This window comes from Acinetobacter zhairuonensis (assembly GCF_022601715.1).
Taxonomy (GTDB): domain Bacteria; phylum Pseudomonadota; class Gammaproteobacteria; order Pseudomonadales; family Moraxellaceae; genus Acinetobacter.
Genome location: NZ_JAKVIM010000008.1, coordinates 1 through 57,529, shown reverse-complemented (window position 1 = coordinate 57,529; position 57,529 = coordinate 1). Strand labels below are relative to the sequence as shown.

Annotated in this window: 58 protein-coding genes and 2 tRNA genes (1 of these 60 cut by a window edge); 42 read left to right on the top strand and 18 right to left on the bottom strand. The window is 42.1% G+C overall.

Annotation, left to right across the window (positions count from 1 at the left end; translation table 11 throughout):
• From astA to alr, 6 genes are all read left to right on the top strand, one after another.
• Positions 1-595, top strand: the 3' portion of a protein-coding gene (gene astA, locus MKI85_RS08140) for an arginine N-succinyltransferase (protein ID WP_241626685.1). The gene continues 437 nt to the left of window position 1, outside the view; the window shows 595 of its 1,032 coding nt (coding positions 438-1,032); its start codon lies beyond the left edge, outside the window; the stop codon is at positions 593-595.
• Entirely contained in the window at positions 595-2,064 is a 1,470-nt protein-coding gene (gene astD, locus MKI85_RS08135; RefSeq protein ID WP_241626683.1) for a succinylglutamate-semialdehyde dehydrogenase, read from the top strand. The genes astA and astD overlap by 1 nt, the downstream gene beginning before the upstream one ends.
• A gap of 22 nt (positions 2,065-2,086) precedes the next feature.
• A complete protein-coding gene (astB, locus tag MKI85_RS08130) occupies positions 2,087-3,427 on the top strand; it encodes an N-succinylarginine dihydrolase (protein WP_241626681.1) in 1,341 nt (446 codons plus the stop codon).
• 20 nt (positions 3,428-3,447) lie between these two features.
• Entirely contained in the window at positions 3,448-4,425 is a 978-nt protein-coding gene (astE, locus tag MKI85_RS08125) for a succinylglutamate desuccinylase (protein ID WP_241626678.1), read from the top strand.
• A gap of 400 nt (positions 4,426-4,825) precedes the next feature.
• Complete coding sequence (locus MKI85_RS08120) at positions 4,826-6,331, top strand: amino acid permease (RefSeq protein WP_413351724.1); 1,506 nt, start codon at positions 4,826-4,828, stop codon at positions 6,329-6,331.
• 95 nt (positions 6,332-6,426) lie between these two features.
• Positions 6,427-7,653, top strand: coding sequence for an alanine racemase (gene alr, locus MKI85_RS08115; RefSeq protein ID WP_281070030.1), 1,227 nt, complete (start codon positions 6,427-6,429; stop codon positions 7,651-7,653).
• Positions 7,654-7,759: 106 nt separating this feature from the next.
• On the opposite strand, the gene MKI85_RS08110 is transcribed toward alr, so the two are convergent.
• The 3 genes from MKI85_RS08110 to MKI85_RS08100 all read right to left on the bottom strand — a co-directional run bounded on the left by MKI85_RS08110 (position 7,760) and on the right by MKI85_RS08100 (position 9,201).
• Entirely contained in the window at positions 7,760-8,701 is a 942-nt protein-coding gene (locus MKI85_RS08110; protein ID WP_241626674.1) for a SphA family protein, read from the bottom strand.
• Positions 8,702-9,010: 309 nt separating this feature from the next.
• Positions 9,011-9,086: transfer RNA gene (locus MKI85_RS08105), tRNA-Gly, on the bottom strand.
• Between the two features lie 39 nt (positions 9,087-9,125).
• Positions 9,126-9,201, bottom strand: a tRNA-Gly gene (locus tag MKI85_RS08100).
• A gap of 198 nt (positions 9,202-9,399) precedes the next feature.
• Between MKI85_RS08100 and MKI85_RS08095 the strand changes: the two genes are divergently transcribed.
• The 5 genes from MKI85_RS08095 to MKI85_RS08075 all read left to right on the top strand — a co-directional run bounded on the left by MKI85_RS08095 (position 9,400) and on the right by MKI85_RS08075 (position 12,248).
• Positions 9,400-9,708 carry a BolA family protein gene (locus tag MKI85_RS08095; protein WP_241626672.1) on the top strand — a complete coding sequence of 103 codons (309 nt, stop codon included), beginning with the start codon at positions 9,400-9,402 and terminating at the stop codon, positions 9,706-9,708.
• A 15-nt stretch (positions 9,709-9,723) separates the two neighbouring features.
• Positions 9,724-10,113 carry a SirB2 family protein gene (locus tag MKI85_RS08090; protein ID WP_241626670.1) on the top strand — a complete coding sequence of 130 codons (390 nt, stop codon included), beginning with the start codon at positions 9,724-9,726 and terminating at the stop codon, positions 10,111-10,113.
• Between the two features lie 83 nt (positions 10,114-10,196).
• Positions 10,197-11,036, top strand: coding sequence for a ParA family protein (locus MKI85_RS08085; RefSeq protein WP_241626668.1), 840 nt, complete (start codon positions 10,197-10,199; stop codon positions 11,034-11,036).
• Positions 11,037-11,050: 14 nt separating this feature from the next.
• A complete protein-coding gene (locus MKI85_RS08080; RefSeq protein WP_241626666.1) occupies positions 11,051-11,440 on the top strand; it encodes a hypothetical protein in 390 nt (129 codons plus the stop codon).
• Between the two features lie 217 nt (positions 11,441-11,657).
• Entirely contained in the window at positions 11,658-12,248 is a 591-nt protein-coding gene (locus MKI85_RS08075) for a LysE family translocator (RefSeq protein ID WP_241626664.1), read from the top strand.
• Between the two features lie 4 nt (positions 12,249-12,252).
• Here MKI85_RS08075 and MKI85_RS08070 read toward each other — a convergent pair whose 3' ends face one another.
• A complete protein-coding gene (locus tag MKI85_RS08070; RefSeq protein WP_241626662.1) occupies positions 12,253-12,888 on the bottom strand; it encodes a DedA family protein in 636 nt (211 codons plus the stop codon).
• 189 nt (positions 12,889-13,077) lie between these two features.
• Here MKI85_RS08070 and MKI85_RS08065 point away from each other — a divergent pair, with 189 nt between their 5' ends.
• The 5 genes from MKI85_RS08065 to MKI85_RS08045 all read left to right on the top strand — a co-directional run bounded on the left by MKI85_RS08065 (position 13,078) and on the right by MKI85_RS08045 (position 16,779).
• Positions 13,078-13,494, top strand: coding sequence for a DoxX family protein (locus tag MKI85_RS08065; protein ID WP_241626660.1), 417 nt, complete (start codon positions 13,078-13,080; stop codon positions 13,492-13,494).
• Positions 13,495-13,668: 174 nt separating this feature from the next.
• Positions 13,669-15,237 (top strand): glutamine-hydrolyzing GMP synthase, encoded by a 1,569-nt coding sequence (gene guaA / locus MKI85_RS08060; RefSeq protein WP_241626659.1) that lies wholly within the window; start codon positions 13,669-13,671, stop codon positions 15,235-15,237.
• A gap of 247 nt (positions 15,238-15,484) precedes the next feature.
• Positions 15,485-16,015: a PadR family transcriptional regulator gene (locus MKI85_RS08055; protein ID WP_241626656.1), complete on the top strand. Its 531-nt coding sequence runs from the start codon at positions 15,485-15,487 to the stop codon at positions 16,013-16,015.
• Positions 15,984-16,439 carry a transcriptional repressor gene (locus MKI85_RS08050; protein ID WP_241626655.1) on the top strand — a complete coding sequence of 152 codons (456 nt, stop codon included), beginning with the start codon at positions 15,984-15,986 and terminating at the stop codon, positions 16,437-16,439. The genes MKI85_RS08055 and MKI85_RS08050 overlap by 32 nt, the downstream gene beginning before the upstream one ends.
• A 25-nt stretch (positions 16,440-16,464) precedes the next feature.
• Positions 16,465-16,779: a DUF3861 domain-containing protein gene (locus MKI85_RS08045; RefSeq protein ID WP_241626653.1), complete on the top strand. Its 315-nt coding sequence runs from the start codon at positions 16,465-16,467 to the stop codon at positions 16,777-16,779.
• A 24-nt stretch (positions 16,780-16,803) separates the two neighbouring features.
• Here the strand turns inward: MKI85_RS08045 and MKI85_RS08040 are convergent, their stop codons facing one another.
• Positions 16,804-18,084 carry a GGDEF domain-containing protein gene (locus tag MKI85_RS08040; protein ID WP_241626652.1) on the bottom strand — a complete coding sequence of 427 codons (1,281 nt, stop codon included), beginning with the start codon at positions 18,082-18,084 and terminating at the stop codon, positions 16,804-16,806.
• A gap of 302 nt (positions 18,085-18,386) precedes the next feature.
• Between MKI85_RS08040 and MKI85_RS08035 the strand changes: the two genes are divergently transcribed.
• The 3 genes from MKI85_RS08035 (at position 18,387) to MKI85_RS08025 (ending at position 20,465) form a co-directional block, all read left to right on the top strand.
• Complete coding sequence (locus MKI85_RS08035) at positions 18,387-19,334, top strand: pirin family protein (RefSeq protein ID WP_241626651.1); 948 nt, start codon at positions 18,387-18,389, stop codon at positions 19,332-19,334.
• 15 nt (positions 19,335-19,349) lie between these two features.
• Positions 19,350-19,748: an OsmC family protein gene (locus MKI85_RS08030; RefSeq protein WP_241626649.1), complete on the top strand. Its 399-nt coding sequence runs from the start codon at positions 19,350-19,352 to the stop codon at positions 19,746-19,748.
• Positions 19,749-19,820: 72 nt separating this feature from the next.
• Positions 19,821-20,465, top strand: a complete 645-nt coding sequence (locus MKI85_RS08025) for a glutathione S-transferase (RefSeq protein WP_241626647.1) — start codon at positions 19,821-19,823, stop codon at positions 20,463-20,465.
• Positions 20,466-20,516: 51 nt separating this feature from the next.
• Here the strand turns inward: MKI85_RS08025 and MKI85_RS08020 are convergent, their stop codons facing one another.
• Entirely contained in the window at positions 20,517-21,131 is a 615-nt protein-coding gene (locus MKI85_RS08020) for an SPOR domain-containing protein (protein WP_241626645.1), read from the bottom strand.
• Positions 21,132-21,272: 141 nt separating this feature from the next.
• Positions 21,273-23,063 (bottom strand): arginine--tRNA ligase, encoded by a 1,791-nt coding sequence (gene argS / locus MKI85_RS08015; protein ID WP_241626643.1) that lies wholly within the window; start codon positions 23,061-23,063, stop codon positions 21,273-21,275.
• Positions 23,064-23,250: 187 nt separating this feature from the next.
• On the opposite strand from argS, the gene MKI85_RS08010 reads away from it, so the two are divergent.
• The 6 genes from MKI85_RS08010 (at position 23,251) to MKI85_RS07985 (ending at position 32,813) form a co-directional block, all read left to right on the top strand.
• Positions 23,251-23,535: a DUF2798 domain-containing protein gene (locus MKI85_RS08010; protein ID WP_241626641.1), complete on the top strand. Its 285-nt coding sequence runs from the start codon at positions 23,251-23,253 to the stop codon at positions 23,533-23,535.
• A gap of 432 nt (positions 23,536-23,967) precedes the next feature.
• Positions 23,968-25,668, top strand: coding sequence for an NAD-dependent malic enzyme (locus tag MKI85_RS08005; protein WP_241626640.1), 1,701 nt, complete (start codon positions 23,968-23,970; stop codon positions 25,666-25,668).
• Between the two features lie 196 nt (positions 25,669-25,864).
• Positions 25,865-29,260, top strand: a complete 3,396-nt coding sequence (locus tag MKI85_RS08000; protein WP_241626638.1) for a type VI secretion system Vgr family protein — start codon at positions 25,865-25,867, stop codon at positions 29,258-29,260.
• Between the two features lie 7 nt (positions 29,261-29,267).
• Positions 29,268-29,801, top strand: a complete 534-nt coding sequence (locus tag MKI85_RS07995; protein ID WP_241626636.1) for a hypothetical protein — start codon at positions 29,268-29,270, stop codon at positions 29,799-29,801.
• A gap of 2 nt (positions 29,802-29,803) precedes the next feature.
• Positions 29,804-32,287, top strand: a complete 2,484-nt coding sequence (locus MKI85_RS07990) for a hypothetical protein (RefSeq protein ID WP_241626634.1) — start codon at positions 29,804-29,806, stop codon at positions 32,285-32,287.
• Between the two features lies 1 nt (position 32,288).
• Positions 32,289-32,813 carry a hypothetical protein gene (locus tag MKI85_RS07985; protein ID WP_241626632.1) on the top strand — a complete coding sequence of 175 codons (525 nt, stop codon included), beginning with the start codon at positions 32,289-32,291 and terminating at the stop codon, positions 32,811-32,813.
• Positions 32,814-32,871: 58 nt separating this feature from the next.
• Here MKI85_RS07985 and MKI85_RS07980 read toward each other — a convergent pair whose 3' ends face one another.
• A complete protein-coding gene (locus tag MKI85_RS07980; protein ID WP_241626630.1) occupies positions 32,872-33,786 on the bottom strand; it encodes a Dyp-type peroxidase in 915 nt (304 codons plus the stop codon).
• Between the two features lie 162 nt (positions 33,787-33,948).
• Here MKI85_RS07980 and MKI85_RS07975 point away from each other — a divergent pair, with 162 nt between their 5' ends.
• The gene (locus tag MKI85_RS07975; protein WP_241626628.1) at positions 33,949-34,572 is read left to right on the top strand and encodes a LysE family transporter; all 624 of its coding nucleotides are present in this window, start codon (positions 33,949-33,951) and stop codon (positions 34,570-34,572) included.
• 34 nt (positions 34,573-34,606) lie between these two features.
• Here MKI85_RS07975 and znuB read toward each other — a convergent pair whose 3' ends face one another.
• From znuB to MKI85_RS07960, 3 genes are read right to left on the bottom strand one after another with little or no spacing between them, the layout of a single operon-like run.
• Positions 34,607-35,407, bottom strand: coding sequence for a zinc ABC transporter permease subunit ZnuB (gene znuB, locus MKI85_RS07970; protein ID WP_241626626.1), 801 nt, complete (start codon positions 35,405-35,407; stop codon positions 34,607-34,609).
• 3 nt (positions 35,408-35,410) lie between these two features.
• Entirely contained in the window at positions 35,411-36,202 is a 792-nt protein-coding gene (znuC, locus tag MKI85_RS07965) for a zinc ABC transporter ATP-binding protein ZnuC (protein ID WP_241626624.1), read from the bottom strand.
• Positions 36,175-36,672 carry a transcriptional repressor gene (locus MKI85_RS07960; RefSeq protein ID WP_241626622.1) on the bottom strand — a complete coding sequence of 166 codons (498 nt, stop codon included), beginning with the start codon at positions 36,670-36,672 and terminating at the stop codon, positions 36,175-36,177. Before MKI85_RS07960 ends, znuC begins: the two co-directional genes overlap by 28 nt.
• 138 nt (positions 36,673-36,810) lie before the next feature.
• On the opposite strand from MKI85_RS07960, the gene MKI85_RS07955 reads away from it, so the two are divergent.
• The 12 genes from MKI85_RS07955 to adhP all read left to right on the top strand — a co-directional run bounded on the left by MKI85_RS07955 (position 36,811) and on the right by adhP (position 46,584).
• Positions 36,811-37,650, top strand: a complete 840-nt coding sequence (locus MKI85_RS07955) for a metal ABC transporter solute-binding protein, Zn/Mn family (protein ID WP_241626620.1) — start codon at positions 36,811-36,813, stop codon at positions 37,648-37,650.
• Between the two features lie 170 nt (positions 37,651-37,820).
• Positions 37,821-38,219 carry an ATP synthase subunit I gene (locus MKI85_RS07950; protein ID WP_241626618.1) on the top strand — a complete coding sequence of 133 codons (399 nt, stop codon included), beginning with the start codon at positions 37,821-37,823 and terminating at the stop codon, positions 38,217-38,219.
• Between the two features lie 102 nt (positions 38,220-38,321).
• Complete coding sequence (atpB, locus tag MKI85_RS07945) at positions 38,322-39,197, top strand: F0F1 ATP synthase subunit A (protein ID WP_100242265.1); 876 nt, start codon at positions 38,322-38,324, stop codon at positions 39,195-39,197.
• 84 nt (positions 39,198-39,281) lie between these two features.
• The gene (gene atpE / locus MKI85_RS07940; RefSeq protein WP_000424060.1) at positions 39,282-39,527 is read left to right on the top strand and encodes a F0F1 ATP synthase subunit C; all 246 of its coding nucleotides are present in this window, start codon (positions 39,282-39,284) and stop codon (positions 39,525-39,527) included.
• Between the two features lie 38 nt (positions 39,528-39,565).
• A complete protein-coding gene (locus MKI85_RS07935) occupies positions 39,566-40,036 on the top strand; it encodes a F0F1 ATP synthase subunit B (protein ID WP_241626617.1) in 471 nt (156 codons plus the stop codon).
• A gap of 12 nt (positions 40,037-40,048) precedes the next feature.
• Positions 40,049-40,585, top strand: coding sequence for a F0F1 ATP synthase subunit delta (locus MKI85_RS07930; protein ID WP_241626615.1), 537 nt, complete (start codon positions 40,049-40,051; stop codon positions 40,583-40,585).
• Positions 40,586-40,627: 42 nt separating this feature from the next.
• A complete protein-coding gene (gene atpA, locus MKI85_RS07925; protein WP_241626613.1) occupies positions 40,628-42,172 on the top strand; it encodes a F0F1 ATP synthase subunit alpha in 1,545 nt (514 codons plus the stop codon).
• A gap of 84 nt (positions 42,173-42,256) precedes the next feature.
• Positions 42,257-43,126 (top strand): F0F1 ATP synthase subunit gamma, encoded by an 870-nt coding sequence (atpG, locus tag MKI85_RS07920; protein WP_241626611.1) that lies wholly within the window; start codon positions 42,257-42,259, stop codon positions 43,124-43,126.
• A gap of 29 nt (positions 43,127-43,155) precedes the next feature.
• Positions 43,156-44,550, top strand: coding sequence for a F0F1 ATP synthase subunit beta (gene atpD, locus MKI85_RS07915; protein ID WP_241626609.1), 1,395 nt, complete (start codon positions 43,156-43,158; stop codon positions 44,548-44,550).
• A 17-nt stretch (positions 44,551-44,567) separates the two neighbouring features.
• Positions 44,568-44,987, top strand: a complete 420-nt coding sequence (locus tag MKI85_RS07910) for a F0F1 ATP synthase subunit epsilon (protein ID WP_241626607.1) — start codon at positions 44,568-44,570, stop codon at positions 44,985-44,987.
• Positions 44,988-45,071: 84 nt separating this feature from the next.
• Positions 45,072-45,371, top strand: coding sequence for a hypothetical protein (locus MKI85_RS07905; RefSeq protein WP_241626605.1), 300 nt, complete (start codon positions 45,072-45,074; stop codon positions 45,369-45,371).
• A gap of 181 nt (positions 45,372-45,552) precedes the next feature.
• Positions 45,553-46,584, top strand: coding sequence for an alcohol dehydrogenase AdhP (adhP, locus tag MKI85_RS07900; RefSeq protein ID WP_241626604.1), 1,032 nt, complete (start codon positions 45,553-45,555; stop codon positions 46,582-46,584).
• Between the two features lie 56 nt (positions 46,585-46,640).
• Here adhP and MKI85_RS07895 read toward each other — a convergent pair whose 3' ends face one another.
• From MKI85_RS07895 to MKI85_RS07880, 4 genes are all read right to left on the bottom strand, one after another.
• Complete coding sequence (locus tag MKI85_RS07895) at positions 46,641-47,216, bottom strand: hypothetical protein (RefSeq protein WP_241626602.1); 576 nt, start codon at positions 47,214-47,216, stop codon at positions 46,641-46,643.
• Positions 47,217-47,369: 153 nt separating this feature from the next.
• The gene (locus MKI85_RS07890; protein WP_241626600.1) at positions 47,370-47,783 is read right to left on the bottom strand and encodes an RcnB family protein; all 414 of its coding nucleotides are present in this window, start codon (positions 47,781-47,783) and stop codon (positions 47,370-47,372) included.
• A 173-nt stretch (positions 47,784-47,956) separates the two neighbouring features.
• On the bottom strand, positions 47,957-48,502 hold the full coding sequence (locus MKI85_RS07885; RefSeq protein WP_241626598.1) for a glutathione peroxidase: 546 nt from the start codon (positions 48,500-48,502) through the stop codon (positions 47,957-47,959).
• Positions 48,503-48,607: 105 nt separating this feature from the next.
• The gene (locus MKI85_RS07880) at positions 48,608-49,366 is read right to left on the bottom strand and encodes an AraC family transcriptional regulator (protein ID WP_241626596.1); all 759 of its coding nucleotides are present in this window, start codon (positions 49,364-49,366) and stop codon (positions 48,608-48,610) included.
• 99 nt (positions 49,367-49,465) lie between these two features.
• On the opposite strand from MKI85_RS07880, the gene MKI85_RS07875 reads away from it, so the two are divergent.
• Positions 49,466-50,395 carry a DMT family transporter gene (locus tag MKI85_RS07875; RefSeq protein WP_241626594.1) on the top strand — a complete coding sequence of 310 codons (930 nt, stop codon included), beginning with the start codon at positions 49,466-49,468 and terminating at the stop codon, positions 50,393-50,395.
• A 383-nt stretch (positions 50,396-50,778) separates the two neighbouring features.
• Here the strand turns inward: MKI85_RS07875 and MKI85_RS07870 are convergent, their stop codons facing one another.
• Genes MKI85_RS07870 through MKI85_RS07860 form a run of 3 tightly spaced genes read right to left on the bottom strand, consistent with a single transcriptional unit; the run spans position 50,779 to position 53,700 of the window.
• Complete coding sequence (locus MKI85_RS07870; RefSeq protein WP_241626592.1) at positions 50,779-51,348, bottom strand: Sua5/YciO/YrdC/YwlC family protein; 570 nt, start codon at positions 51,346-51,348, stop codon at positions 50,779-50,781.
• A 38-nt stretch (positions 51,349-51,386) separates the two neighbouring features.
• Positions 51,387-52,532 carry a DNA-processing protein DprA gene (gene dprA, locus MKI85_RS07865; RefSeq protein ID WP_241626590.1) on the bottom strand — a complete coding sequence of 382 codons (1,146 nt, stop codon included), beginning with the start codon at positions 52,530-52,532 and terminating at the stop codon, positions 51,387-51,389.
• Between the two features lie 13 nt (positions 52,533-52,545).
• Positions 52,546-53,700, bottom strand: a complete 1,155-nt coding sequence (locus tag MKI85_RS07860; RefSeq protein WP_241626588.1) for a LysM peptidoglycan-binding domain-containing protein — start codon at positions 53,698-53,700, stop codon at positions 52,546-52,548.
• A gap of 119 nt (positions 53,701-53,819) precedes the next feature.
• Here MKI85_RS07860 and def point away from each other — a divergent pair, with 119 nt between their 5' ends.
• From def to MKI85_RS07845, 3 genes are all read left to right on the top strand, one after another.
• On the top strand, positions 53,820-54,350 hold the full coding sequence (gene def, locus MKI85_RS07855) for a peptide deformylase (RefSeq protein ID WP_241626586.1): 531 nt from the start codon (positions 53,820-53,822) through the stop codon (positions 54,348-54,350).
• 93 nt (positions 54,351-54,443) lie between these two features.
• A complete protein-coding gene (locus tag MKI85_RS07850; RefSeq protein WP_241626843.1) occupies positions 54,444-54,875 on the top strand; it encodes a DUF2946 family protein in 432 nt (143 codons plus the stop codon).
• A 69-nt stretch (positions 54,876-54,944) separates the two neighbouring features.
• Positions 54,945-56,960 carry a TonB-dependent copper receptor gene (locus MKI85_RS07845; protein ID WP_241626584.1) on the top strand — a complete coding sequence of 672 codons (2,016 nt, stop codon included), beginning with the start codon at positions 54,945-54,947 and terminating at the stop codon, positions 56,958-56,960.
• Positions 56,961-57,529: the final 569 nt, after the last annotated feature.

The window sequence follows — 57,529 nt, the reverse complement described above, 5'->3', positions numbered from 1 at the left end:
GTTTATCGCAGCATTCCAGCAGGCGTTTCAAAACACCCTGATTGCGGAAATGCGCGGTTATTCAGATGAAATTGGTCGATCACCGTTTTGGGATGCGTTGGGCAACCACTTCTTCAATATGGATTTTTCCACTGCGGACTATCTCAGTGGTATTGGGCAAAAAGTCTTTATTGCGGAATTGATGCCACGCTTCCCGGTGTATATCGATTTGCTGCCTTTGGCGGCACAGCAAGTGATTGCGCAACTTCATCCGCATACCGTTCCTGCCGCTCGTGTTTTGGAATCGGAAGGTCTGCGTTATCAAGGGTATGTCGATATTTTTGATGCAGGTCCAACGCTGGAAGCCGAAGTGAAAAACTTACGTGCAGTGAAAGATAGCCGAATCTGTGCCGTGAAAATCGTGCACAGCCAACCAGAAGCGACGGGTCGCTATTTGGTAGCGAATGATCGTTATCTCGATTATCGCGCAATCTTAATTCAACATGCTGCCAATGCAGACAGTTTGAGTTTAACGGCTGAACAAGCCTATGCCCTTGGCGTACAAGCCGGGCAAAGTATTCGTATGTTGCCTTTAGACAAAGCGGAGCAAAAATAATGTCACAAGGAAATTTATATATTAATGGGACATGGTCTCCAGCGCAGGGTGCAGCATGGAACAAACTCGATCCTGTTTCTCAAGAAGTGATTTGGCAAGGTGCGGAAGCGACTGCGGTTCAAGTTGAGCAAGCATGTCAGTCAGCGCGTGCAGCCTTTGCTGCGTGGGCACGTCGCCCACTTGCAGAGCGTATTGAAGTGATTCACCGCTTTGCCAGCTTGTTAGAACAAAATAAACAACAGTTAGCGACTGTGATCAGTCGTGAAACCAGTAAACCAATCTGGGAAACCTTGACCGAAGTACAAACGATGATTGCCAAAGTGGCGATTTCGATTCGTGCTTACCATGAACGTACAGGCGAAAGCATCACTGAAATGGCTGATGGTGCCGCGTCTTTACGTCACCGTCCTCATGGGGTGTTGGCTGTATTTGGTCCATATAACTTCCCGGGACACTTGCCAAATGGTCACATTGTGCCAGCACTCATTGCGGGCAATACCATTGTTTTTAAACCAAGTGAACTCACGCCGTGGACTGCGGAAGAAACTGTGAAGTTATGGTATGAAGCAGGCTTACCCGCAGGTGTCTTGAACTTGGTACAGGGCGGTCGTAGTACCGGTGAAGCCTTGGCGCAATCACATGAAATTGATGGCTTGTTGTTCACGGGTAGCGCTAATACTGGTTACCACTTGCATAAGCAATTGGCAGGTGCGCCAGAAAAAATTCTCGCGTTAGAAATGGGTGGCAACAACGCCTTAATTATCGATGAAATTACCGATATTGATGCGGTAGTGAACTTAACCATTCAATCTGCCTTTATTTCGGCAGGTCAGCGTTGTACTTGTGCACGCCGTTTGATTATCAAAAATGGTGCTGCAGGCGATGCCTTTATTCAACGTTTGGTTGAAGTGAGCCGCAACTTGGTGGTGGGTCAGTGGGATGCACAGCCACAACCGTTCATGGGTGGTGTGATTTCATTACAGGCTGCACAGCAGATTTTACAAGCACAACAACGTTTGCTGGATTTGGGCGCTGAGGTGTTATTGCCTGTGACCCAAGCCGATCCAAACAGCAGCTTGTTAAGCCCGGGTCTTTTAGACGTGACCAAGGTCAATGATGTGCCAGATGAAGAATATTTTGGTCCATTGAGCTGTATCTATCGTTATGAGCATTTTGATGATGCTTTACGTCTTGCCAATGCAACACGTTTTGGTTTGTCAGTCGGTTTGATTTCCCCAGATCGTGAACTGTTCGAGCGCTTATTGATTGAAGCACGTGCAGGCATTGTGAACTGGAACAAACCATTAACCGGTGCTTCAAGTGCCGCGCCATTTGGTGGTGTGGGTGCATCGGGCAACCATCGTGCCAGTGCGTTTTATGCGGCAGATTATTGCGCATGGCCAATGGCATCACTGGAAAGTCAGCAGGTAAGTCTGCCTGAAAAATTATCACCGGGCATTGTGCTGTAGTTGAAGAAAAGGGAATTTAGAAATGTCAGGCTATGAAATTAATTTTGATGGTTTAGTGGGTCCAACGCATCACTATGCAGGACTGTCATTCGGTAACGAAGCATCGACCAAAAACCGTAATAATGTATCGAATCCAAAATTGGCTGCCAAGCAAGGTCTGTTAAAGATGAAAGCCTTGGCAGATTTGGGCTTGAAACAAGGGGTGTTTGCACCGCAAGAGCGTCCACATGTGCCAACTTTGCGTAAGTTAGGTTTCCGTGGTGATGACCATAGCGTCATTGAACAAGCAATGCGCACCTCGCCAGAATTGTTGTCGGCATTGAGTTCAGCCTCATGCATGTGGACAGCTAATGCGGCAACCGTTTCACCTTCGGCAGACAGTGCCGATGGTCGTGTGCATTTTACTGCGGCAAACCTGAACAACAAATTCCACCGTTCCATCGAACATGAAACCACGTCACGCGTGATGGCAGCAATGTTTAATGATGAGCGTCACTTTGCTCATCATGAAGCCTTACCGCCAGTGGCATTGTTTGGTGATGAAGGTGCGGCGAACCATAACCGTTTGGGCGGTGCTTATGATCAAGCCAGCGTTCAAGTGTTTGTTTATGGTCAGCAATTCATGGGTGGTGGTGTGGGCCCAAAACGCTATCCAGCACGTCAATCGCTTGAAGCAAGTCAAGCAGTCGCGCGTTTACATCAGTTGAAAGCCGAACAAACCGTGTTTGTGCAGCAACATCCAGATGTGATTGATCAAGGTGTGTTCCACAACGACGTGATTGCGGTGAGCAACCAAAACGTCCTGTTCCATCATCAACATGCATTCTTGAATCAAACAGCTGCTTTGGCTGAAATTCGTGAAAAAATGGCGTTGTTGGGTCAAGAGTTCGTGGCAATTGAAGTACCAGACCAACGTGTGTCGGTGAAAGATGCGGTGAATACTTATCTGTTCAATAGCCAATTGCTCACCCGTCCCGATGGTGGCATGAGCATTGTGGTGCCTGAAGAATCTCGTCAAAACCAAGCGGTGTGGAGCTACTTGAATGACATGATTCAAATGGGTACGCCAATTGATGACATCAAGGTTTTCGACTTACGTGAAAGTATGCGTAACGGTGGTGGTCCGGCATGTTTACGTTTACGTGTCGCAGTGAATGAAGCGGAATTGAAGGCGATTAATCCAAATCTGTTCATGAATGATGCCTTATTTGCCCGCCTAAATGCGTGGGTTGATCAGCATTACCGTGATGAATTAAGCCAACAGGATTTGGCAGATCCGCACCTGTTGATCGAAAGCCGTACTGCGTTAGATGAATTGACGCAAATCTTGGGCTTAGGTTCGGTATATCACTTCCAACGTTAATCAGCAGGCAGGGACAGCAGATGATGGATTTTTTAAAGAGTGTTTTAGAGCAAAAAGTACCGACCTCGACTCGAGAGGTGCAGGATGACTTTAGCTGGGAATGGTTGGCTGAAGGCGTCCTGTCTTTTACGCCAAAACAGGATTATGAAAAAGCCATCGTGTTGTCTGCAGGCGTGCATGGCAATGAAACTGCGCCGATCGAGTTATTGGCGCAGATCAGTCAGGATATTTTTACAGGTGCATTACAACTCAAGGTCAAATTGTTGTTGATCTTGGGTAATCCTGTCGCGATTCGTTCAGGTCAACGCTATGTTGAAAATGACATGAATCGCATGTTCTGTGGCGCACATCAGCAATTGGCACAGACCTTTGAAGCCAAGCGTGTCGCAGAGCTGGAACAGTTGGTGGCAGATTTTTATCGATCGTGCCCTGAACAGGTCAAGCGCTATCACTATGATTTACATACGGCAATTCGTCCGTCTTTGCTTCCGACCTTTGCTTTATTCCCTTATCAAACCCATCGTTATGATGCTGGAATGCTGGAATGCTTAAGTGCAGCCGAACTGGATGCCTTGGTGTATCACAATGCTGCAGGGCGGACCTTTACCCACTATACCAGCTCCAGATTTCAGGCAGCGAGCTCAACTCTTGAACTCGGTCATGCCAAACCTTTTGGTCAAAATGATTTATCGGCTTTTACAGCCATTGATCAAGTGTTGCGCGCGGTAGTGACAGAACAGGCATTACCTGTACGTCAAAAACAGGCCATTAAAAACTTTCGTGTGGTCGATTCGATTATCAAAACTGAAGATGACTTTCAGCTCAATCTTGCCGATTCTGCCCCAAATTTTTCAACGTTCCAATCTGATGCAGTTATTGCACTACAACAGGGCAAACCATATGTAGTTGCACCAGAACAGGTCTGGATTTTGTTTCCAAATACCCAAGTGAAAAAGGGCTTAAGAGCAGGTTTGATATTAACTGAGCTTCGTGCGTGATTATTCGTGTCAATTTATTAAATATGATGATGGTGGTTTATCGAATTTAAATCGTTAAATTAATTTTCAATGGAATTGAATATATGGATATTGTAAAAAATATTAATGAAATATTTTCGTCCAGTGATTATAAGTCTGCTTATAGTCATTGGATAAACTCGTTTCGTGTTTTTATTAAGCTATTGTTTTTCAATATAAAATTAATTAGATTGGCATAGCTTTTGCAATCTGTGTTGTGATTATTTGGTTGCTGTTATTGAAGTGTGAAAACAGGGCTGAATAATAAAAATTAATGTTATTGAAAGATAATATGTAGCTTAATTTTGGACTGTAATGAAATAACGGACTTATTTTATTTTAGTCCCATATTTACACCCCATTTGGGCGGTAAATTGGAGTAATAAACAAGATGAATGGAAAAAAACTCACTCAGTCAAATGAACCGTTAGAGGGCGATTTACTGGGCGGACATCATTACGATTCAGCTAAAGAAGAACAACTCGATCGTTCTCTCAGCAATCGCCATATTCAAATGATTGCGATTGGCGGAGCCATCGGAACAGGTCTATTCATGGGTTCGGGGCAAACCATTGCCAATTCTGGAACCTCAGTCATTTTGACTTATATGATCGTTGGCTTTGTCTTGTTTTTTGTCATGCGTGCCATGGGGGAGTTGCTGCTTTCCAACACCAACTATAAGTCATTTGTGGATTTTGCTACGGATTATTTAGGTCCTTGGGCGGGCTACTTTTTGGGCTGGACCTACTGGCTTAGTTGGGTCATTACCGCGATTGCCGATATTATCGCGATTGGTGGCTATATGCAGTTCTGGTATCCGGACTTGCCTGTGTGGATCCCTGCTTTGGCTACCATCACCATTTTGACCGTGCTGAACTTACTGACGGTGAAAATGTTTGGTGAAACCGAGTTCTGGTTTGCCATGATCAAGATTGTGGCGATTGTGGCCTTTTTGATCTTGGGCATTAGCTTGGTGGTGATGGGCTTTGTATCACCAAATGGAGTCAAGGCATCCTTCTCGCATATCACTGATCCTGATGCGTTTTTACCGCATGGTGTGACAGGTTTCTTGGCGGGTTTCCAGATGGCGGTGTTTGCTTTCTTGGGTATTGAATTGGTCGGTACCACTGCAGCAGAAACCAAAAACCCAGAAAAATCATTACCTAAAGCCATTAATTCAATTCCTTGGCGCATTCTGTTGTTCTATGTGGGTGCTTTATTGGTCATCATTTCCGTGACCTCATGGCATCAAGTTGACCCAGGTAAAAGTCCATTTGTGGCCATGTTCCAACTGGTCGGACTTACAGCTGCTGCTGCTGTGGTGAACTTTGTGGTGGTGACTTCGGCAATGTCTTCGGCAAACAGCGGTATCTTTGCCACCAGTCGTATGTTGTATGGCTTGGCGGTTGAGAAAGATGCACCGCAACGCTTTAGAAGCTTGTCTAAAGGTAAAGTGCCTGTACAAGCACTGTTGTGTTCGATGATTTGTGTCTTTATCGGTACGCTGATTCTGTTTGTTACGCCAAATGTCATGTCTGCATTTAATATTGTGACAGCATTGACCTCAATTTTGACGGTATTTGCCTTTGGTATGATCCTCGCATCGTATTTGGCTTATCGTAAAAAGCGTCCTGATTTGCATGCACAGTCTGTTTATAAAATGCCTGCGGGTATTTTTATGAGCTGGTTTGGTATCGCATTTATGGTGTTTGTGGTTGCGATTTTATGTCTCGATCATGATACGCGTATTTCACTGTTTGTTTCACCACTTTGGTTTATCGGTTTATGGATTGCTTACAAGCGCCGTAAACGTCAAGACAGCGAACGTACTTGGATTTTAGCGCATGGTCGTCGCATTGATCATGATGAAGTATCTGAAAATAATTAATGAAGCGTGAGAGAGGGTATTTACCCTCTCTTTTTATAACAACGAAGATTTTTATAACAGCAAAGTTTTACAACAGCAAAAACGAGGGACTGAACTTGAAAAAAGTAACACTATTGGCGTGTATGTTGGGAGCAGGGCTGCTGAATATGAGCAGTACCATGGCTGCACCTTTGCTGACACCGCATATTTCTGCGACTCAGGCAGTGGCACCACAAGCCAACGCTTGGGTTGAAATAAATGTGCAGGCATTTGAGCAAAACATTCAAACCTTGCAGCAGCAATTACAAGATAAAAGCCAAATTTGTGCCGTGATGAAAGCCGATGCGTATGGGCATGGCATTCAGGTATTGATGCCGAGCATTATCAAGCTGAATGTACCGTGTGTAGGGATCACCAGTAATGCAGAAGCCGCGATGGTACGCCAATCGGGTTATCAAGGTCGTATTTTAAGATTGCGTGCAGCAACCGATCAAGAAATTCAAAATGCAGCTTCACTCAAGATGGAAGAACTGTTCGGAAACTACGAGCAGGCGCAGCGCATTTCCGCTTGGGCAAAACAGCAGGGCGTGACCGTTGCTTATCATCTCGGTTTAAATGCAGGGGGCATGGATCGTAACGGCTTGGAGCTAAACAGCGAGCAAGGTAAACAACAAGCGCTGAACATGACCAAATTACCGAACCTGAAACTGGTCGGCATCATGACCCATTACGCGGTGGAAGATGAAAAATATGTGCGTGAACATTTGGCAGTCTTTAATCAGCAAACCGATTGGTTGATTAAGAAAGCCAAATTAAAGCGTGAAGCCTTGACCTTACATACCGCCAATTCATTCGCCACTTTAACGGTTCCAGAATCGCATTTAGACATGGTGCGTGCAGGTGGTGTGATTTATGGTGACAGTATTCCAGATCGGGTCGAATATAAAAAGTTGATGACCTTCAAGACTCAAGTGGCGACAGTGAATGCTTATTTAAAAGGTACAACCGTGGGCTATGACCAGACTTATACCTTAAAGCGTGACTCTTTATTGGCGAACTTGCCGATGGGCTATTCAGATGGTTATCGCCGTGCGTTCAGTAATAAAGCCTATGTGTTGATTCGTGGACATAAAGTGCCTGTGGTGGGGCGGACCTCCATGAATACCACCATGGTTGATGTCACGGACTTTCCTGACATTCGTGCCAATGATGAAGTGGTGTTATTTGGTCAGCAGGGCAATCAAAGCGTGAAGCAAAGTGATTTGGAAGACTACAATGGTGCGTTGCTTGCAGATGTATACACCATGTGGGGCAATTCCAACCCTAAAATTGCAGTGCGATAAATTCACTCAAAAGTTAGAAAACATATTACCCCCATGCTTGAGTGATCAGGCATGGAGGTAATTTGTATATGGGTATCTAGATGGTCAGTTGATTATCTATCAAGGCTTAATATTGATAGTTGATGGTCAGTTGATAGGCTTCACCTTCAGGGCGATTTTTCACATCAAATTCATAGATCCCGCGTAGTGATGCAGATAATCCTGAGGTTTGGCTGAGCTTTTTGTCATACGTCAAAATAGGACCTGCACCTAAAGCTCGACCTTGGAAGCCATTCAGGCGGTCTGCCAGTCGCCCTTCATCATCAGTGGTTTGTTCAATCCAGCCAAACACTGCACCGACGCCTAAACCATCACTCCCCATATCACCAAAGCGTTTTAAACCGAGGACGTCAAGGCGGAAAATATCGCCACTGGTATAATCGGTGGCATCATTTTTGGTATATATCTCGTATGCCATATTGGTGCTGAATTCAGCATTGATTTTCGGGAAAAGTGTGGTGTAGGCCACATTTGGAATAAAGGTCCATGTGTTTTGTCCCGCATTACTGAATATATCGGGATCATAACTGCCTGTTGGGGCGTAGATTGAAACGCCAAATAGGGCATGTGATGTTGGGCTAAAGTGATAGTTCATCATCAGCGGTGAAAATATTGCATCGCCAATTTTTGTGGAATCGTCACCGCGGCTTAAATTGTTCACATAAGCATCAATTTTGGCATATTGCACAGGAATACCGACGGTTGTTGCCAAGCTCCATTTATCTTGAGTATTCCAGACAAAAATCCCATTAATCAGATTATAAGAGACTTTATAGTCCAGCCCAGCTGAAATTTGCCCTGAAATTGGGGCATTGCGCGAGGCTTCGATATTGCCATCATAGTAAATGCTGGAAACGGTTAGTACGCCGCCTTCTTGAATCGGCAAAATACCATTCATAGGTTGTACTTGCATGCCCGTAATTGGACGTCCAATACCGCCTTCAGTCGCGAAAACCTGTTGTGTAGAGCATAGTGTGAGGAGAATACCGAGCGCGTGTTTGTAGTTCATGTTATGAGGTCCTTATTCATAAGTTTGCTGGACTGTTTTATCGTTATGGTTATTTTTTAAACTTATCGTTACATGTATACATCAGAATGCTTTGTGCGTTCAACTGCCATTTCAATTTGAGATTTAAGAAAGATTGGTATGTGAGCTGATATTTAGAAAAATATTGAAGTGAAATCGATCATCGAGAATTTTTTAAATTGGAATAATTTTATAGCGGATGGGGCGTTATAAGCCTTAAGTGTTGCAGGGGGGAATTTTTATTATACAAATAAAAAAGCCCTAATCTTTCGACTAGGGCTTTTTTGAATCTGGAGCGGGAAACGAGACTCGAACTCGCGACCCCAACCTTGGCAAGGTTGTGCTCTACCAACTGAGCTATTCCCGCATATTGAGCAGTTTTTTCTAAAACTTACACTAAAAAATTTGGAGCGGGAAACGAGACTCGAACTCGCGACCCCAACCTTGGCAAGGTTGTGCTCTACCAACTGAGCTATTCCCGCATGCCGTGTATAATACAGTATGAAAAATGATGGTCAATATTTTTCTGAAAAAACTTGTATCAATTGCATAAAATAAAAGCATTTTATGCCAAATTTTCTAAAAAACAGGGCTTGCAGTCGCAAAAATTGCGTGTTGATACAAAACCGACAGGTAGAACCGCTATACTGTAAGCAACTGAAAAGATAAGGCAGAGTACCATGAGCTTAGAATTACAACTGCGAGACCGCTTACAGCAATTAGCACCGACTTATTTAGAAATTGTGAATGAATCTTCGGGACATGGCGGTTATTTTCCGGGCAAAGAGTCTCATTTTAAAGTGGTGATTGTGAGTGAAGCCTTTGAGGGTTTACGTCTAGTGCAACGTCATCAGAAAATTTATGCGGCTGTGGGTGATTTATTGGCACCGAGCCGCATTCATGCGCTGGCAATTCATGCCTTTGTGGAGTCGGAATGGCAAGGACAAGACACCTCAAGCCCTGAATGTGCACATGCCCCTAAGAATTAAGGATATTGAGTTTTTATGGATGCTGAAATGTTGTTAATGCTGCATGGGTTGGCTGTGGTACTGGCAGGTGTGGCAATTTTGATCCGTGCTTGGAGTTTATTTTCGGGAACTGAAGGCAATATGCCGAATCCAGCGGCACGTAAAGTTTTTGTCGCGGTACAGCACAGTGCCATGACTTTGTTGATTCTGACGGGTGTTGCCTTACTGGTCATGAAAGGTTTTGAGGTACAGTCTTGGTTTTATGCCAAAATTATTCTGTTTGTGGTGCTGTTGTCTTCTTTAATGAAAGCCTATAAAAAACAGGATCAGATTCTTTTGGCACAGCGCCGTGCAGGCTTATTTTTAGCTGTGGTGGCGTTTATTTCCATCTTGGGCTTGGTGATGATTCAGCCAAATTTCGGCTAATTGTCGGACATAATTTTAAACGATAACAATATGATCGATTACACTGCTGATCGATCACAGATAAAAATTCAAGGAGGGGGAATATGCGGACACGTGTGGTATTTAATCAGAAAGGTGGTGTAGGCAAGTCGAGTATTACAGTCAATCTGGCTGCTATTAGTGCTCATCAGGGGCTAAAAACACTGGTGATTGATTTGGATCCGCAAGCCAACTCCAGTCAGTATTTATTGGGGGATGATGCAACTTATTCGGTAGATAAGCCTGCGTTGGAACCGAATATTGAAAACTACTTTGAAGAAGTGTTGGGAACAACTCAAAGCAAAGCAGGCTTATTGGGCAATGCGATTGGCTCTTTACTGAAAAATCGCCCCAAAGGTTTGGACAGTTATGTACATCAAACCCCGTTTAAGCTATTGGATGTCATTCCTGCGAGTCCAAGCTTAGGTGCGCTGGCACATGCTTTAGAAGCCAAACACAAGATTTATAAATTACGCGATGCCTTGAAGTTACTGGAAGGTAAATATGACCGTGTTTATATTGATACACCGCCAGCGTTTAACTTCTTTACCTTGTCGGCTCTCATTTCCGCAGATCGTGTGTTGATTCCTTTTGATTGTGATGTGTTCTCGAAACGCGCCTTACAAAGCCTCATTGAAAATGTGATTGAAACCCAAGATGATCATAATGACCAACTGGAAATTGAAGGCATTGTGGTGAATCAGTACCAAGCACAAGCCAAGTTACCACGTGAAGTGGTACAGCAATTGAAAGATGAAGGCTTACCCGTATTGGAAAATATGTTGCCACCTTCGGTGCTGATGAAAGAATCCCATCATCAAAATCAGCCATTAATTCATTTGGCGAAAGATCATAAATTGACGCAGGCCTATCTTTCATTGTTCAATGAAATTGAGCAAAAATAAGATTGAGAAAACAGATGAAAACAATCGCTTTGACTATCCTTGCTGCAAGTAGCGTACTGCTGACAGCATGTGCAACTACGATTAAACCGACCTATGTTTCTCCAACGCAATACCAGTCTTTAAACTGTCAACAATTACAGGCAGAGTATGACCGTATTCAACAATATTTAGACCAAGGCGTTTCAACAGCGAAACGGACTGGTGTAGGGGTAGATGTTGGATTGGGCGGTGGCTGGAGCCGTGGTGGAGGCTGGGGCTTTGGTCCAAGTGTTTCATTAAATATGGGACAGTCTTCAAACACCAAAAAGACGGAAATCTCTCGTTTGATGGGGCAGCAAGATGCCATTGTTCAAGCGGCACAGTTTAAAAACTGCCCTATTAAAGTAGTGCCAAGAACTTCATAAGGGTTATTTTCACCCTCTATCGCTGAGTCAATAAAATGATCGAGGGTGAAATTTTTTCAAAATATTTCAATATAAAACATAATATAAATAAAAGCTTAGAATGCTTTTTGGGTTGTATTAAACCCAACGGTTCTCAATTTAGACTAAGCTTGGCTTGTTCTTCGGGGCAGCTTTCGGCTAAGGTGTGCAACACTTTGAACTTGAGTAATAGGTTTTTATGATTGAGAGTTGGCTATTTGTATTTGCAATGATTGCGGTGTTTCTGATTCCAGGACCGACGAACGCATTACTGGCAAGCTCTGCGCATCAACAAGGTGTTTTAAAAACCAGTTTACTCATCCCTGCCGAGCTCTTGGGCTATATTTATGCCATTAGCTTATGGTCATTATTCATTCATCTGACCGATTCCGTTTGGCCGCATTTGATAACTTTGCTGCATGTACTCAGTGCGCTGTACGTCTTCTGGATGGCTTTCCATTTATGGAAGTCTGCACATCTGCAATTGCATAATCAAAAGCATCCCTGTATTCGTCCCCATCAATTGTTTTTTTCCACCCTTAAAAATCCGAAAGCACTGCTGTTTGCCGCAGGAATTTTACCGCCAGAAATGTGGAATAGCAGTTTGAGTGCGGGATTGGTCTTTCTGGCATTTTCGTTGATTCTGATTCCTGTGGCGATGTTTTGGATGGTCTTTGGCAAGGCACTTTTAGCGGGAAATTTAAAGCAGATAAAAGCCGATCATTTGTATAAAGGATCGGCTATGTTATTGATTGTCTGTATGTTACCCGTGGTTATTCGATTCTTTTAAAAGCTTATGCTTTGTTTTTTCCTAGTTTCTGACGAATAAAACCAATAATGCCCGGTAGGATACTGATAATAATAATCCCGAAAATTAAATGGGTGAAATTGTCTTTGACGATCGGCATATTGCCAAACAAATAGCCCAGTGTAATAAACGAAGCAATCCAACAAAATGCGCCAATCACATTATAAGTTAAGAAAAACTTATAGTTCATTTGTCCTGCACCAGCCACAAATGGTGCAAAGGTACGTGCAAATGGAACAAAGCGGGCAAAGATAATGGTTTTACCACCATGTTTCTCAAAGAATTTTTGCGTATTAATCAGGTGCTGTTTATTAATAAAACGTGAATCTAGTTCAAATACCCTTGGTCCGATATATTTCCCTATATGGTAATTCAGGGTGTCACCCAACACTGCGGCAATAAATAGTAAAACACCCAATACCCAAGGGTCCATCGCCCCTGTTGAGGCTGCCAAAGCACCCGCAGCAAATAACAAACTATCACCAGGTAAAAATGGCATCACCACCAAACCGGTTTCGACAAAAATAATGAGAAATAAAATAGCGTAAATCCATACCCCATAATTTGTAATAAATTCGAGTAAATGGTCATCTACGTGTAAAATAAAATCAATGAGTTCCATGGGGTACAACATCGCGAAAATGTAGCCAAATGCTAGCAGCCCATATATGGAAAGTCAGTACTAAATGGTAACTAATTTGCCAAATTATCGTTCCATATATAAAACGATAAGTCTATAAAATACGTATTTATTCTATTATTAACAAGAATTAAGCTGTGCCTATCCACAAAATTAAGAAAAGGTTCAATTATGTTTAATCCAAATGTTGTTGTGAAAAATATCGTGACTCAACCGATGCTCGACAGTACGGTCAGTTTAATCGCCCGCGTGCTTATGGCCTATATCTTTCTGGTTGCAGGATGGGGGAAAATCACTGCCTACACCGCAACCGTTGGCTATATGGAAGCCATGGGTGTACCAGGTGCATTACTGCCTTTAACCATCTTGGTTGAATTTGGCGGTGGCTTAGCACTGTTATTTGGTTTCCAAGCGCGCTTTGCCGCCTTGGGTCTAGGTGTATTTAGTATCATTACCGCATTTATTTTTCATGGTGGTGCAGAAGATGCCATTAACTTTATGAAAAATTTTGCCATGGCAGGTGGTTTATTTTTCTTGATGCTGCATGGCGCTGGCAAGTTCAGTGTAGATGCATTGATTGAAAAATAAGACCCTTGTAAATAATCCTCTGAGTGACATGAAAAGCACCAAAAATTTTGGTGCTTTTTATTTAAGTATATGTTTTATATTTGTTTTTATTGATTGTCCAAATAGTGTGCTTAATAATTGGAAAAATGTTAGAATATGGCGCTTATATTTGTTTGCCTATCATAGTTGTTTGTCATGACTACCAATACTCAAATTACTGAAGATCGTATCCTTATTTTGGATTTCGGCTCTCAATATAGTCAGCTTATTGCACGTCGCGTTCGCGAGGCGGGTGTATATTCTGAAATGTATGCCTACGATATGTCGGAAGAAGACATTCGTGCGTTTAATCCAAACGGTATTATTTTATCGGGTGGACCTGAAAGTGTGCATGAAGAAGGCAGCCCACGTGCGCCGCAAGTGGTTTTTGAGTTAGGCGTGCCAGTGTTGGGAATCTGTTATGGTTTCCAAACCATGTCTGAACAGCTAGGCGGTAAGGTTGAAGCGGGTACAGTACACGAATTTGGCTATGCTGAAGTTGATATTCAGCAACGTGACCACTTAATTGGTCAGCTGCAAGACCGTGAAAACCAATTACATGTGTGGATGAGCCACGGCGACAAAGTCAGCCGTCTTCCAGAAGGTTTTGCAACCACAGCAAGCACACCAAGCTGCCCATTCGCTGCGGCATCGGACGAAAGCCGTCGTTTTTATGGCGTGCAGTTCCACCCAGAGGTTACACACACTGCAAAAGGTGCAGAGTTATTGTCTAACTTTGTTCACAAAATTTGTGGTTGTGGCGGTTTATGGACACCAGAACACATTATCGATCTTCGTGTAGAACAACTACGTGCACAGATTGGTGATGAAAAAGTGCTTCTTGGCTTGTCTGGTGGCGTAGATTCATCGGTTGTGGCGGCTTTATTACATAAAGCGATTGGTGATCAATTGACTTGCGTATTTGTAGACAACGGTTTACTTCGTTTAAACGAAGGCGATCAAGTAATGCAAATGTTCGCGGACAATATGGGGATCCGTGTAATCCGTGCGGATGCTGAAGAGCGTTTCTTGACAGCGTTGGCAGGTGAAGTTGATCCTGAGAAAAAACGTAAGATCATTGGTCGCGAGTTCATTGAAGTTTTTGCAGAAGAAGCACGTAAACTTGATGGCGTTAAATTCTTGGCGCAAGGTACGATTTATCCTGACGTGATTGAATCTGCTGCAAGTAAGCAAGGTAAAGCACACGTGATTAAATCACACCACAACGTGGGTGGTTTACCAGAAGATTTAGCATTTGACCTTGTTGAGCCATTACGTGACTTGTTTAAAGATGAAGTACGTAAACTAGGTACGACTCTAGGTTTACCTCATAGCATGATTTACCGTCATCCATTCCCAGGTCCAGGTTTGGGCGTGCGTATTTTGGGTGAAGTGAAAAAAGAATATGCAGATATTCTTCGTCTTGCTGATGATATCTTTATGCAAGAGCTTCGCGACAGCGGCTGGTATGACAAAACTGCGCAAGCATTTGCCGTATTCCAACCTGTAAAATCAGTAGGTGTTGTGGGTGATGGTCGCCGTTATGCATGGGTAATCGCACTTCGTGCGGTTGAAACTGTGGACTTCATGACTGCTCGTTTCGCGCACTTACCGTATGAGTTGGTCGACAAAATCTCTACGCGTATTATGAATGAAATTAAAGATGTATCACGTGTAGTATACGACGTGTCATCTAAGCCACCAGCTACGATTGAGTGGGAGTAATTCAAGGATTTCAAGAAGCAAAGCTTCTTGCCTGAATTACGCCAAGAGCTGTGCTCGCGGCAGAATAGAATGATTTAAAAAAAGGACGCGTAAGCGTCCTTTTTTATTGCTTGAGATACAGATCTATTTAAAAAAACTTACCTTTAGAACAAAATGTTTAGTCCATAAGAACAAAGAATAGTTGCATTAAGATATATAAAGATATATCTTAATGAGTATAAATTCATTATTAAAGAGAGCAATCATCATGAAACATGGTTCTCATCATGACTATGAGTCGTACTCCCATCATCAAGAACGCCCACATGGTGGACGCCGTGGTCGTTTATTTGAAGCAGGCCGCATGAAGCTGCTGGTTTTGTATCTGATTGCTCAAGCACCCAAACATGGCTATGAGCTGATTAAAGACATCAGTGAATTGGTTGGCGGTGGCTATAGTCCAAGTGCAGGAACCATCTATCCAACTTTAACCTATCTGGAAGATATGGGCTTTGTGCAGGTTCAACTGACTGAGGGCGATCGTAAGCAATTTTATATTACGGATGTTGGACAAGCACATTTAAAAGAACAACAAGCGGTCATTCAGCAGTTATTAGAAAAATTGGAAACCAAGCGCGATATCCAAAGTAAAGATGAACTGATAGATATTCACCGCGCCATGGAAAACTTAAAAACTTCACTGCGCTTAAAGCTAAATGCCAAATCGGTTGATGCTGAAACTATACGTCAGATTGCTGAACAAATTGATGTTGCCGCTGTGGCGATTAGCCGGCTTTAAGAATCTCGAGCCCAGATATGCAAAGTCAGGAATTATTGAAACAGGTCCATTTAAAAGTTTCATTAGCCCGTACATCCTTCTTGCAGCAATTATTGGATGCCAAGGCGGCTGTAGTGCCGAGCAGGTGTATTTACAGCTACAACAGCAACAAAGCGGCTTGAGTTTAGCCACCATCTATCGCGTACTGACAGAGCTTGAGCAGGCAAAATTGATTGAACGGCAATATCATCAGCGTGCCAAGGCCAGTTTTCTAATACGACATCAACGAACGCAGTTTCAAATCTTGCATCTGCAAAATGGACAAGTCGAAGCATTTGAACATCAAGACTTATCCAACTATTTGAAACAGTTGGCTGATGCTATGCAACAGCAACTGGTCAAAGTTGAACTCACCTTACATGTGCAACCCAAAGTTAAGTTTTAAATTCATCCATTTATAGGACAATAAAATGAAACAACACCAATATCATATTACGGTAGAACATCTTTGTGATGCCAAAGGGCAGCCTTCAACTTATACCGAGAAACTCGCCTTTGATGTGGGTAATCACGATGACATTTTGGCAATCGTCGACCGTATGCAACAGGCAAAACTATTTGATGCCGATGCGACGGCTGCCTTTGCGGTCGGTTTAAAGTTGTTTGGTGAAACATTATTGGAAAACCGCCAACATCCCTTGTTTCAGCAAATTCTGCCGCAGTTTGGTCAGTTTATGAAGCATTTAAAACAGACGCTGGCAGAGCAGCAAGTTGAACAGCAATAATAGCAGTGGTTTCTAAGGATTGCCTTAGACCTCGTTCGGTAGAGGATCAAAAGAGACTACTTGATTACGTCCATTTTGCTTGGCGCGATACAGGGCGACATCGGCTTCTTTAATCAACAGATGTAAATCTATCTCGTCAGGGTCAAGTTGTGAAACTCCAATTGAAATGGTGAAGTTAAGCTTGATAGTGTTGCTGATACATACTGTGGTCGATTCAATTTTCTGGCGCAATCTTCCTGCAATCATCATGGCATCGTCAATTGAGGTTTCAGGCAGTAGCGCAACAAACTCCTCCCCGCCAAAGCGAGCCAAAACGTCATCTCGACGCATTTCTTTACGTGCAATCTCGGCAATTTTTTGTAAAACTTGATCGCCAATATCGTGTCCATAATTGTCATTGATGCGTTTGAAAAAATCGACATCGAACATCAGCAAGCAAATTGACTGATATTGTGGCCATTGATGAATTTTCTGTTCTGCAATCAGTTCAAATTGACGACGGTTATTGAGTTGAGTTAATTCATCGGTATGTGCCAGTTCACGCAACATATGTCGATCCCATTCATCGAGCATGGAACGCAAAAAGGTACGCCGTGCATTTAAGGCGTTGTTCCAGCTGATATATAGGCTGAAAATCAGAATCGGAATATAAACCAGCAAGAAGATGATGGTTTGTTGCGCGCTGTTCATTTGGATGACACCTGCAACAATCACTACACTGATCAATAGTGCGGTGAGAATTGAGGGGCGAAAGCGCACCTGAATAGACAAACAGCCCAACAAGATAAAAATCACCGAAGCATATTGATAATAATGGACGCTCGGACTACTGGATTGATGCAGTAGCCAAAACCAGACACTGGCGGCGAAAGCACTGGAAAGGGGGAGTAATAAGTCCAGAGTTAAAATGTTTTTGCAGTATTTAAACATTGCCCAATTCAGCAACATAATACTTAAAACAGCACTGACACGAGTCACCCCTGAAATATAGGCAATATCGGGCAATAAGAACCAGTCTGCGAAAAAATAAGACAAGAAAGACAGTTGTGCCAGAAAGTTAATTTGACGTAGGTAACGCCGTTGGTGTGAATTCTGATAACTGTAATAGCATTCCAAAAATTGTTTTGGAATTAAAGCATTGTGATCTTGTAGTGCATTGACAATCGCATTACGATTTTCGGGTTCACATAATTGGGAGGGTAAAATATAAGTGTTTTCATGAGCATGTTGAATATCTTGATTGTCTTGAAGTTCAGTCGTGTGCTTATGACCCAAATCAGTCTGTCCATGTCCTCCTTTAATCATAGGCTGCTCCATTGTATCTACAATGTATTCTTTTGAAATAATAAACATTTATCATGTTTTTGTATATAAAATGCGCATTTTTCATTGGAATGGATATGTAAATATACGTTCTTTATTCTTGTCGATGTTTGTGCTTATTCTATGGGATAAATGTCATTCCGCATATAGACAGTCGTATTTTATTGTATTGAATTTTTAATCTTTAATTGAAGATTTGCATCCAAATTTGAATTTGAGCTAGTCCTTTACAGATGTTGTGGTTATGCTGATGTGATTGGGAAAACAAAATTCAGGATAACAACATGACCAATAGTAATTATATTGAACTTTCAGATTCTGATGACTGCGAAAAATATATTAACCAATTTATTCAAGAGTTTCCGTTACGCTCAGCCGAAATTGGGCAAGGCACCATCATTAAGCGCGCGTTGCCGAGTCGACACAAGCGCATGATTGGTGCATGGTGCTTTTTGGATCACGCTGGTCCTGTGAGTTTTCCGCAAGGAGATGGTTTAGATGTAGGCCCACATCCGCATATTGGTTTGCAAACTTTCACTTGGATGATTGAAGGCACCATGATGCATACCGACAGCTTGGGCTCAAAACAATTAATTCGTCCAAAACAGGTCAATTTAATGACGGCGGGTTATGGTATTTCACATACCGAAGTAGCTCCTGCAACCGAAACTCACATGCATGCTGCGCAACTCTGGATTGCTTTACCGGATGATAAGCAAAATATGGCAGCGCGTTTTGATCATTACCCAGCCTTGCCAAATTTCGAGCAAGATCAAATTGAATTTACGGTATTGGTGGGTGAATTCTTGCAGACGGCTTCCCCAGTGCAAGTGCATACCGAGCTGCTGGGGGTGGATATGAAAGCCTTGGTGTCGACTACTACACGCTTGCCACTCAATCCAAAATTTGAATATGGCTTTTTAGCTTTAGAAGGTACAGCTGTGGTCAATGGTCATGAATTAAATGATGATAATATGTTGGCACTGGAGCCTGGTGTCAAAGAAATTGCAATCGAAATGCATCAGGGCGCACGTATTCTGTTGCTTGGTGGAGAACCATTTGAGTCGGCTATTTTGCTGTGGTGGAACTTTGTTGGACGCACGCAAGAAGAATTGCAGTTGGCGCGTGAGCAATGGATAAATCAAGATGAGCGCTTTGGCAGTATTCCTGATTATGATGGACCACGTTTAGAAGCACCGGTTTTTCCAGAAAAAATGAAAGCTTCAAAATAATCAAGGAACGGCAAGATGAGTATTATTGCGCAAGCACAGGTACGCACACGTGCGGAACATTGGTTAGGCGACATCTCAAGTGGAACCCATCATTTTTTGACGGATAAGCCTGCTGCGTTTGGTGGACAGGATCAAGGTCCAGCCCCTTACGATTTCATCTGTTCAGGCTTAGTGTCGTGCACCATGATAACTTTGCGTATGTATGCACAGCATAAGCAAATTGATTTCGGTGCTTTTAGCGTGGAAGTGGATTTTCATAGCAATAAAGAAGGGCGGGAATGGATTGAGCGACGTTTGTCCTTTCAGCAGCACTTATCTGAAGAGTTACAGCAAAAAGTTCTAGAGATCAGTGCGAAAACACCTGTCACTAAGACCTTATTACGTAGTTTAGAAATACGCACAAGCCTGATCTAATCAGGCTTTATTTTTCATGGAGATGACTGCTACTTTGGTGGTTGTCCCAGTTTCTTTAGTCGAGGCAAGGGCATGATTACCTTACATCATTTGGAGCAATCACGCTCTTTTCGTATTTTATGGGCTTTAGAAGAGTTAAATCTCAGCTATCAAATCAAATTTTATCGCCGCTTGGCAACCTTGGCTGCACCACCTGAACTGAAACAGGTTCATCCTTTGGGTAAGGCACCCGTATTAAGCGATGGGGAAGAGAATATTGCTGAGTCGGCGGTAATTTTGGAATATCTGCAAGAACAGTATGATACACAGCAACAGTTTAAGCCACAGGATCAAGCCCAACAGCAGCAATACCGTTACTGGATGCATTATGCCGAAGGCTCATTAATGCCGTTGTTGGTGATGCAGTTGGTGATGAGTAACGTGCCGCAACATGTCCCATTTCTGGTCAAGCCTGTGGCAAAGAAAATTACCGCAGGGGTAAAAGCCGCATTTATTCAGCCGCGCTTAAAAGATCATATCCAGTTTTTAGAAACCTATTTGGCTGACCATGATTATTTTGCAGGTACATTTTCCTTTGCAGATATCCAAATGAGTTTTCCTTTACAGGCACTCATGACTCGAGCGCATGGCAATTACCCCAATATTCAAGCTTTTCTGCAACGGATTGCACAGCGTCCTGCCTATGCGCGGGCACTCAGCAAAGAGCAGGCGTTATAGAGATGCAAGACATAAAAAAAAGATGCCGAGGCATCTTTTTTTTATGTTGTTTTAGCGTTTGACCACAATCGAATCAATGCCGCTATGTTGCAAGGTTTGTTGTGCAATTACGGCTGCCTCTTGCGTGTCATACGGTCCTGATACCACGCGATACCAAGTTTTACCACCTTCAACAGTTTTAACTACATCGGCAGATAAACCATTCAAGATGATTTCGGCACGACGTGCATCAGCACTGTCAGGGTCTGGATAGCTGCGCACCTGTAAAATATAGCTTGGCGTACGTTCTGCAGGAGTTGCATTGATTTGTGCCTCAATCGAATCAGGTGCAGCACTACTTGCTGCTGTTTCAGCTCGAGGCGCTTCTACAATCACAACGGTACTTTGATCTTTGCTTTCAGGAATGGCTTGTTCTGGAATCGGGGTGACTTGCTGCTGCGGCAACAAATCATAAAAACGATAATCCTTGTTGGTTTCTTCCTGATAATGCTCAGACGTGACTTGGTTTTTAGGTTGAACAGGTGCCCACGGTTTCCATAGCATTAAAGCCACGGCAAAACTCAGTACGATGAGAATCACCACAAGCGTACCTAACCACGCTGGAATTAGGGGTTTCTTCGGTTTATTTGGTCGTTCTGAAACACCGCGTTGCGTTTTTCCAAACACGTGGAAATTCCTCTTCTTATCTTTTTACAAGGCGGCTCAGAGCAAAGCCCTGAGCAAATTAGCCATGTAAAATTGACTTACATGGCTACCTCAAGCGTAGCTTTCGGTCTTGTGACGATGCGCAAAGCGTTACTTTGTTAATCACATCGTCTCAGGTGCAGATACACCTAATAATTCTAAACCATTGCGTAATACTTGTTGTACGTTTACTGAAAGTAAGAGACGTGCTTGTGTAAGTTCAGCATCATCATTCAGTACTTTGTGCTCATTATACCAGCCATGGAATAAAGCAGCCAATTCTTTCAAGTAGTTACCCACCTGATGCGGTTCATACGCATTGGCAGCACGTGCAACCACTTCAGGGTAGGCCGCCAGTTTGGCAAGAATTTCAGTTTCTGCTTCTAGCTCAAGTTTGTTGGCAAATTGACGCGCAGTTTCAGCACTGAAATTCACGTTCATTGTCGCTGCTTTTTCAAGCATACGGCAGATACGGGCATGCGCATATTGAATGTAGTACACCGCATTGTCTTTGCTTTGCGAAACTGCAAGATCCAAGTCAAAGTCAATGTGTTGTTCAGATTTACGCATTACATAGTAGAAACGCGCTGCATCATTACCGACTTCTTTACGCAGGTCGCGTAAAGTCACAAATTGACCTGAACGAGAAGACATTTGTACCATCTCGCCGCTACGCCATAAGCTCACGAACTGTACCAATAAAACCGTAAGTTTTTTCGAGTCATAGCCCATTGCATCAATGGCAGCTTTTACACGAGAGATATAGCCGTGGTGGTCAGAACCCCAGATATCAAGCAAGTCTGTATAGCCACGTTGCAATTTATTCAAGTGGTAAGCAATATCAGAGGCGAAATACGTGGTTTGACCATTGCGACGTTTCACGACACGGTCTTTCTCATCGCCAAACTCAGTTGATTTGAACCAGATGTTGCCTTCTTTTTCGTATAAGAAACCACGTTGATCGAGGGTTTGTAGGGCTTCATCAATTTTTTCAGTCAAAGATGCTTCGCTGAACCATTGATTAAAAGTCACACCGAATTCACCAAGGTCATCTTTGATGTCATCCAAAATGGCTTTCAGTGCTGCTTGATGGAAAACGCGATAGCCTTCGCCAGTCAATTGTTGTGAATTGAAAATCAAGCCATCGATATGTTTTTCTTTGTCACCAGAAAGCACCACTTTATTGCCTTCAGCATCCAGTTCTTCAGCATATTGCACATCTTCTGGTACATCTTTATACACGTCTGCAACAGGATGTACATAAGCATTGCCGTCTTGGTCAATAATGCTTTGCGCGATTTCTTTAACGTAGTCACCTTGATAGGCATTTTTAGGGAAAACCAGTTCCTGACCTGCTAATTCGAGGTAACGTAAATAGGTTGAAGTCGCTAAAATGTCCATCTGACGACCTGCGTCATTGACATAATATTCACGATCAACTTTTGCCCCAGTCGCTTCAAGCAAGTTGGCTACAGTCATGCCGTAAGCCGCACCACGACCATGTCCTACATGCAGACTTGAAGTCGGGTTTGCAGAAACAAATTCCACTTGAATGCGTTTTTCTGCATTCACTTGAGTGCGACCAAATTCAGCGCTTTGCGCTTGGATTTGATCCAGTACCGCAAAACGCTGATCTGCATTTAAAAAGAAGTTAATAAAGCCAGGACCTGCGATTTCTGCTTTGCTGATGTCAGCGACTTCAGGCAGGGCTGCGAGAATTTTTTCGGCCAAATCACGTGGCTTGATACCCGCAGCTTTAGCACCAATCATGGCGATATTCGATGCGAAATCCCCGTGGCTTCGGTCTTTGGTACGCGTCAAATTGCTGTTGTTGTTCCAGTCAGATGGGAGTACGCCTTCCGCTTGAAGGGATTGCACTGCATGATCGAGCGCTGCTTGGATTGCCGTGTTCATATGAGTCGAAAATAAATATCGCAGAAAAACAGCAAATATAGCAAATTTCGGACTGTTTAGGTGAGTCCTTTCTAGAGAATGTTTTTTATTCAGTTTGGGTTTGCTGGAATGGTTTTATTGCGAATCATCATATCAAAGTGGTGAAATTATGGCATAGTGAATAAATACAGGATCTTGGATGATAAAAATGACCAATCAACGTCCGAAAATTATCGGTAATATTCCCAAACTACCTGCCAAATTTGTCGGCTTTGTCATGCCTTTTTTCCTCTCCTGTCTAATGAGTGGCATTATTTCCTTTATTAATATGTTACGTAACTTGGGGTGGAGTGATGTATTCCTTTCACTTTGGTTTTCGGCTTGGATGATGTCATGGGCCATTGCTTATCCTGTGGTCTTGGTCATGCTGCCCTTGGTGCGGAAGCTAACAGGGTTGTTTGTAGAGATGCCGCCGAATCAACCACCGAAGTAAGCCTGAAAATTGCTGAATAAATTAGCCAAAAGTCTTAAATTTTAATAAACAACTGTTTTATATTGATTTATATATAATTTTAGCTTCTTTATACATCATATAAAAAAATACATACTTAAAAGCATGGATTAAGAATATGAAATTAATGTAATAGAAAATATCTATATTTTTAATCTTGGGTTTTGACGGTTAATTTGCTAAATTTACTCAAAATAATGAATATATCAGCAATATTTTTTGATTATGCTTTAAATTTTAAGATATAAAAACGATGAATAAATCTTTATTTAATAGCGAAATTAACTCCATACCATTATCACATAACTAAATATACGTTTCTCAAAAAACAGGTCTAAGCTATACGCCGAATCGAAGGAAATTTGATGATGTTATGTAATCCTGTTGAGAGGATTACGCACACTGAGACTGGTTATGACAACTGCACAATTGAAGACGAAACACCCTTTATATATCCCGTATGCTGGAAACACCCTGTTAGAACTCCCATTATTAAATAAAGGCTCTGCTTTTACAGAAGAAGAACGTACTCGCTTTAATCTGCATGGTTTGGTTCCTCATGTGATTGAGTCGATTGAAGAGCAAAGTCAGCGCTCATATCAGCAATACTGTGCTTTCAATGATGAGATTAATAAGCACATTTACCTGCGCAATATTCAAGACACCAATGAAACCCTGTTTTATCACCTGATTGAAAATCATCTTAGTGAGATGATGCCGATTATTTACACTCCAACCGTAGGAGAGGCGTGTCAGCGCTTCTCGGATATCTATCGCCGTCATCGCGGGATTTTTATTTCCTATCCTGACCGTGCGCACATCGATGACATTTTGCATAACGTGAATAAGAAAAATGTCAAAGTAATTGTGATCACTGACGGTGAACGCATCTTGGGCTTAGGTGATCAAGGCATTGGTGGCATGGGTATTCCTATTGGTAAATTGTCGCTGTATACCGCATGTGGTGGCATCAGCCCTGCTTATACCTTGCCGATTACGATAGATGTGGGGACCAATAATCAACAGCTCTTGAATGATCCGATTTATATGGGTTGGAGTCAGCCACGCATCAGTGGTGAGGAATACTACAACTTTGTCGATGAAGTGATGGCGGCCATTAAACGTCGCTGGCCAAAAGCACTGATCCAGTTCGAAGATTTTGCGCAAAATAATGCCATGCCGTTGTTAAACAAATACCGTGATCAGGTGTGTTGCTTTAATGATGATATTCAAGGTACTGCAGCAGTTTCAGTCGGCAGCTTGATTGCAGCATCGCGTGCAGCAGGCAAGCAACTGAAAGACCAGATTATTACTTTCTTGGGTGCGGGTTCTGCAGGTTGTGGTATTGCAGAGCAAATTGTTGCGCAAATGGTGGCTGAAGGTTTAACTGAAACTGAAGCACGTGCGCGTGTGTTTATGGTCGATCGCTTTGGTTTAATCACTGAAAATCAACCGAACTTGTTGGACTTCCAGCGTAAATTGGCACAACAACCTGAAGCAATCGCGGCTTGGGGTAATGTTGAAGAACACATTTCTTTATTGGATGTGGTGAAACATGCCAAACCAACCGTGTTGATCGGTGTTTCGGGTCAGCCTGGTTTATTTACGGAAGAGGTGATTAGAACTTTGGCAAGCAATTGTGAATCACCAATTGTGTTGCCTTTGTCGAATCCAACCTCACGAGTTGAAGCGGTGCCATCTGACATCGTGCAATGGACTGAGGGACGAGCATTGATCGCGACAGGTAGCCCATTTGCACCTGTAAATTATCAAGGCAAGATTTATCAGATTTCACAGTGCAATAACTCGTATATTTTCCCGGGTATTGGTTTAGGCGTAGTGGCTTCAGGGGCTACTCGTGTGACAGACAGCATGCTCATAGCATCCAGTAATGCTTTGGCAGATTGCTCACCAAAACTCAGTAATCCTGATGCAGATTTATTGCCAGATATTAATGAGATTCAGCAAGTTTCTAAAATCATTGCCTTTAAAGTGGCAAAAGCGGCAATGGAAGCAGGCGTTGCACCCATGGTCAGTGATGAATTATTGCATGAAGCGATTGAAGCCAATTTCTGGAAACCTGAATATCGTCAGTACCGTCGCATTACTTTCTAAGTGATTGTATAGATGGAAATAACAAAGGGGCTTTAGCCCCTTTGTGATTGGAGATACTGGTAAAATTAATGTGAGATAATCGCATCATGATTTGTGTCTAGAATAAAATACGACAAAAAACACTAGACCTTTATTTAAGCAATTCATTAGAATGTCGCGCTTTATATACCTATAACTTTAATAACGAATTACAACTATGTTGAATCATATCCAAAGTGTTTTAGACCAGCTTGGTTTAACTACACTGAAAAGGGCTATTCATGTTCAATTTTCGAATGTGGAACTCAATACGCAGGTATTTTTGCAGCGGATTGAAGGAAAGCATGTTTTAAATGGTGAATTGAATGTCCGTCTTACCTGCTTATCTGCAACAGTACAGCTGGCACTAAAGCAGTTTATTGGTTGTCAGGTGGCTGTCGATCAAGTTACGGATATGGGGCAATATACTCGTCTCACCGGTATTATTACCCAAGCCAGCCAAATTTATAGCGATGGTGCATTTACCCTCTATCAGCTGACCTTACAAGATCCAACTTCACTTTGGCATAAACGACGAAATAGTCGGGTGTTTATGAATAAGACTGTGCCAGAAATTAGTGAAATTTTGTTTAAAGAGTGGCAGCAGAAAAGTCCCTTATTCAGTAAATCATTGACCCTAGATTTGTCTAAATTGTCGGAAAACTATGATATTCGACCTTTTGTCATGCAGTCGAATGAGTCGGATTATCAGTTTCTTACGCGGTTATGGCGCAGTGAAGGCATTAACTGGTGGGTGGATGAGCAGCATTTGATTATACCGCAAGTGTTGCAAATGATTGAACCGCAAATTCTTCGATTGGTAGACAATAATCAGCACTTTTCTGCCCTACAGCGCGGGTCAATTCGATTTCATCGCAGTCATGCAACCGAACGCTTTGACAGCATGATGAGCTTTACCGCACATCGACAATTACAGTCTACCGCAAGCTATGTACAACGTTGGCAGGCAGACAGTTTGACTCAGGATGATGGGGCAGGATCGGTACTCAGTTCACATCAGCATAGTCAGCTCTTTGAAAATGAAAGTTTGAGTTTGGAACAGGCGTGGTCTACCAGTCCGGCATGGGTGGCTGACTTGAATGGAGAAGATCAGGCGACAGCTTCGAATTCACAGCAATTAGATAAACTCAATTCAAACTTAAGTGCTTATCAAGCATTGCAGTCAAAATATTTTAAGGCGCAAACGACAGTGCGCGATGCACATGTCGGATATTGGTTCAGCTTACAAGATCATCCCGAGGTAGATTTGCATGCAGAAGGGGATCGGCAGTTTCTGATTTGTGAAAAGCATTTTTATAACCAAAATAATTTGCCCGTAGAACTCAATCAACGTTTGACACATTTATTTGAGCAAGCAAATTTGGCGTGTTTAAAGCAGGATGAGCGACAATTTAGTGAGCTTTTGTTAATTCGTCGACAGGTCAAGCTGGTGCCAGAGTTTGATTTGTTGAAGCATCGTCCTGCTGCTCATCCTCAGCATGCGCGTGTGGTTGGACCCGAAGGTGAGGAAATTCATGTGGATGAATGGGGGCGTATCAAAGTTCGCTTTCTGTTTACGCGTGAGCAGGATCATCAACATCATGATGGTGCGGGTAGCAATGAGAATGATACCGACTCTGCTTGGGTGGATGTACTGACCCCATGGGCAGGCGAAGGCTATGGCGCACGCTTCTTACCGCGTATAGGGGAACTGGTGGTCATAGATTTCTTTGATGGATGTATTGATCGTCCTTTTGTGCTGGGTCGAATTCATGAAGCTCAACGCTCTCCTACCAAGTTTGATGTCAAAGGGCAATTGCCAGCCACGAAAAAGTTGAGTGGCATCCGCTCTCAAGAAGTGAGTGGAACAGGGTTTAATCAATTACGTTTTGATGACACTACAGGGCAAATCAGCACGCAATTGCAGAGCAGTCATGGGGCGAGTCAACTGAATTTGGGTAATCTCAGTCATCCTAAAGAAACTGAGCAAAGTAGTGGTCGAGGTGAGGGCTTCGAGCTCAGAACTGATGCTTGGGGTGCCGTGCGGGCGGGTAAAGGTATGCTGATTAGTACTTATGCTCAAGAACAGGCGATTGCAGACCATTTGGAAGCCGCTCAAGCACAATCATTATTGTCACAGAGTTATGACAGCATGAAAATGCTGAGCGAAGTTGCTGTAAAGCAACAGGCGGATGCGCTCAATGTGATTCACCGCTTACCAAAGTTCATTCAGTCACTGGAACTCAAAACCACAGGGCAAGCGCTAGAAAGCACATTAAATCTATTTAAAGAAAGTATGAATAAAGATCCGATTTATGCCTTAAAGGATTGTGGTGGCTTTATTGAGGATATTGGTGCATTAGGCGGTGATGCTAAATGCGCAGTGGAAGAGTTTAATGCGTTCTTTAGTGATGCCAAAGATTCGGTAGAAAATCTAAAAGCTTTTATCGAAAACGTAGAAGAGCACGGTACTGATATTGTCAAAGGCAAACTTGCTAGTATCAAAGATCGGATTCAGCAGAATCCGTTTGAGAGTATTAAAGAAGTTGGAAAAGTCTTAGCCAATGTCGATATTCAAGATTTTGATTTGATGAGTACGTGTGGAACTTTTCATAAAGGCAGTAAATTAGAAGTTACACCATCCAAAGCATTAGATTCTTTGCAAGGTTTTATGGAGGGATATACCCAAGGTCTAGAACGTAGTTCTGATGCTAAGCAGCAAGAACAAGGCAAGATTTTCAGACAGGCATTGATGTTGTTGGCTTCACCTAACGGGATTGCGCTAACGACCCCTGAAAATATTATCTTACAAGCATCTCAGGATATTGCGGAGAGTGCCAGTGGTTCGATTAACCTGAGTGCTCAGAAAAATATTATTGGGCATGCTCAGGACAAGATCAGTTTATTTGCCGCGCAAAAAGGGTTTAGGGCTTTTGCTGCAAAAGGAAAATTGGAGTTGCAGGCGCAGGATGATGCGATTGAAGTGATTGCCAAGAAGGTCATTAAGCTCATTTCTACTGAAGATAAAATCGAACTTACAAGTCCAAAAGAAATTGTACTAACAGCGGGTGGGTCTCAGCTAAAAATTAATGCAGATGGCGTATTTTCAACAACAGGCGGCAAGTTTGAGAGTAAGGCTGGGCAGCATAGTTTTGTGAGTGGGGCAACAGTAAATGCTGAGTTGCCGAAAATGCCGGAAAGTGGAATCTTTAGCCGTCGATTCGATTTTAGCGAGTTGGTTAATTCAGATTTATTGAAAGATGGATTTAAATATAAAGTTATTAATCATGCTAAGAAAACAGAATACATTGGTTTTCTTGATCAGTTCGCAAGGACGGGACGGATCTTTAGTGATAACCCAGATAGCGTCGAAATTCTTTTACTTGGTAAGAATGATGACAGTTCAGATAAGCTACAACTGATTGAAGAAGTGATCACGGAAGGGCAAGGTCATGGTTCAGATGAGACCTGTTGCGGTGGTGATGATGATCATAATCATGCGCACGATAGTGATGAAAATATTGAAGATACAGATTTAAAAGCAGATTTTGAAAGTTTTGGACTTAAGGGTTAATTTAATAATGAAAACTGTAAAGATAATGATTGGTGTATGTATTTTGCTAAATGGTATAAATTTACATGCAGATAGTACCAAAGAATGTATGAAATATTGGAAAGAAAAGTCAGTTGTACCTATTAAAAAAATGGGTGAAGTAGAATGTGAACATATATGGGATTACGGAAAGAGTAATACTAGTCAAAATCGTTTGAAATTATTAAGTCAATTAAATTTAAAACCAAAAAACAATCAATGGATGTCAACAGGGAGTTGTATAAAGGTTTTATATAATAAGAATAACTATTATATCTATCGAGCTTATTATAAAGAAGATAGAGATGAAATATGGATTGCATATAATGATAAAAATGCATTTTCCTACTTTAGAAAAGTAACTGCTCCACAGAAAGAAGAAGAGAGTTCTCGGGTAGAGCTAAGTTGTGCAAGAAATGGAGATTATGGTGAAGCCAAAACTGTATTAAATAGTTATTTAAAGAATAATACTGAAGTTAGTATGAGTTTTTATAAAGTAGGTGATTGGTATAAAGAGAATTGATTATGGAAAAGACAATTAACTTTAAAAAATCAAGTAAAAGTTTTGAGACTAATTTAGCTGGTTTTATTGAGGCTGTTAGCTTTAAGGAGTCTTCATCAAATTTACAATTGCCTCTAAACCATCCAGTTAATATGGAATCAGCTAGTATTATAAACGAAAGTGGTTTTATGGGGTTGTTTCAATGGGGAGAAGAGGCTTTATATGATTTAGGTTATTATTTAGGGGATCAAGGTATTTCTTATGCTGACATCAAGAATGCAGGTAAAAAATCGTCTTTACGCACAAACTGGCAAAAACAATTTAATTCTAATAACTGGGTAGGTAAGTGGTCTGGTAAAAGGAATATCAGTTCAAAAAAAGACTTCCTGAAAAGCCCGGAAACCCAATATGAAATCATTAAGGAGTGGATTAAATATTTATGTAATCAGCTTAGAAATAATAATTTTAATGAGCATTTCGGTAGAACAATTCAGGGTGTAGAAATTACAGAATCTGGTGCAATTGCAGGAATGCATCTTGTTGGAATAGGAGGTTTGGGTGCTTTTTTAGGAATTCCAAAATTTAAGGGACAAAAGCAAATAGATGGTAATAAAACCCATATTAAAAAGTATATTGAGGATTTTGGTGGATTTGATTTAGAACAGTGTTGTAATAGGAAAATTTATATTAGTTTAAAAGATGTAGATAAAAATATCTTGAAGAATAAAGAGGTTGTGGTTGTTTCTAATTATATTGGAAAGAGTTTTTCTGGTGAAACCAAAGTAAAGGTTAAGAGTGATGAGAATGGTAATCTTCCTGTTATTGTTCGACATCCAAATACAGAAATAAAAATTGTGGCTGATGGCAAAGAGTCGAACAGTATTATTCAAAAAGCAAATGAAAAACAAAAAGCAACTTTAAGTGATTTTAAAGTTACAAGCCATTCAGCAACTTTAGAGACAGATAGTACGCCTCAATCGAGACCTCGGGTTAATAAAACACCTCAAGAAGTAAGAAATGAACAAGGACAATCTTCGACATCTCAAGAGGCAAATGTAACTCCTGCATCTAAAGATGTAAACTTTAATATTGAAATAGTCGAAGGCGATTCTGGTAAGGCAATCTCTAATATGAATTTTTTTCTTACCTATAAAGGTAATATTAAAAAGCATACGGCTGATAGTCGTGGGGTTAAGCAAGGGATTACTGCGGAGGAAGGGCAAGATATTGAGGTTTCAGTAGAAGGTGATGGGCAGAAACAGGTAATTCATCATTTTCAAGTTAGCGCTGCATTGAAAAATAAAACAGTTAAAGTGAAGCTTCCTGTACATTCTTTTAATATTTCAGTAACTCAAGATGGTAAACTTGTCCCAAATACATTGTTTAGTCTCTTTTATCGAGGCCGAGAAATACCGAAAAGAACAAATAATCACGGTGTAATGAATGTACGAATGTTAACGGGTTTTGTTTTTGGCTTTGGTATAAAAGGTAAAAGTTTAGTTTTAAGTCGTGTTGAAAAATCTAAACCTATACAACCCTTCACAGTAAATGACAGTACTATTATCGCATCTAAATTATATGAAGTTGCAGATGCAAAACGTAAACAGGCCGAAGATCTAAAAAAGCAACAACAGCAAAAAGAAGTTCAGCAACAGAAAGCAAAAGAAGAAGCAGAAAAAGCAAAAACTGAGGCAGATAAGAAAACTCAAACGAAGCAAAATAATACGTATACTGAAAATGGAGGGAAGCCATTAACAACGGTAAGTGATCAAGCTGCTGCTACGAGCGATACAACAAATTATGTAATTTATCCTAATGGATCCATTGATCGCACTAATAAGACCGCATCGGGTTTTGCTGCATATTATTATGTAGTGAATAATCAACCTGTTTTGATAGGAAAGAGTAAAATTTATACAGTTGATAGATGGTCAGGGAAAGGGAAGAAAGGCTCAGGGAAAAGCTATCTAGTTAGTATAAGAGAAATTTTTGGTGATACTGCTTCAAAACCCATAAATAGGTGGGAAAGAAAAACAGGTAATTTAAATATTTCGATTCATAATGACTCTCAAGAGCAGCATAGATATTGGTTATCGACAGAAGCATTTGCTGCATATATTGGAGCTGTTTGTAAGTTTGGTGAAAAAGTTCGTTTCAGTGGATTTAGTGATAGCAAGGGTTCTCCTGGAAAGAGTAATTCTCATATTAATGGAGAAATTGGAGACATAGGTTATGTTAGAACAGATAGAAATAATGGAGTAGGGGTTAATTTTGAAATGTCAGAATATGATCATGAGGCTTCATTGAAATTTGTTAATATTTTGATTTCATTTGGTTGGGGAAAGAAAAAGAATATGTTGAGTGAATATTATCCAAGCCATTTAGTCACAAAGTATAAACTTAGCAAAGGTTATATACTCCCTAGGTGTAGTGAATGGACTAAGCCAAGACATAATAATCATCTTCATTTGCAAGGTTTATCATTAACATTTAACAAGGATGAATAATATGAAGTTTATATTGGTTTTATTGTTAATAAATTTGAGTGCTTGTAGTTATTCAAAGGCCATTTTTAATAAAAATAATTATTTGGATTTTAACTCGATAAGTTTTGAAGGAAAGTCTTATCTTCTTGGGAATAAATACTTAGATGTTAATTTTTCCTTAAAGGGTATTGCAAAAGATGAAATAGGAAGCTGTACAACTTTTTCGGATATTGATAATGGTGTTTCATATACTTTTAATAAACAGAAACTAGTTGAAATATTAATTAAAAACGAAAATAAAAGTATATATACATCAAAAAAAATTCGTAATGGTATGAATGTGAAAGAAATATATAAGAGTTATGAAGGATATGAAATTAAAAAAATGAAAAGTGAGGGTGCAGGGGATTCTCAAGATGATTTTACCTACACGGTTACTGATAATTTGCAGAAAAATAATATTTTAATTTTTGATGTTGTGCATGGGGAAATTCAAGGAATGCATGCAGGAAAAAGAGGATTTGATTTATCTGATTGTGAAGAGTGACGCTTTAAATAAACTGTACTAGCTCAAGCCGACTTCTGTCGGCTCGATTCTTTTAATTTTATAAAACCACTTCCAACAACTCCTCGCTCGGAGCAAAGAAGTAAGCACCATCTACTGCAGTTACGAAATGCAGCAAGCGGTCATGAATGCCATCACCAGTTGTGCCAAACATGTGCTCAAGCATGTCATCAATAATCCCAAGATTTTTGGTATAAGCAATAAAGAACAGTCCTTGCTCACCTTTACCATCGCCATACGGTAAAGAATGACGCAGAATTTCCATTTCTTCACCTTCATTATCTTCAATCACAACACGCGCAATATGAGCATTTTCTGGTTTTACATCATCATCCATTTCAATGCTTTCAAGCTTTGATCGCCCCATAACATTTTCTTGTGCATCTACTTTTAGGCGTTTCCATTTCTCTAAATCATGCACATAACGTTGCGCAAAAACAAAAGAACCATCTTTAAAAATACCTGCATCAGCACCGAGTAGCGCAGTTTCTGCACGGTCATCTGGGAATTGTGGGTTCTCAGTACCATCAATAAAGCCAGTTAAATCACGCCCATCAAAATAACGGAAACAAACACGCTCATCCAGAACCTCAACTTTATCTTGAATGTCATCAAAGAAGGCTTGGCTGAGGGTGAAACAGATATCACTGCGTTGCGAGGCAATATGAATCAGCACATCCGCGGGTGAAGCTGGCATTTCAAATGCACCCTGAATTGGGTCAAGTTGTTTGAATCCTTCAGGAGATTGAGTATGGAGTTTTGCCCAAAGTTCAGGACCAAAGGCTATCGCAGTTTTAATTTCTGCATTCGGATGTTGAGTGATTAAACGATCACGCGTATTCAGTAAATCTTCAATCTTTTCTTTCAGTTCTGGCAGGCTTAAATCTTTTAAGCGTAATACAATGAAGCGGGCGTGATCTGAAGGTAAGGGTAAAATTACTGATTGTGCGGTCATTTATAGCTCCTTTGATTTTTATTCAATGCGTGGCTGGGTTTATTGTGCCTGATCAATGCAGGGCTGAATAGCCTAAAGTTATCATCCTTGGGTGAGAATTTCTCAGCACATTTAAAGTGTGAATAGTCATATAATGACTTGTCTTTCTAAGGTGGTCCTGTGATGTCTTTTCAAGTTTGGTTAGCATTTATGTTGGCATGTTGGGTGATTAGCGTTTCGCCTGGTGCAGGTGCAATTGCGTCCATGTCGAGTGGCTTAAACTATGGATTTCGTCGCGGTTACTGGAATGCGATTGGTTTACAACTGGCATTGCTAGTGCAAATTGGTATTGTGGCAGCAGGGGTGGGGGTGCTCTTTGCAACCACGCCTTGGGCGTTTCTCGTGGTGAAATGGTTTGGGGTGGGCTATTTATTGTATTTGGCATATCTGCAATGGAAAGCGCCGGTACAGTCGATTGAAATTCAACAAGAATCACAAGCGACCAAATCGATTCCTAAGTTGATCGCGTATGGCTTTTTGGTCAATATGAGTAACCCGAAGGCAATCGTATTTTTATTGGCAGTATTGCCGCAGTTTTTAGACTTGTCTCAACCGCAATGGATTCAGTATGGGGTCATGGCGGTAACCATGATTAGTATTGATTTGATAGTGATGGCGGGGTACACGGGTTTGGCAGCAAAAGTATTGAAAATGTTGAAATCGCCAAAACAGCAAAAATACATGAACCGTACTTTTGCTGTGTTATTTAGTTGTGCTGCAGGATTATTGAGTTTGGTGCATCAATAAACCAGTTTCTGTCTGAGGCATGGATGAAGGTGAGTTAAGTCAGTTTTCTCACTTTTTGCAAGCCAAAAATCCCAGCAAATACTAAAGCCATGCACAACACAATGCTTAAGCCTGTTGGGGTATTTAATGCGGCACTTGACCATAGCCCGACACTCACTCCAAATTGTGCAGCGATAAATGCCCAAATCACCATTTGTTTTGGTGAGTGTGCGAGTAAACGTGCAGTTAACGCTGGAATGACCAAAAGTGCACCCATCAACAATGAGCCTACTGCGCGTAATGCCAATACGGTAAACACGGCCAAAAGCAACATAAACACTAAACGTTGCCATTTCGCATTGATTCCTTCACTAATTGCAATATCAGGATCAATTGCTATTTGGATCTGGGCTTTCCAGTATTTGAATAGAACAGCAAGTGCGAGTGCAATTACGATGGCGAAGGTGGGAAGGTCTACCCAAGCAATTGTCAGCAAGTCACCAAATAAATAGCTGAGTAACTCTGGTCTCAGCGCAGGGAGATGTTGAATCAGCATCAAACCTGCGCAGAGCAGGGTAGCAGAGCAGAGCGCCAACAATGCATCGTTGGGTAAGCGTGGATCATGCAGTACCCATAAAATAGCCACCAGCATAAACGCCAACAAGGTGACACCCACCCAAAACGGTAAGCTGAGTGCACCAGCGATCGCGACACCCAACAAAGTGCCGTGCGCCATGGTATCTGCAAAGAACGACATGCGACGCCAAAGCATCAGGCAGCCCAAAGGGGCGGTTAAAAACACCAATAAGGTTCCCATGATCCAAGCAGGTAATAGGAGATCTAACCATTCCAACATCTATTAGGCTTCCGGTTCAGGGTGAATATGTGGGCGAGGATCATGTTGGCAAGCTGTCGCACTGTCCCCATGCGCACAATGATCATGATGATGTTGATAGAACGCACGGTTACTGCCAAAAATGGCTTGGTATTCTGGATGTTGCTGAATATTTTCAGGCAAGCCGCTACAGCAAATATGTTTATTAAGACACACCACGCGTTGCGTGCCTTGCATCACCCATTGCAGATCATGTGACACCATCAGTACAGCACAGTGGTATTTTTCAGGCAGACTACGCACATAGTCATACAGCTCGGCTTCAGACTGGATGTCGAGACCTTGCATCGGTTCATCAAGGACTAAAATGTCAGGTTGGCGTAGCAACGCACGTGCCAGCAGGACGCGTTGTCGTTCACCGCCAGACAGTTGCTGTACTTTAGAATCTTGCAGTTTGGCAATGCCCGTATCTTGAATAATTTCTTGTTTAATTTGTGCTGGGCACGGTTCAAGTTCAAGCAGGTCTTTTACGCGTAAAGGAAGACTGTGGGAAGGATTGAACTTCTGCGGGACATAAGAAAACTTGAGTTTGCGCGAAGATAGCACACGTCCAGCGTTGGGTTTTAGAATCCCAAGCAGTACTTTAATTAATGTGGATTTTCCTGCGCCATTTGGTCCAATTAAAGTGACAATTTCACGTTCATGTAAAGCGAAATCAATCTGCTTTAAAATGTCACGCTCATCGATACGGACACTAATTTGCTCAAGTGTAATCAGTGTCGGGGTATTTAATTCGCTTGGCTGCAATTCTGACATTTTCCAGAAATCTCAATAATGCTGTGTTGGGCGGTAAAATGATCAGAGGCGGCAAGCGCAGCGAGTTGTTGTAATAGACCTTCTGAAGAGGCTTCTTTCACGATATGACATTCTGTACAAATCAAAAATGCCGCTTGATGTCCTTCACGTGGGTGACAACATGGAATATAGGCATTTATCGAGGTTAGGCGATGAATGAGTCCCTTTTCTAATAAAAAATCGAGCGTACGATATACCGTGGGTGGGGCAGCAGGGCGGTCAGATTCACTTTTAATTTTTGCCAATAAATCATAAGCACCCATTGGTCCATGCGCAGTCAAAATTAATTCGAGAACTTCTTTGCGGAGCGGTGTTAGGCGTGCTCCTGTGGCTGCACAGAGACTTTCTGCTTCAGCAAGGCGTGTTGCGACATTATGATGATCATGTACGCCATGTAATGCATTGTGGTGTTCATGCGAACATAAGCTCATAGCAACCTCAGTAGGGGCTTGAAATAGAATAAACGACATTAAATTTTAACATGAACTGCTTTAAGTTACGATTAGACGTAGGTATTTTTGTTGGATTGTTATATTATAACACTAGATAAAATTTAGTGTTGTTCAATCATGTCCCGTATCTTTACTTTTTGTTTGCTGTCTATCCTGAGTACCGTAGGTTGGACGCAGAGTCTGGTGGTGTCTACGCATCCTTTATATTTGATTGCACAGGAAGTAACAAAAGGGATTGAACAGCCAGTGTTGTTGCTAGAAAATCAAACTGGGCATGATGTTTCCTTGACACCAGCGCATCGTAAAGCCATTCAAGATGCAGACTTGGTCATTTGGCTAGGGAAAGCACACGAAGCTCCGTTGGATAGGCTACTGCACAATAACCCGAAAGCAGTTTCCATTTTATCTTCTGGGTTAGTTAAAACTTTGCCGCAACGCAGTACGCGAGGTGCGCCTCTAGCTAATACAGTAGATACTCATGTGTGGTTGGACCCGAATAATGCAGTGCGGATTGGCTTCTTTATTGCAGCCTTACGTTCACAACAACAACCACAGTACCGTGACAAGTACTGGCACAACGCCCAGATTTTTGCCAAGCAGATGTTTGCTACAGCACAAAAGTTCCAAACTCAAACTGCCGCACAGCCATATTGGGCGTATCACGATGCTTATCAATATTTAGAACGCCCCTTGCAATTGAAGCTGGCAGGATCAATGACTGATGATCCACATATCGCACCGACGCTCGCCCAAATTAAGTATTTGAATGATCATCGTGCACAAAAGAAAATGTGCTTATTGGCAGAAGGACATGCCAGTGCCAATCAGTATCAAAAACTACAGCCTATTGTGTTTCAGGCGGTTGATGAAAGCTTAAATGCAGAAAATAACTTTATCTCGGCATGGTCAGATTTGGCGCAACAAGTCAAAAATTGTGTATTAACTGCACACCAATGAAGTGAAAATAATCAATATTTAATCAACTGCTAGACATTCATTGTATTGAAAAAAACTCGACTTAGGTCGGGAAGTGATTGCATGTTCAGGGGTGTAACTCTATAATGCCTGCGATTAAAAACGATCATCAGCTAAACTTGTCAAGCATTTATGCTGTGAGTGAATAAATAATGAGCCGAACTAGTCGCTTGATTGACCGACGATTAGCGAAAGCATTAGTCATCTTGCAAGCATTTATGATTCCTGTGTCAGCCTTGTTGGCGTGGCTCGTGAAAGATACAACGGCAGCTTTAAGTGCCGCACTTGGTGCGGGCGTATGCTGGCTCGCAAGTTGTTATTTTTCTTGGCAGTCGTTTCGAGCTGCAGGAGCGAGAGCATCTAAACAGGTACTGTCAAATATGTACCGAGGGATGATGGGCAAGTTTACGATTGTGATCGTCGGATTTATTTTAATTTTAAGCAATGTCCAGCCGTTATCTCCGGCGGCGTTGTTTTGTGGTTTTATCCTCGTTCAAACCATGTCGTGGGTCGCTCCTTTTTGGGTGTCACGTCTACAAAAACGAGTTTAAGCGCAGCTAAATTGAAAAGTTTTTTTGGAGATAAGCGAGATATCACGCAGCATGCGATATTCGCTTACTCTATTTGTATTTGACATTGACCAGGTGTGATTTATGGCTGCTGAAGAACATGCCCTTACTTCGACCGAGTATATCAAGCATCACTTGACCAATATGACCTATGGCAAAATGCCAGATGGTACGTGGAAATTGGCCGAGAACGGTGCTGAAGCTCAACAGATGGGGTTCACTGCTATTCACTTGGATTCAATGGGTTGGTCAATCGGCCTTGGTGTCATTTTCTGCTTGTTATTCTGGATCGTAGCGAAAGCTGCAAACTCTGGTGTTCCAACCAAGTTCCAGTCTGCAATCGAAATGATCATTGAGTTTGTTGACTCAAGTGTCCGTGACACTTTCCATGGCAAATCACGCTTAATCGCTCCGCTAGCTTTAACCATCTTCGTGTGGATTTTCCTCATGAACTTGATGGATTTGATTCCAGTTGACTGGATTCCTTATGTAGCTCAGCACGTTGGTGCAAGTGTATTTGGTATGGACCCACACCACGTTTACTTTAAGATTGTTCCATCTACAGATCCTAACATTACCCTTGGTATGTCTTTATCTGTATTTGTGCTTATCTTGTTCTACAGCATCCGTGAAAAAGGTGTTGGCGGTTTCGTTGGTGAATTGGCACTTAACCCATTTAACCCAAGTAATCCAGTTGCAAAAGCGTTGCTTATTCCTGTGAACTTAATTCTGGAATTAGTAACTTTCCTTGCACGACCAATTTCATTGGCTCTACGACTATTCGGTAACATGTATGCGGGTGAGTTAATCTTCATCTTGATCGCGTTACTACCGTTCTGGATCCAGTGGGCGTTGTCTGTGCCTTGGGCGATCTTCCACATTCTTGTTATTACGTTACAAGCGTTCATTTTCATGATGCTGACTATCGTATACTTGAGCATGGCAAGCGAAAAACATTAATGGTATTGCCTAACTATCACCGGATGGTTGGGCTTAAAATTTTTTACTTTAATTTGGTATAAACCTAACCTCTGAGGAATTATCATGGAACTCACTTTAGGTCTAGTTGCAATTGCATCTGCTATCTTGATCGCTTTCGGTGCTTTAGGTACTGCGATTGGTTTTGGTCTTTTAGGCGGTCGCTTCCTTGAAGCTGTTGCTCGTCAACCAGAATTGGCTCCACAACTTCAAACTCGTATGTTCTTAATCGCGGGTCTTCTTGATGCTGTGCCTATGATCGGTGTTGGTATTGGCTTGTTCTTCATCTTCGCTAATCCATTTGTAGGTTAATCAGCTTAATTCCTAAATTAAACTATTGAGGAATAGCAATGAATATCAACCTCACATTGATTGGCCAAGCAATTGCATTTGCAATCTTCGTTGCATTCTGCATGAAGTTTGTATGGCCACCACTAATCAATGCGATTAGTGAGCGTCAGCGTAAAATCGCTGATGGCTTAAATGCTGCTGAAAAAGCTAAAGCTGACCTTGCTGATGCGCAAGCACAAGTAAAGGCAGAATTAGACGCAGCTAAAGCACAAGCGGCTCAATTGATCGAACAAGCGAACCGTCGTGCAGCACAATTGGTAGAAGAAGCTCGTACTCAAGCTGCTGCTGAAGGTGAGCGTATTCGTCAACAGGCTAAAGAAGCTGTTGATACAGAAATCAATTCTGCTCGCGAAGAATTACGTCAACAAGTTGCTGCCTTGGCAGTTACTGGTGCGGAGAAAATCCTTAACCAGCAAGTTGATGCAGAAGCTCACAATGCCATGCTTACTCAGCTGGCTGCTAAACTTTAAGCGAGGCGGAATATGGCTGAACTCTTGACGTTGGCTCGCCCATACGCAAAAGCAGCATTTGCTTACGCATCTGAGCAAAATGCAACTGACAACTGGTCAAATGCATTAGAAGTGCTTAGTGCTGCGGTACAAGACGAAGCATTTTCAGCTTATTTAAATCGCCCTGAGCTTACTCCTGCTGAGCAGGTCAGTATTTTCGCAAAAGTATTAGGCGAAGACCAAACTGCAGCAGTGTCAAACTTTTTGACATTGCTTGCTGAGAATGATCGTTTGGTTCTTCTTCCTGAAATCGCTGCAGAATACGAACAGCTCAAATCACAGAATAACAACACTGTGGATGTTGTAATTGAATCAGCATTCCCAATGTCTTCTGTTCAAGAACAATTACTTGCACATGCATTAGAGAAAAAATTCGAAGCAGCAGTAAATGTGACTGTAGAAGTTAACCCTGCGCTTATTGCAGGTGTAGTTATTCGTGCAGGCGACCAAGTGATAGATGATTCTGCGCTTAACAAGCTTGAAAAAATGCGGACACGTCTTCTTGCTTAATAGCAAAAAGACTGAACTATTAAAAGATTGAGGTATAGCGCAATGCAACAACTGAATCCATCCGAGATCAGTGCGCTCATTAAACAGCGTATCGGCGATCTGGACACCAGCGCGACCGCTAAAAACGAAGGTACCATTGTTATGGTATCCGACGGTATTGTGCGTATTCACGGCCTTGCTGATGCAATGTACGGTGAAATGATCGAATTCGACGGCGGCTTATTTGGTATGGCACTGAACCTAGAACAGGATTCAGTGGGCGCCGTTGTTTTAGGTAACTACTTAAGCCTTCAAGAAGGTCAAAAAGCTCGTTGCACAGGTCGTGTATTAGAAGTTCCAGTTGGTCCTGAACTTCTTGGCCGTGTGGTAGACGCTTTGGGTAACCCAATTGATGGTAAAGGCCCTATTGATGCAAAACTTACTGATGCTGTTGAAAAAGTAGCACCAGGCGTAATTTGGCGTCAATCAGTAGACCAACCTGTACAAACTGGTTATAAATCAGTTGATACAATGATTCCTGTTGGTCGTGGTCAACGTGAGTTGATCATTGGTGACCGCCAAACTGGTAAAACAGCTATGGCGATCGATGCGATCATCGCGCAGAAAGATTCTGGCATTAAGTGCGTATACGTAGCTATTGGTCAAAAACAATCGACTATCGCGAACGTAGTACGTAAGTTAGAAGAAACTGGCGCTATGGCGTATACAACTGTTGTTGCTGCTGCCGCTGCTGATCCAGCTGCTATGCAGTACTTAGCTCCGTACTCGGGCTGTACAATGGGTGAATACTTCCGTGATCGCGGTGAAGACGCGCTTATCATTTATGATGATTTGTCTAAGCAAGCTGTTGCTTACCGTCAAATCTCATTATTGTTACGTCGTCCACCAGGTCGTGAAGCGTATCCAGGTGACGTATTCTATCTACACTCACGTTTATTAGAACGTGCTTCACGTGTATCTGCTGACTACGTTGAGCAATTCACTAAAGGTGAAGTTAAAGGCCAAACTGGTTCATTAACTGCATTACCGATTATTGAAACTCAAGCTGGTGACGTATCTGCATTCGTACCAACGAACGTAATTTCGATTACTGACGGTCAGATCTTCTTAGAAACTTCATTATTCAACGCTGGTATCCGTCCTGCTGTAAACGCAGGTATTTCGGTATCGCGTGTTGGTGGTGCTGCACAAACTAAGATCATCAAAAAATTGTCAGGTGGTATCCGTACCGCTCTTGCGCAATACCGTGAATTGGCTGCGTTTGCTCAGTTCGCTTCTGACCTTGACGAAGCAACTCGTAAACAACTTGAACATGGTCAACGTGTAACTGAGTTAATGAAGCAAAAACAATATGCTCCTTACTCAATTGCTGACCAAGCTGTTTCAGTTTATGCATCTAACGAAGGTTACATGACTGACGTTGAAGTGAAGAAAATCGTAGACTTTGATGCTGCGTTAATTGCTTACTTCCGTTCTGAACATGCTGCGTTAATGCAAAACATCGATGCTACTGGTGATTTCAACAAAGACATCGAAGCTGAAATTAAAGCAGGTATTGAGAAATTCAAAGCGACTCAAACTTACTAATTTAGCATTAGCTGGTTAGTCTAGTTTGGTTCACGGATCAACCTTCGAAAGCTCGAAAGGGCTTTCGAATACTAGGTTAAGCGTATGGCAAATTTAAAAGAAATTCGCGCCAAAGTAGCTAGTATCAAGTCGACGCAGAAAATTACGCGTGCGATGCAGATGGTAGCTGCTTCGAAAATGCGTCGTGCGCAAGAGCGCATGGCTGCAGGCCGTCCGTATGCCGAAAATATGCACCGTGTAATTGCTCACTTGGTTCAAGCGAATCCTGAATACAAACACCGTTATATGGTTGAACGCCCTGTAAAGCGCGTTGGCTATATTGTGGTTTCTTCAGATCGTGGTCTTGCTGGCGGTTTGAACATTAACTTGTTCAAAAAAGTTGCTAAGCATGTACAGGAACAGCAAGAGCAGTCAATTGAAGTTCAATTTGCTTTAATTGGTCAAAAAGCGGTTTCGTTTTTTAAAAACTACGGCGGTAAAGTGCTTGGAGCAACGACTCAGATCGGTGATGCACCGACTCTTGAACAGTTGACAGGTTCTGTGCAAGTTATGCTTGACGCATTTGACAAAGGCGAACTCGATCGCATCTATTTAGTGTCAAATGGTTTCGTCAATGCAATGACACAGAAGCCTACAGTAGAACAACTTGTTCCACTTGCTCCAGCAGAAGACAGCGACAGCCTTAACCGTCAATACGGTTGGGACTATATCTATGAACCAGAAGCAGAAGACTTGCTGAACGGTTTATTGGTTCGCTATATCGAGTCTATGGTTTATCAAGGCGTGATTGAAAACATCGCGTGTGAACAGTCTGCTCGTATGGTTGCAATGAAAGCTGCAACTGATAACGCAGGTGACTTGATCAAAAGCCTACAACTCATTTACAACAAGCTGCGTCAAGCCGCGATTACTCAGGAAATTTCTGAGATCGTTGGTGGTGCCGCTGCCGTTTAACATTATTAGTTTGAATTGAGGAGACAGCAATGAGTAGCGGTCGTATCATTCAGATCATCGGCGCGGTAATCGACGTCGAGTTTGAACGTAATAGCGTTCCTAAGATCTATGACGCTCTCCATGTTGATGGCACTGAAACTACATTAGAAGTTCAGCAACAACTTGGTGACGGTGTTGTACGTACAATTGCGATGGGATCTACTGAAGGTCTTAAACGTGGTTTAAACGTAACTAACACAAATGCACCAATTTCTGTTCCAGTAGGTACGGGCACACTTGGCCGTATCATGGACGTTCTTGGTCGCCCTATCGATGAAGCTGGTCCAGTAGCAACTGATACTACTTGGGCAATTCACCGTGCAGCGCCTTCTTATGCTGAACAAGCTGGTTCTACCGACCTTCTAGAAACTGGTATTAAAGTCATTGACTTACTATGCCCGTTCGCGAAAGGTGGTAAAGTTGGTCTGTTCGGTGGTGCGGGTGTTGGTAAAACCGTTAACATGATGGAGTTGATCAACAACATCGCTAAAGCGCACTCAGGTTTATCTGTATTCGCTGGTGTTGGTGAGCGTACTCGTGAAGGTAACGACTTCTACCACGAGATGAAAGATTCTAACGTTCTTGACAAAGTAGCAATGGTTTACGGTCAGATGAACGAGCCACCAGGTAACCGTTTACGCGTAGCGTTAACTGGCTTGACTATGGCTGAATACTTCCGTGACGAAAAAGACGAAAACGGTAAAGGCCGTGACGTATTATTGTTCGTTGATAACATCTACCGTTATACACTAGCAGGTACTGAAGTATCAGCACTTCTAGGTCGTATGCCATCTGCAGTAGGTTACCAACCGACTCTTGCAGAAGAGATGGGTGTTCTTCAAGAACGTATTACATCGACTAAGTCTGGTTCGATTACGTCTATCCAAGCGGTATACGTACCTGCCGATGACTTAACAGATCCATCGCCTGCGACAACGTTTGCTCACTTAGACGCAACTGTTGTATTAAGCCGTGACATCGCTTCTCAAGGTATTTACCCTGCGATCGACCCACTTGACTCTACTTCACGTCAGTTAGACCCATTAGTAGTTGGTCAAGAGCACTACGGTATTGCTCGTTCAGTTCAAAACGTTCTTCAACGTTATAAAGAATTGAAAGACATTATCGCGATCTTGGGTATGGACGAATTGTCTGAAGAAGATAAATTGGTTGTTTACCGTGCGCGTAAAATCCAACGTTTCTTCTCTCAACCGTTCCACGTAGCTGAAGTATTTACTGGTGCTCCTGGTAAATATGTACCTCTTAAAGAAACGATTCGTGGCTTTAAAGGTATCTTGGCTGGTGAATACGACCACCTTCCAGAACAAGCGTTCTACATGGTTGGCGGTATTGACGAAGCGATTGCTAAAGCTGAGAAACTCTAATTTAAGGAGATCATCTCATGTCGACTATGCAATGTGATGTGGTAAGTGTTAAAGAGTCAATTTACTCTGGCACGATCAGCATGCTAATCGCTAAAGGTGCGGGTGGTGAATTGGGTATTATGCCTGGTCATGCGCCACTTGTAACTTTACTCCAACCTGGCGCGATTCGCGTGATTTTGGAAAACGGTACAGAAGAGATCGTCTATGTATCTGGTGGTGTGTTAGAAGTTCAACCGCACGTTGTTACGGTTCTTGCAGATACTGCAATCCGTGCTGACAACTTAGATGAAGCAGCAATTTTGGAAGCTCGTAAACAAGCTGAACAATTGTTAGCAAATCAAAAGAGCGATTTGGACTCGGCTGCTGCGTTAGCTGCTTTGGCAGAAACTGCGGCTCAGCTCGAAACTATCCGCAAAATCAAAAACCGCGCAATGTAATTGACGGTTTGAGATTGAAAAAGCCACCGAAAGGTGGCTTTTTTTATGCTATAAAATCGTATTGGTTAAATTCGAGTCTATCTCATGCAGCTCATAGAACATGCTCCACATTTTTGGGAACTCTATCAGGACGATCAACAGCTCTATCTAGCGATTGCTGTGGATATGAGTTCGGTGGTGTCGTGTTGGGAGTTGGTACTCACCCAGCAGCAAATCCAGAATTATTGGCAACAAGGGTGTGACAGTATTCATCATTTAGCCAAAACGATTATTGATGCAGTTTATCGAGGTGATTTTAGTTATCTAGAGCAGCATCAAGTTTCTGAAGAAGTGAAAGCTGCGATACAAAATGCTTTCTTACATTGGCGTGCGCAAAATCACTAAGTGACTTTAGAATTTAGCCATATTCTTGCTATGTATGAATGATTGCTGGATCTAGCTTAGTTACCAAAATTTGATCAAAAAACATACCAAATACTTACCATTTTTCTCCAATTTTTATGCTATTGATGAATAAGTTTGCTTCATAAGCACTTTACTCAAGTTGAGTACATGGAGAATAAAAATGGCAAATACAATGAAAGCTGCAGTTGTGACTGCATTTAATCAACCTTTACAAATTCAACAAGTCGAAATTCCTAAAATCAGTGCAGGTAAAGTGCTGGTAAAAATGATTGCAACGGGCGTTTGCCATACCGATTTACATGCCATGCATGGCGATTGGCCGATTAAACCGAGCCTACCTTTTATTCCGGGTCATGAAGGAGTGGGTGAAGTGGTGGAAATTGGGGAAGGTATTCAGCATTTACATGTGGGTGATCTGGTAGGGATTCCGTGGCTATATTCCGCCTGCGGGCATTGTGATCACTGTTATGCGGGTTGGGAAACCCTATGTAAGCAACAACAAAACTCTGGCTATTCTGTGAATGGAAGTTTTGCGGAGTATTGTCTTGCTGATGGAGATTATGTCGGGGTGATTCCTGCGGGAGTTGATCTACTAGAAATTGCTCCGATTTTATGTGCAGGGGTGACGGTTTACAAAGGGTTGAAAATGACCGAAGCCAAAACAGGGGATTGGGTGGCGATTTCAGGCATTGGCGGATTAGGGCACGTTGCTATTCAATATGCGAAAACCATGGGCTTTAATGTTGTTGCGATTGATGTGGATGATACAAAACTGGATTTGGCAAAAGAGCTGGGTGCCGATGTAGGTATTAATGCCTTAAAGGTGAATGTGAAAGATGAAGTGCTGAAGGCCACTGGAGATGGCTGTCATGGCGTGCTGGTCACTGCGGTTTCTCCGAAAGCCTTTGAACAAGCAGTTTCTATTGTGCGACGTGGTGGAACCATGGTCTTGAATGGTCTTCCTCCAGGAAAATTTGATCTGTCCATTTTTGATATGGTACTCGATGGGATTACCGTACGAGGTTCGATCGTGGGGACACGCTTAGATTTGAAAGAAGCGTTGGATATCGCTGCACGTGGAAAAGTGAAGGCACATATTCATGTTGAGCCTCTGGAAAATATCAATGATATTTTTGAACGGATGGAGCAGGGCAAAATAGATGGGCGAATTGTGATTGATTTTAAGCTTTGATATAGCTTGCGGATCAGCCCAGTATAGGTTGCTGGATTGATCCATTTCATTGATATTTAGCTATGACTTACTGATGAGTCTTGTTTTAACAAGAGCATCTTGGCAAGGTTCAGCATTTCGGATTGAACCAGTGTGATTTGTTGTTCAATTTTCGCTACATCGACAGTTTGTAGATCGACTTTGCCATTTAGGTAAGGTAAATCCAACACTTGTTGATTGGTGCTCATGATTTTTTCACGAATCGATTCAATTTCCTGACTTTTTAAATTCAGACTACTTAACGCGCGATTGAAATCCGTGAGTTGCTGATGTAATGCATTCACAGCTGTTTGTAGTGACTGTTGATCTTTATCTGCCAAAGCTTGTTCTAATGCTGTTTGTGTACTTTTAAGCTGCTGAACATAGTCACCCGCTTTCAATTGCATGTCCGCCACATCGCTGACCACATACAACATATTGCCACTTTTTAATTCTGTGCTTGCCTCATTTGTACTTGAGGCAATTACTTCTTCTACATCTGAAGAGTTTGCTGCGACTTCTGTATGTTCTGTGGCCTGATCGCAGCCGATTAAACTTAATCCCGCTGTGAAAATGGCAAAAGGAAGTAAGGCACCTTGCAGATTTTTTTTCATAATCTTGGACAATCTCAATCTAGCGTTATATCAGGGTAAATGGGATTATAGAACGCGCCTTTTACTTTCTAAAGTCAGGCTGCAAAGCAACAACAAAAAGTTGGCGTGTATAAAAAAGAGTGCAAAGTGCACTCTTTTTTAAACTCTATGCGCTTACATGCCTGGAACAATTTTAATAATGTTATGGTTCAGCATATTGGTTAATACATAATCACCATTTACATGAATCCATTGCTCATTTTTACCTGGTTTATATAACTTTTTATGTTGATGGTAATCTACATAATAGCCTTTGCCACGGTATTGTGACGGAACAGGATTACCTGCTTTCCAAGCAGTCGATGGGCGAGTAGGCTTGTTGTAACCTGCCTTGTTATTTGAAGCTTTGTGTTGATCTTGTGCATGGTGACTTGAAGAGTCGTTATGCGTGTATTTGTGATTCGCATCATTATGGTTTTGAGTGGCATGTTGCTTATTGTCATGCGAGTTTTGTGGTGCAGCGAACGCAGGTGCTGCCACTAATGCAGTCGATAATGAGAAAACCACAGCCTGTACTAAACGATTCATGATCTACCTTTAACGCTATCTATCTTGTTCTATTGTTGTTATTAAAGCAGTAAGTAACTGAGTTGGTTTGAATTTAATGTTGTAATAATATTAAAACCATGAAGGAATTAAGTAGATTGACTTAACACTATCAGAAAGCAAAATACTCACTTTCTGATCATGCTGTCACAATCTTATTTCTCTAGTTCAGCCTGAATTGCATCGACAAGACGTGGGTCATCTGCGGTAATGTCTGGTGCAAAGCGTGCCACGATTTGTCCTTGTTTATTCACTAAAAATTTCTCAAAGTTCCATAGGACTTCTGGTGGCTCATTTGGGGTTAAGCCATAATCGACTAAATCTTTCCACCAAGGACCTTCACCAATACGTTCTGGAATCGCCTCAATTAAGGTTTGGTATAATGGGTGTTTGTCTTCACCTGCCACCGAGATTTTAGAAAAGAGTGGGAAATCAATCTGATAGTTGACTGAACAAAACTCTTGGATTTCGCTGTCGCTGCCTGGTTCTTGTGCCAAGAAATTATTGGCAGGGAAGCCCAAGATTTCTAAACCTTGATCTTTTTGTTGCTGATACAACTTCTCTAAACCTTCATACTGTGGGGTTAAACCACATTTTGATGCCACATTCACAATCAGCAGCACTTTACCTTGATATTGATTCAAGGTCACGTCTTGGCCTTGGATGGTTTTTACAGGAATATCGTAAACAGACTGGCTCATATACAGATCCATTGATTTTTTATTGGGTTTCCATGTTGTAACGAGAATTGGCAGGAACTGCAAGATGAATCCTGTACCTAAATCGAAAAAGTTGCAGTCGCTGGCTTATACTTCACGGATTTGAGCTGGGGTTTGCCCTGTATAACGTTTAAAGAACTCAATAAAACTGGAGCTGTGTTGGTAGCCCAGATCATAAGCCAATTTTTTCACCGTCGATCCCGCGTGCAGTTGCTTCATGGCATACAGGATTTTAGCGCGATTCCGCCATTCGACCAGACTCAATTGTAATTCCTGTTGGCTCAAACGTAACAAATGTCTTTCCGTGAAGTGAAAGTCATTAATTAGTTGCTGCAGACTTAAGGCAAAATGTTCTGGATTGCCCAATTGCTGCAAGATTGGTTTTAACACTGCATGTTGCGTTTGTGGAAGATAGTGTTCATAGGCTGGTGCAGTACGGAGTTGATCTAGGAGCACACAGAGCAAATGTTGGTATTCGGTAGAGTGGAGTGGGCTTTTTTGGCGTAGAACTTCTTTGATTAAATGTCTCAGAAAAGGGCTAATTTCGACTGTCTTGGTCTGGGTAGGGAACAGCTTACACAGTTCAGGATGCAAATGAATACAAATATAGTGGGTGGTTTCTAATTCGCGGGCAAAACAGGCATGTGTAGTGTGTGCGGGAATCCACAGCCCGTAGTTAGGTGGAGATAAATAGTGCATTCCTTCAATTTCATAGTCTAAAATTCCATTCAAGCTAAAATTGAAATCGCCCCAGATACATGAATGTGCAGCAACCTCATCATTGTATTCATAAAAATATTCATGCACTTCCATCCATTCAGATAGGGCGGGTTGTTGATGCTGCATGGCTGATTATCACCGTATCAATGTCTGAAAAACCGTATTTTTATTATTTCAGACTTTTAGCACAATAGCAGTATTAGATGAGCGAAGATGAGTCAGCAGATGCAGCAAAATAGATGGGTGAAATTGGCAGTGCTGTTGCCATTGATTGCAGTTTTTATTTGGTCATTGAATATTGCAGTCACACGCTATGTCGCAGATTATATTTCGCCTGTGAGCATCAGCTTCTATCGATGGCTGGTGGCTTTTGTGGTGCTGACGCCTGTAATGCTGCCCAAAGTTTGGCAACAGCGTCAGCTGGTTATGTTGTATTGGAAACAATTTGCGGTGTTAAGTGCTTTTGGCATGCTGCTTTATCAGGGTTTAGCTTATAGTGCAGCGCATTACACTACTGCCACCAATATGGGCATTATTAATGCCTTCATTCCGATCTTTACCATCTTCGTTTCCATTCTCCTCCTCAAGGAGATCCCGAGTCTATTTGCTATTTTGGGCAGTATGATTTCATTTCTGGGTTTGATGTATGTGATTGCACAAGGAAATCTCGCGGCTTTGCTACATTTAGGTGGGCACTGGGGAGATTTGTTGATGGTGATTGCAGTGTTCTTTTATGCCTTTTATGGCGTGTTCCTGAAAAAATGGCAGCTTAAAGTCCCGCTGATGATTAGCCTTTATGTCCAGATTGGATTTTCCTTAATTTATCACTTGCCATTTGTACTGTGGTTGGGCATCGACCGCTTAGATATGCAGAATAGTGCCAGTGTGTTCTATGCAGGTTTGTTTGCTTCTTTAATTGCACCTTGGGTGTGGATGTTGGCAGTGCAACGTTTGGGTCCTAATCGTACCAGTATATTTATGAATCTGATGCCGATTTTCACAGCTATTTTGGCTTATTTTTGGTTACATGAAGCTTGGACCATCCACCATAGCATCGGTGGAATTATTATTATTACGGGCATTGCAATGGCGCAAATGAAATCAAAAAAGCACGAGACGAGTGTGATTGAGTCGCCAAATGTGATTAATAAATAGACAAACAGGTGTTATAGTGAAAATATTTTTCTTAGACTAAACCACCAGTTATAAGTGTAAAAAAGTATACTGTCAAATGATTATTTATTTAAAAATATTTTAAAAATAGGGGGATAGTTTGACTTTTTGAATAAATTTCGCATTTTAATCATGGATTTAAGCAATAGTCTGCATTAAATAATCTATTTGTGTTTTTATTTGGAATATTAGATAATGTTCACATCAAGAATGACTAGTTAAGTATTTCTTAATAATACTTTAATTCTGGCATTCAGCAAGATTTTCGAACCCTCTGGATGTGATTAACACACATCCTTTTTATGCTCAATCAACCTATTTGATTGAGCTTTTTTTTGTCAAAAATTTCATGCAGACGCTGATCATTAGGCACGAATGATCTGTCCTGTTTCAGCATCCAGAATACGGCTCGGCTCTTGGCTTGAGCCTAAGTCGCCATTTAAATAATTCAATTGTTGACCGAAATACTTACTGGCCTCTTGCAGTGAGCGGGCAGGTTCGAGCCCAGCAGGATTGGCACTGGTTGAAACAATAAAACCGTTAAATGCGTTACAGAGTGCGACACATAAAGGATGAGTGGTGACACGGATTGCCACTTTAGGGTGATTGCCTTTAATCCAGACTGGAATATCGTCACTGGCGGGAAGTAACCATGTGGTCGCGCGTTCAGTGGGGCTGCGATTACTCCAAGAGGCGATCACGGTATTGCGCATATCTGGTGTCAATCCTGCCAAGAGGTGCTCGACTTGGCTAATATGTCCAGCCAATAGAATGACGCCTTTTTCAATGGGGCGTTGCTTCAACTTTAAAATTTCATTAAATGCAGTTTCGTTATGAGGATCACAACCTAAACCCCAAACAGCCTCTGTCGGGTATGCCAAGACATGTCCGCAGTGTAAACTTTCGGCAGCTTCAGCAACAGAGGTGGTAATCATGTTCGTGTCCTATTTTGAGCAAAGGCTTATTCTGCACCTTATTGAATAGGACGACAACGCAAAAACACCCCAGATTGTTGCATGCATAAGCCTAAAAGTTCTAATTCCATCAACTGCGCGGTCAGAGTTGCGGCATCTTGCTGCAAGTGGATGGCTAAATGATCTAAAGCTGCACCTGTCCAGTCCAGTTGATTATACAGTGGCATCAAATGTTCAGGGATTTCAGGCTTTACGATGGGTGAAGTTGTAAGAGATTCATCATGGGCTTGCTGCTGTGCTTGCCATTGTGTTGGTAAGGCGAGGTCTTCTAACACTTGTTCAGGATGATCAACCAAAATCGCTCCTTCACGAATCAATTGATGGCAGCCCTGATGAAACTCACTATAAATATGTCCAGGAATGGCGAAGACCAGTTTACCTTGTTCTGCTGCCAGTTTTGCAGTAATGATTGAACCACTATTCAGACTGGCTTCCGCAACAATTACACCTAAAGAGAGGGCGCTGACAATTCGATTGCGTCGCGGGAAATGATGCTGAAGAGGTGGGGTGTGTGGCAAGAACTCAGTAATGATCGTACCTGACTGCTGTAAAATCTGTTGTCGCAACTGTTGGTGTTGTGAAGGATAAGTTTGATCTAAACCAGTGCCCATAACCGCTAGGGTACGCTGGTGAGGCAAAGCACCTTGATGTGCAGCTTCGTCTATGCCTTGTGCCAAACCACTGTTAATTACAAAGCCTTTTTCGCTTAAATAGTAAGAAAAGTCATAGGCAATTTGTCGCCCATGCGGGCTGGGTTTACGACTACCAACAATGGCAATTTGCGGTTGCATCAAGAGTGATAATTGACCTTGTCCAAACAAAATGGGTGGTTTATCGCTGTAGGGCAGCAGTTGTCGTGGATATTCTGGATCTTGGTAACACAAGATAAAATCAGCGTGTTGCTGAATATTTTCAATGATGCGTTGAAACTTACTTTGTTCAGCGGGCGTGTAAAATTGTTGCGCACGTTGCAGATGATTTTTATGTAAACCGAGACCTGGCCAAAGCAGCAAGCTTTCAGGTTGAATGGCATTGTGAATACTTCCAAAATGCTGTTCGAGCTTATAAAAACTGCTGAGCGAGTGCTGAACCAAATACCACAAGGTAATGGTGTCCATTTGTACTTGTGATAATGGTTTCAGCATGGGTTACTCCGAATTATTCGTCCATTAATGGCGGTTGAATTGAAGCCCCGATTTTGACTGGTAATGAACTATCCAATACATAAGCATAACTAAAATGATCAAAAGTCTTGAAGACCATCAGGTTACCAATTTTTTGCCCCGGCAATTGCACCATTTCTTTGGTTTTCGGGTCTCGAACCTGTTCACCTTTTTGGTTGATGCTAAATACGTGACCGACTTGAACGCCTTCAAGATTCCCACGGTCAATGGTGACGACACTATGTTTGGCTGCCGTACCAATTGAACCCATCACCCGCACAATTTGTCCACCTACGGTGACATCTTCTGCCATGGTCGGGTAGAACAGGGTCGGTAGCATTGGGTCATATACAGGCAAGACGCGATCGCCACGACGGACTTCTGCATTAAAGCTGTCGGTTAACTCAATCGTGGTAATGTCATTTTCACTTGCCACCGCGACGCCAGTTGCAACTTGATTTAACTCAAGACCTGCATCGTATTTTTTCCCTTTGGGGTTCAACAAGGTGTACGGGTCGCCTTCACGATAGACCGCATATTGTTGACCGACCTCTAAACCATTGCCACGTGCATAAATGGTTTGTCCTTTACCTGCTAGAACGCGTTGATCAGCCGTACCCAGAACATACGGAGTATTGGCAATTGATTCAGGTGCAATAATAGTCGAGTGTTCTAACCACTGTTTAATGTTTTCCAGTGGAATCACAGGGATGGCATTATTTAAAGATTCAACACGAACCTGTGGTTGTAGTTTGGTACCGCCTGCATAACGACGAATAATGCCGTCACAGCCGTCACCTTCATCTTTACCAATCAATGGCTTGCCTTGGTAGCTACACAGAAGCAGCTTGTCACCAGGGAAAATCCAATGTGGATTTTTTACGTGACGGTTGCTTGCCCAAATTTCAGGCCAGCGCCAAGGCTTGTCTAAGAATTTTCCAGAAATATCCCAAAGGGTGTCCCCCTTTTTGACCACATAAACTTGTGGTGCCCCCGCTTTTAACGAGGGTGGATTGATGTTACGCGCTGGTGCAGCTTCAACCACTGCGATAGAACCAACACTGATTGCCAAACCGACAGTCAGTGCCAACAATTGCTGTTTAAACCCCAAGGCACTAAAAGATGGCATGCCCTTCAAAACCTTTTTCATTATCATAATTCCTAAAATTATGTATGTAATTTACGTTATAATAACGATATTACACACATTTTTTTGATGAAGCATTCCTTCATTTGGTTTTTTGATCAATGGCATAAGTGAGGACGTTTATGGCCTTATTACCTATTTTAAGTTTCCCCGATCCCCGTCTTCGTACCATTGCACAACCAGTCGAAGAAGTTACTGATGAAATTCGTCAGTTAGCGGCAGATATGTTTGAAACCATGTATGAAGCGCCAGGCATTGGTTTAGCCGCTACCCAAGTCGACCGCCATATTCAGTTGATTGTTATGGATCTTTCTGAACATAAAGATCAGCCTATGGTGTTCATTAACCCCAAAATTACCCCATTGACTGAAGAAACCCAGCCTTATGAAGAAGGCTGTTTATCAGTGCCTCAAATATACGACAAAGTTGAGCGTGCGTCACGTGTAAAAATTGAGGCAATTAACCTTGAAGGTCAATCCTTTACATTAGAAGCAGACGAACTTCTCGCTGTTTGTATTCAGCATGAAATGGATCACTTAAACGGCAAATTATTTGTTGATTATTTATCGCCACTAAAGCGTCAGCGTGCGCGAGAAAAAGTGGAAAAAGTTACGCGTCAGCGCCAAAAAGAGAAAGTGGCAGTCAAGCGCTGATAATTTTTCCCGTTTAAAATCATCTTTAAGTATGAACCCAATTTCGATTGGGTTTTGTTATACTGGCGCCGCACAAATTGCAGGATGATTTTTTTGCTTTTCCGTGGTGGTTTACTGCTGGCATGTGCCGCAGTTTTTTTACAGATTGCTGTATTTTTGCAGCCTTTGCTGCCGAAGCAATACCAAGTTGCTCCGGTCTGTGAAACCATTACGCGTGCATTATTACTCCCTTCTCAAACGGCACACGCCGAGCATACTTCACTTGCACAACATGATCAGCATTCGCATATGCGCATGCAGCATCAAGAGCAACCTGTGCATGATCATCATGATGCCAAGCATCAATGTCAGTACTGCACTGTATATGGCAATTTGGTCTTGCCGCCAGAGCTTGAAATCAAATCAGTCTTAGATCGCATTCAGGTCCGCCTGATCGCTTTGCAGCGTGCCTATCGTCATGTCTGGTTTGTTCTGCAGCAACTGTTCCTGATTCCGCAAGGACGGGCACCGCCTCTCTGGGCATAAATCCGCTTTATCTCGCTTGGGTCGTAGGTACTTGAGCACAGTGTTATTTATGTTTTATGAGAGATTGATATGGCTCAGCCAAAATTGTTTTTACAGCCTTTGTCGGCTGCGATTTGTGTCGCGTGTTATTCAGCTACAGCTGTGAGTGCAGAAGTAGAAACTACTCAATTTTTAGCTCCCATTGTGGTAACAGCCCAGCAAGGCAATGATGCCAATGGTTTGATCGTGCATGCTGATCCAAAACAGCCGACACAGCCTATTCCTGCCGTTGATGGTGCTGCCTATTTACAAAGTATTGTTGGGTTTAATCAAATTAAAAATGGGGGAGCCAACGGGGATGTGACTTTCCGTGGCATGTTTGGTTCGCGGATTAAAATTTTAACCGATGGCACGGAAAATTTAGGAGCATGTCCGAGTCGTATGGATAATCCAGCATCTTATATTTCCCCAGAAAGCTATGACAAAATTACCGTGGTAAAAGGACCGCAAACGGTACAATATGCGCATACTGGTTCAGCTGCGACTGTGATTTTTGAGCGTGAGCCTGAGAAATTGAGCAGTGCAAAACCTTATCGTGGGCAAGCCAGTGTCATGATGGGTTCCTATGGACGTTTAGATCAGAATATTGAAACTGCTGTGGGGGATGAAAGCAAATACGCGCGTTTAAATGCCAATCGTTCAGTTTCAGATAGTTATCAGGATGGTGCTGGTAATAGGGTTCCATCGGATTGGGAAAAATGGAATGCTGATCTGGCTTTAGGCTGGACACCGAATGCTGACACTTGGGTAGAACTGAAGGGTGGCAAGAGTGATGGAGAGGCAGTCTATGCTGGACGGACGATGGATGGTTCCAAGTTTGCGCGAGAAAGCTTAGGTTTACATGTTGAAAAGAAAAATATCAGCGAGGTGATTCAGAAGGTCGAGGCACAAGTCGACTATAGCTATAACGACCATGTGATGGATAATTTCAGTCTTCGTAAATTCACTCCTGTTGATGGTATGTCAATGCCGATGGCATCGAATGTAGCTCGAAGAACATTAAACTCTCGCGTAGCAATAACAACAGAATGGGATAATTGGAGTCTAGTCTCTGGTGTTGATGCACAGAATAATAAGCATAGCGCTCGTAAAGGGATGGTGAATACTTATAAAGATAAACCGAGAGTGACCGACATGGATTTTGAATCTTATGGTGCTTTTGGTGAATTAAGCTATCAATTCAGTGATCAGAATAAGTTGGTCACAGGGGCGCGTATTGATCAAACCCAAATTGATAATCTGAAGACGGATACGGAACGTAAAGAAACGTTACCGAGTGGATTTTTCCGCCTCGAAAGCCAACTTACAGATCAGCTGAAAAGCTATGCAGGCTTGGGCTATGTTGAGCGTGTGCCAGATTACTGGGAATTATTTAGTACCCAATATTATCAAACAGGGACCACCTTCGATCATTTAGATAATGAAAAAACCACGCAGTTTGATGCAGGCTATCAATATGAACAGGGTGCATTTAAGTCATGGGCTTCAGTTTATGTAGGGCTAATTCAAGATTACATCTTAGTAGCATATACGCCGACAGGTAAAATGGGGAAATTGGAAGCCAAAAGCCGTAATGTCGATGCGACCATTGCAGGGGCAGAAGCAGGAATTGGCTATCAGTTGACGGATCAGATTCAAGCCGATGTCAGTGCAATGTATGCGTGGGGTGAAAATACCACAGACCATTCTGCATTACCGCAAATTGCGCCGTTAGAAGGTCGTTTCAATTTACGTTATGTCCAAGATAAATATAATGTTGGTTTCTTATGGCGAGTGGTTGCAGCGCAAGATCGTACCAGTTATCGCGAAGGTAATATTATTGGCTATGATGTGGAAGACAGCAAAGGCTTCGGCACATTGTCTTTAAATGGGACCTATAACTTGCAAAAAGGCGTTGATCTTTCTGTTGGTGTAGATAATGTCTTTGACAAAAATTATGCCGAACATTTGAATAAATTGGGAAGTTCGGGCTTTGGTTATGCAGCAACAGAACAATTTAACAATATTGGACGTAATTATTGGGCGCGTATCAGTATGAAATTCTAAAGAAGCCTACATGGTAGTGAAAAGCAGAGCTTAGGCTCTGCTTTTTTTAATTGAGTTAGATCACTTTGACGATGTCTATGTAAAAGCAGTAAGCATCAATAATATGACTGTTTCGATTCAACTCGAGCAAATGAATAAATCAAAAAGCGCTTATTCCTAAAATTAGAGTGAGCTGTTCTTCAAGCCAATATTCAAAGTACATCAATAATTTTTAAAAGATGAGAACGTTAAAAGATAAAGACTCAGTTCCGAGTGACTCAGTGCAGCGTAGAGCGAGTTTACAGGTTGTCTTTTTGACTTTTTTAATCGATTAAACAGAAGAAGAGACTATAGATGATTGGCTATATCCTTTAAATGAGACAAAACTTCTGGCAGTTTTAAGGTGAATCTGAAGATGTTGCTGATGGAGTCAGAGAATATTTACTGTGATCAGGTTTTTGCTCAGTTAAATACTGATGCTAAATTGAACAGAAAAGAGGTTTTTACAGTAAAAAAAGCCATTTTTGCTGATTAAATGAACGAGCGAACGGTTTTTTATAAAATAAACCAAAATAGGGGTTGTAACGGAT

What these genes read in the sequence shown, in the direction of transcription:
- astD (WP_241626683.1), top strand. Translation starts at nt 595, where the DNA reads ATGTCACAAGGAAATTTATATATTAATGGGACATGGTCTCCAGCGCAG.
- astB (WP_241626681.1), top strand. Translation starts at nt 2,087, where the DNA reads ATGTCAGGCTATGAAATTAATTTTGATGGTTTAGTGGGTCCAACGCAT.
- astE (WP_241626678.1), top strand. Translation starts at nt 3,448, where the DNA reads ATGATGGATTTTTTAAAGAGTGTTTTAGAGCAAAAAGTACCGACCTCG.
- MKI85_RS08110 (WP_241626674.1), bottom strand. Translation starts at nt 8,701, where the DNA reads ATGAACTACAAACACGCGCTCGGTATTCTCCTCACACTATGCTCTACA.
- MKI85_RS08095 (WP_241626672.1), top strand. Translation starts at nt 9,400, where the DNA reads ATGAGCTTAGAATTACAACTGCGAGACCGCTTACAGCAATTAGCACCG.
- MKI85_RS08090 (WP_241626670.1), top strand. Translation starts at nt 9,724, where the DNA reads ATGGATGCTGAAATGTTGTTAATGCTGCATGGGTTGGCTGTGGTACTG.
- MKI85_RS08085 (WP_241626668.1), top strand. Translation starts at nt 10,197, where the DNA reads ATGCGGACACGTGTGGTATTTAATCAGAAAGGTGGTGTAGGCAAGTCG.
- MKI85_RS08080 (WP_241626666.1), top strand. Translation starts at nt 11,051, where the DNA reads ATGAAAACAATCGCTTTGACTATCCTTGCTGCAAGTAGCGTACTGCTG.
- MKI85_RS08075 (WP_241626664.1), top strand. Translation starts at nt 11,658, where the DNA reads ATGATTGAGAGTTGGCTATTTGTATTTGCAATGATTGCGGTGTTTCTG.
- MKI85_RS08070 (WP_241626662.1), bottom strand. Translation starts at nt 12,888, where the DNA reads ATGGAACTCATTGATTTTATTTTACACGTAGATGACCATTTACTCGAA.
- MKI85_RS08065 (WP_241626660.1), top strand. Translation starts at nt 13,078, where the DNA reads ATGTTTAATCCAAATGTTGTTGTGAAAAATATCGTGACTCAACCGATG.
- guaA (WP_241626659.1), top strand. Translation starts at nt 13,669, where the DNA reads ATGACTACCAATACTCAAATTACTGAAGATCGTATCCTTATTTTGGAT.
- MKI85_RS08055 (WP_241626656.1), top strand. Translation starts at nt 15,485, where the DNA reads ATGAAACATGGTTCTCATCATGACTATGAGTCGTACTCCCATCATCAA.
- MKI85_RS08050 (WP_241626655.1), top strand. Translation starts at nt 15,984, where the DNA reads ATGTTGCCGCTGTGGCGATTAGCCGGCTTTAAGAATCTCGAGCCCAGA.
- MKI85_RS08045 (WP_241626653.1), top strand. Translation starts at nt 16,465, where the DNA reads ATGAAACAACACCAATATCATATTACGGTAGAACATCTTTGTGATGCC.
- MKI85_RS08040 (WP_241626652.1), bottom strand. Translation starts at nt 18,084, where the DNA reads ATGATTAAAGGAGGACATGGACAGACTGATTTGGGTCATAAGCACACG.
- MKI85_RS08035 (WP_241626651.1), top strand. Translation starts at nt 18,387, where the DNA reads ATGACCAATAGTAATTATATTGAACTTTCAGATTCTGATGACTGCGAA.
- MKI85_RS08030 (WP_241626649.1), top strand. Translation starts at nt 19,350, where the DNA reads ATGAGTATTATTGCGCAAGCACAGGTACGCACACGTGCGGAACATTGG.
- MKI85_RS08025 (WP_241626647.1), top strand. Translation starts at nt 19,821, where the DNA reads ATGATTACCTTACATCATTTGGAGCAATCACGCTCTTTTCGTATTTTA.
- argS (WP_241626643.1), bottom strand. Translation starts at nt 23,063, where the DNA reads ATGAACACGGCAATCCAAGCAGCGCTCGATCATGCAGTGCAATCCCTT.
- MKI85_RS08010 (WP_241626641.1), top strand. Translation starts at nt 23,251, where the DNA reads ATGACCAATCAACGTCCGAAAATTATCGGTAATATTCCCAAACTACCT.
- MKI85_RS08005 (WP_241626640.1), top strand. Translation starts at nt 23,968, where the DNA reads ATGACAACTGCACAATTGAAGACGAAACACCCTTTATATATCCCGTAT.
- MKI85_RS08000 (WP_241626638.1), top strand. Translation starts at nt 25,865, where the DNA reads ATGTTGAATCATATCCAAAGTGTTTTAGACCAGCTTGGTTTAACTACA.
- MKI85_RS07995 (WP_241626636.1), top strand. Translation starts at nt 29,268, where the DNA reads ATGAAAACTGTAAAGATAATGATTGGTGTATGTATTTTGCTAAATGGT.
- MKI85_RS07990 (WP_241626634.1), top strand. Translation starts at nt 29,804, where the DNA reads ATGGAAAAGACAATTAACTTTAAAAAATCAAGTAAAAGTTTTGAGACT.
- MKI85_RS07985 (WP_241626632.1), top strand. Translation starts at nt 32,289, where the DNA reads ATGAAGTTTATATTGGTTTTATTGTTAATAAATTTGAGTGCTTGTAGT.
- MKI85_RS07980 (WP_241626630.1), bottom strand. Translation starts at nt 33,786, where the DNA reads ATGACCGCACAATCAGTAATTTTACCCTTACCTTCAGATCACGCCCGC.
- MKI85_RS07975 (WP_241626628.1), top strand. Translation starts at nt 33,949, where the DNA reads ATGTCTTTTCAAGTTTGGTTAGCATTTATGTTGGCATGTTGGGTGATT.
- znuB (WP_241626626.1), bottom strand. Translation starts at nt 35,407, where the DNA reads ATGTTGGAATGGTTAGATCTCCTATTACCTGCTTGGATCATGGGAACC.
- znuC (WP_241626624.1), bottom strand. Translation starts at nt 36,202, where the DNA reads ATGTCAGAATTGCAGCCAAGCGAATTAAATACCCCGACACTGATTACA.
- MKI85_RS07960 (WP_241626622.1), bottom strand. Translation starts at nt 36,672, where the DNA reads ATGAGCTTATGTTCGCATGAACACCACAATGCATTACATGGCGTACAT.
- MKI85_RS07955 (WP_241626620.1), top strand. Translation starts at nt 36,811, where the DNA reads ATGTCCCGTATCTTTACTTTTTGTTTGCTGTCTATCCTGAGTACCGTA.
- MKI85_RS07950 (WP_241626618.1), top strand. Translation starts at nt 37,821, where the DNA reads ATGAGCCGAACTAGTCGCTTGATTGACCGACGATTAGCGAAAGCATTA.
- atpB (WP_100242265.1), top strand. Translation starts at nt 38,322, where the DNA reads ATGGCTGCTGAAGAACATGCCCTTACTTCGACCGAGTATATCAAGCAT.
- atpE (WP_000424060.1), top strand. Translation starts at nt 39,282, where the DNA reads ATGGAACTCACTTTAGGTCTAGTTGCAATTGCATCTGCTATCTTGATC.
- MKI85_RS07935 (WP_241626617.1), top strand. Translation starts at nt 39,566, where the DNA reads ATGAATATCAACCTCACATTGATTGGCCAAGCAATTGCATTTGCAATC.
- MKI85_RS07930 (WP_241626615.1), top strand. Translation starts at nt 40,049, where the DNA reads ATGGCTGAACTCTTGACGTTGGCTCGCCCATACGCAAAAGCAGCATTT.
- atpA (WP_241626613.1), top strand. Translation starts at nt 40,628, where the DNA reads ATGCAACAACTGAATCCATCCGAGATCAGTGCGCTCATTAAACAGCGT.
- atpG (WP_241626611.1), top strand. Translation starts at nt 42,257, where the DNA reads ATGGCAAATTTAAAAGAAATTCGCGCCAAAGTAGCTAGTATCAAGTCG.
- atpD (WP_241626609.1), top strand. Translation starts at nt 43,156, where the DNA reads ATGAGTAGCGGTCGTATCATTCAGATCATCGGCGCGGTAATCGACGTC.
- MKI85_RS07910 (WP_241626607.1), top strand. Translation starts at nt 44,568, where the DNA reads ATGTCGACTATGCAATGTGATGTGGTAAGTGTTAAAGAGTCAATTTAC.
- MKI85_RS07905 (WP_241626605.1), top strand. Translation starts at nt 45,072, where the DNA reads ATGCAGCTCATAGAACATGCTCCACATTTTTGGGAACTCTATCAGGAC.
- adhP (WP_241626604.1), top strand. Translation starts at nt 45,553, where the DNA reads ATGGCAAATACAATGAAAGCTGCAGTTGTGACTGCATTTAATCAACCT.
- MKI85_RS07895 (WP_241626602.1), bottom strand. Translation starts at nt 47,216, where the DNA reads ATGAAAAAAAATCTGCAAGGTGCCTTACTTCCTTTTGCCATTTTCACA.
- MKI85_RS07890 (WP_241626600.1), bottom strand. Translation starts at nt 47,783, where the DNA reads ATGAATCGTTTAGTACAGGCTGTGGTTTTCTCATTATCGACTGCATTA.
- MKI85_RS07885 (WP_241626598.1), bottom strand. Translation starts at nt 48,502, where the DNA reads ATGAGCCAGTCTGTTTACGATATTCCTGTAAAAACCATCCAAGGCCAA.
- MKI85_RS07880 (WP_241626596.1), bottom strand. Translation starts at nt 49,366, where the DNA reads ATGCAGCATCAACAACCCGCCCTATCTGAATGGATGGAAGTGCATGAA.
- MKI85_RS07875 (WP_241626594.1), top strand. Translation starts at nt 49,466, where the DNA reads ATGCAGCAAAATAGATGGGTGAAATTGGCAGTGCTGTTGCCATTGATT.
- MKI85_RS07870 (WP_241626592.1), bottom strand. Translation starts at nt 51,348, where the DNA reads ATGATTACCACCTCTGTTGCTGAAGCTGCCGAAAGTTTACACTGCGGA.
- dprA (WP_241626590.1), bottom strand. Translation starts at nt 52,532, where the DNA reads ATGCTGAAACCATTATCACAAGTACAAATGGACACCATTACCTTGTGG.
- MKI85_RS07860 (WP_241626588.1), bottom strand. Translation starts at nt 53,700, where the DNA reads ATGAAAAAGGTTTTGAAGGGCATGCCATCTTTTAGTGCCTTGGGGTTT.
- def (WP_241626586.1), top strand. Translation starts at nt 53,820, where the DNA reads ATGGCCTTATTACCTATTTTAAGTTTCCCCGATCCCCGTCTTCGTACC.
- MKI85_RS07845 (WP_241626584.1), top strand. Translation starts at nt 54,945, where the DNA reads ATGGCTCAGCCAAAATTGTTTTTACAGCCTTTGTCGGCTGCGATTTGT.